This window comes from Paenibacillus agricola, assembly GCF_011440305.1.
GTDB lineage: Bacteria > Bacillota > Bacilli > Paenibacillales > NBRC-103111 > Paenibacillus_S > Paenibacillus_S agricola.
The window spans coordinates 57,499-115,169 of sequence record NZ_JAAOIW010000011.1 but is presented as its reverse complement, the minus strand read 5'-3'; the positions used below and the strand labels follow the sequence as shown (position 1 = coordinate 115,169).

Sequence of the window (57,671 nt, the reverse complement as noted above, 5' to 3'; positions counted from 1 at the left end):
ACATTATGGAGATGGATGTCCTGAATATGCAGTTTCTAGGCATGTTTTTCCCGATTATCGCTTGGATAGCGAGTATCTTCACTTTTGTTTACAGTATACTGCTGGTATTCAAAACCTTTACAGGAAAGAAACAATTCGACAAATTGGAGAAAAAACCGCATGAGGCTCCACTTGGCATGCTGTTTCCTCCAGTCGTTCTGGCATCGTTGGCTGTCGTTTTTGGTTTGTTCCCCAATTTGTTGGCATACACGCTAATCGAGCCCGCCATGGCAGCCATTCATCCAACCCTGCTGCTTACTGGGCAGCAATTCGAAGCGGATATTCGTATCTGGCATGGCTGGACAGCCGAAATATGGATGACACTAGGCGTAATCACAGTAGGGATAGTCTTATACCGCCTGCACCATCGCTTAAAGGTGCTCCATCAGCCGCTCTTTAGTGGAATAACGCTCAATAAAACCTATGACGGTGGGCTTAACCTGCTGGATAGAGGAGCAACTGGTCTAACGGATCGTTATATGACAGGCTCTGTCCGCCATTACTTGATGTATATCTTCGTATTTTTAATTGTCTCTATGGCGATCACTATGGGCATCTCTGCCCACAGCCCGTATGATTTCTCCGAATTTGCACCGATGTCGTCCTACGAAGCGATTATCATTGCTGTACTTATGGGTTCGGTAATTGCTGTTCCATTCGCACGTACAAGGATGATGGCGATCATATTGACGGGTACGGCAGGGTATATGGTCACTTTGTTTTTCGTCATCTTCCGCGCTCCTGACCTTGCGCTGACGCAGATGATCGTGGAAACGGTATCCGTTACGTTATTCCTGCTCTGCTTTTACCATTTGCCTAAGCTGAAGAAAGAGCTGGAGTCCTTACGTTTTAGGCTGCCGAATTTCATTATCGCGCTTGGAGTAGGCGTAATGATGACCTTGCTTGCTTTAAGTGCAAGCAGCAGCCGCTCTTTTGAATCGATATCGGAATTTTATATCAAAGAAAGCTACAATCTCGCAGGGGGTAAAAATATAGTTAACGTCATCCTTGTAGATTTCCGTGGTTTTGATACCTTGCTGGAGATTGTAGTGCTTAGCATTGCATCGTATGGCATTTATGCCCTAATTCAATTAAAGCTCGACCACGGCGAGGATCCCATTACACTTGGTTATTGGGAGAGTGGCAGCAAGCTTACGAGTGGTAGAATTCGTAGCAACGATGTGATTTTGAAAACCATATCCAAGGTAGTTATTTTTATCATTTTGACGTTTTCCTTGTACTTGTTTTTTTCCGGACACAACGAGCCAGGAGGCGGCTTTATCGGAGCATTAATGTCGGCGGCTGCATTCGTATTGCTCGCCATGGCATTCGGAACACGAACAGTCAGTGAGGTCATTCCGATCAATTTCCGTAAGCTAAGCGCTGTGGGCATTCTAGTCGCTTTGCTGACGGGTATGGGTTCTTTCTTATTTGATGTGCCTTTTCTCAGCCACGCCTTCGGCTATCAGGATCTGCCGCTGCTTGGCCATAGTGAATTGGCAACCGCCATGCTTTTCGATTTAGGCGTCTACCTGACCGTCGTTGGTATCACCATGACGATTATTTTGGCGATAGGGAGGGATAAATAAAATGGAGTTATATATGTCACTCGCGATCGGTGTGTTATTTACTGTTGGCGTGTACCTGGTACTATCGAAGAGCCTGCTGCGCATTATATTAGGCACCTCACTCCTCACGCATGGGGTCCATTTGCTGCTGCTTACAATGTCCCGTCTAAAAACGGGTGCTGCTCCACTGCTAGGGCAAGGGGCAGAGTCCTATGTGGACCCACTGCCGCAGGCACTTATTTTAACATCCATAGTCATCAGCTTCGGGGTCACGTCCTTCTTCTTCGTGCTTGCCTACAAGGCCTACCAAAAGCTGGGAACCGATGATATGGAGCAATTAAGGGGGAAGGAAGATGAATAATCTGCTTGTATTACCACTTCTGATCCCTTTATTGACAGCAGCTATTCTTATTTTTCTGAAAAATAATATAGCTGTCCAAAGGTGGCTTAGCTCTTTAAGCCTGCTGGCTACAGTAGCCGCGGCAGGGATGATCGTGTTTCAGGTAAAAACGCAAGGCATTCAAACGCTGCATATGGGAGGCTGGCTACCGCCGTACGGTATTGTATTTGTAGCTGACATGCTCGCTGCGTTGCTTGTTTTTGTTACAACGGTTGTAGGTGTCTTTTGCTTGCTCTACTCATTCGGTACGGTTGGGGAGCAGCGGGAGCGTTATTATTATTACCCATACTTTCAATTTCTGCTGGTAGGTGTCAATGGTTCTTTCTTAACGGGGGATTTATTCAATCTGTTCGTCTGCTTCGAGGTGATGCTGATCTCCTCTTATGCACTGATTGTACTTGGTGGGACGAAAAGGCAGCTGCGCGAAACGTTAAAATATATATTGATCAACATTATATCCTCCACGTTATTCGTTGCGGCTGTAGCGTATTTATATGGTGTATTAGGGACTCTGAATATGGCAGATTTGTCCCTGCGGGTAGCTGAGGCGGGGCAGGACGGGGTATTAAACGCCATTGCGATATTGTTCATGATTGTTTTCTCGCTAAAAGCAGGCTTGTTCCTTTTCTTTTGGCTGCCTGGATCCTACAGCGTTCCACCCGCAGCCGTTTCGGCCTTATTCGGTGCGCTGCTGACGAAGGTAGGTTTGTATGCGCTAATTCGTACATTTACGCTCATCTTCTACCATGATCCCAGCATTACCCATAGCTGGCTGGCATGGATGGCCGCCGCTACCATGATCCTTGGCGCATTCGGGGCAATTGCATATTCGGACATACAACGGATCATGAATTATAATGTGATCATAACCGTTGGGTTCATTGCCTTTGGATTGTCAGTGGCGTCCGATACTTCAATAGATGGTGCTATCTTTTATTTACTGCATGATATGGTTGCCAAAGCCTTGCTATTCATTATTGGAGGACTTATTGTGCATGTAACAGGGACAAGTAAGCTGAAGGAAATGGGGGGCCTGATAAAGCGCCATCCCGCAATCGGCTGGCTGCTCTTCGTTACCGCCCTGGCTATTGCGGGCATTCCGCCGCTCAGTGGCTTTGCGGGTAAGCTGTTGATTATTGAGGGCGGGATGCAAGGGCATGCGTTCTGGCTTACTGGAGTCGCGCTTGGATCCAGTTTTATTGTGCTCTATTCCTTAATCCGGTTATTCATGGACGCTTTCTGGGGAGAAGAGAACCCGAACCCTCAGGTCGCCCCCTCTAAAAGCATGCTGGGTTCAGCAGTTGCCCTTTTTGCCATTATGGTTATGATGGGGCTTGGCTCAGAATGGGTGTATCAGTTTGTAGCAGAGGCTGGAAATACGTTAATGAATCCAAGCACATACATTGATGCAGTACTGAAGGAGTAGAGGAAATGGCCTTACAAATACTATTGAACCTGATTATTGCATTCGTTTGGATGTTTTTATACAATGACTGGGCGGCTCCGCGGTTTGCCATGGGGTATCTGCTGGGGATCATTTGCATCGGATTGCTTAGTCGTTTCTGGCCACATGACTTTTATATGAAACGCTTGTGGGCGGTTGTTAAGCTGCTGGTCCTGTTCGTCAAAGAACTGTTTATCTCCAGTTACGTGGTGATGTTTCAAATTGTCCGCCCACGCCTTGCCATTCGGCCCGGTATATTCGCGCTAAAGACGGAGCTCAAATCGGATTGGGAAATTACCGTGCTATCTTGCCTTATTTGCCTGACCCCGGGTACATTAACACTCGATGTGTCACCGGACGGCCAAACCATGTATATTCATGCCATGGATATCAATGATGCCGATGAGCTGTCTAAGCAAATCAAAGGCACATTTGAAAAAGCAATTATGGAGGTGACGCGGTCTTGATGTCCAGCTTACTGTTATTATCTTTGGGTATTTTATCACTTGCCATCATTGGTTGTATGTACCGTTTACTGAAAGGACCCTCAATCCCGGACCGCATCGCCGCACTCGATACGATAGGTGTTTTGCTGCTGTCCATGATCGCAATCATTAGCATATTGCTAAAAACCTTTGCGTACTTTGACATCATATTAGTGATAGGCATATTGACCTTCATAGGAACTACCGCCTTTGCGAGATATATAGAAAGGGGGGTTGTCATTGAAAGTGGAGATGATGATTCAGATAGGTGAGATTCTAATAGGATTACTAGTATTAGCAGGTTCATTGATATGTGCACTAAGTGCATTCGGCCTGGTCAGGCTTCCGGATGTTTATTTACGCTCACATGCAGCGACTAAAAGCGCGACATTAGGCGTGCTTTTTATCTTATTTGGCACTTTTCTTTATTTCGGCTTTTTTTTGGAGCATGTAAGCGCCAAACTGCTGTTGGGTATTGTGTTTGTATTTATAACAGCACCGGTGGCTGGTCATTTGAATGGAAGGGCGGCGTACCGCTCGGGCGTACCGCTGTGGGAGCGAAGCGTCCAGGATGACTGGAAAGGGGATTTGAAAAAAAGAGAGATTGAGTAGGGACAAAAGAGCGTTGCTATGAAGCGTTGTGCTTTGCGGCTGACTGCTACGCGCTCCAATATTTTTATTCTAATAAAGAAAGCCGACCCTTTTAGCTTTTTAGGGTCGGTTTTCTTTTACTTCTTTATTTGACAATCATCACAGGACAGTTCGCTCTTTTTGCTACTTTATGACTGACACTGCCAAGTACAAATTCCTGTAAAGCATTAAGCCCACGACTTCCAATTAAGATGACATCAAATTTGTTGTCATTTGCATAAGCAACAATAGAGGGTCCAGGATCGCCATGGATGATCTTAATTTCATAGTTTATTCCCGATTCTCGTGCTACCTTTTCGATAGTCCCCATTTTTTCTAGGCGACGTTCATCAATGACTTTTGTATCTAAATTTCGAAGCACATCCGACTTAGAAGTTTCACTATCCACGACATATAATATAACAACTTTAGCCTCTGGATTGCCTTTGGCCAGATGAATCGCTTGTTCGGCTGCTCTGAATGAATGTGCTGATCCGTCTGCAGCCAAGAGAATGTTTTGATACATACGATGTCCCCCTTTTAATTTCCAACCATGTGTTAATTAGATCATAAGCTCATATCTCAAAAATGGTGTCCGCTTATTCGTCTTCGGATACGTAAAAGTACCACTTTATCTGAGAGTTAACTGAGTCCAACCTTCGTAATCATGAATAGCAATACCGTAATAAGAAGTCTGATCCTTTAATGAACTTTCGATTACTTCCAACTGCGCCTGTTTGTAAGGGATACTTCTCCCGTAAAATGTGGTGTACTTTTCCTTCATGGGATTGGTTTCAATTCCTATAATTACCTTTTTGTTTAATTCGTTGGCGATTTCAATTTCTTCCTGTACTAATTTCACTATACCTTCGTCACGATAGGCCATTAGCGTAACATGGTCTAGCCTTTCAATCATCCATCTGCTCATAGAAGGTGCATCCTGTTGCTGTGATATGGGAATTTCATCCAGCCAATAGGGTAAATCCGCACCCGTTTCTATTTGTTTTAAATCTTTTGTTAGTGTTTGGAAGTATTCCATACTGGCCATCCAGCCATCGATAATCGTTTGCCTTTGGTTGGTTTCCCAAGCGTCTTGGTTATAGGGCTCGATGTCCAAATGGATCCCCTTGAATCTTTCCCCTTTGGATACATTGCGATTATACTGCTCAATCCAGTTAACTAGTTCAGCTATGTGAGTTTGATTCACTTCTGTTGCCCACGAGGGGTCACCACCTAATGCATGCACATGAATACCAGACAAACTTGCTTCCTTAATAAACACTCGATAATCGTTGAAGTCCTGTTTCTGATCGATGTGCAAATAGATTAAATTAACTTCGTTCTCGCCGGCAAATGACAGTATCCGATCTCGTTCATCCTTTATTCTTGCAGAATCCCATAACCATGTTGCTTTAACTTTTGCCTCTAGTGGGTCCTTAGCGAGAAAAATGCTAGACAATAGAACAAGTACGGTCATCACCATTAATATAAAGTTCCTTTTTCTATTATCCATCATGAACCTCCCAGCATGGTTTGGCTGAGCTATTCCGATTGATGCCATCCATAAGTTTACCAGCAAATTACCGCATCTTTCGTTGGACTTCAGCCAAACATCATATAACTTTTCGTTAGTCTTAGTGAGAAGAAGAAGTAGCTAATCCAATTTGGTCAATAATTTTCTGGCTTTCCTGATTTAATCCAATGATCGTGACCTTTTTATTTAATTGCTTATATTTTTGCAGCACCTTAGCAATCGCCGTCACCGCAGAATGATCCCATACATGAGACTTGCTAAAGTCTATGTGGATATGCTCAGGGTCATTCATATACTCAAACAACTCAATAAAATGGCTCGTCGTTCCAAAAAACATCTGTCCGGATATCTGGTACACCTTCACTTTATTTTGAATCGTCGTCAGCGCATGGATACGAGACATTTTCCAACCAAAAATGATAGCACTTAATACGACACCAGCCAGTACCCCTTTGGCTAAATCATGCGTGTAGACAACGATACCAACGGTAGTCATCATAACCATACTGTCCGATACTGGAATTTTCCTGAGTTCTCTAACTGAATTCCAATCAAAGGTTCCAATCGATACCATGATCATCACTCCGACCAAAGCAGCCATAGGGATTTGCTTCACAATGTCCCCCAAGATAATAATGAGAAATAGAAGAAATACGCCAGCAACCATGGCCGATAAACGGCCTCTGCCTCCTGATTTCACATTGATTACAGATTGCCCGATCATCGCGCAGCCTGCCATGCCCCCAAAGAAACCTGTAATGGTATTAGCGATACCTTGACCTCTAATTTCTTTGTTTTTATCGCTTTTGGTTTCGGTCATTTCATCGACTATGGTTGCGGTTAGCATGGATTCCAATATCCCCACAACAGCCAGTGTTAGGGAAGTCGGCAGAATAATCCACAGCGTTGCCCAGGAGTATTCAATACCTGGCAGGTGGAAGAAGGGGAGGCTTTGTGTGATCTGTCCCATATCGCCAACCGTCTTTAATTGGATGCCAGAAAAAATGACAATCGCAGAAATGACAATAATGGCAATTAGAGCTGACGGCACGGCTTTCGTAATTCTTGGAAGCAAGTAAATGATGGCTAGTGTTGCTGCTACCATCACATACATCATCCAGGATTGCCCGACAAACTGGGGCAGCTGCGCCAGAAAGATTAATATAGCTAAGGCATTTACAAATCCAATCATCACGGAATGCGGTATAAAGGTTATATATTTGCCGAGCTTTAAAATACCCATAAAAATCTGTATGATGCCTGTTAGAACGGTTGCAGCCAATAAATACTGCAGTCCATGGTTCGCTACCAAGGTAACCATTAAGAGTGCCATGGCGCCTGTAGCTGCTGAAATCATACCGGGACGTCCACCCACAATGGAGATAATAACCGCGATACAAAAGGATGCATACAACCCAACCATGGGATCCACACCTGCAATAATCGAGAATGCAATTGCTTCCGGGATTAGAGCGAAGGCTACCGTCATACCCGCTAAGATATCCATCCGAACGTTTGAAAACCAAGCGTTTTTTAATTGGTGTATATTCAATTACTTGTTCTCCTTTTTTTAAGTTAACGTTCCCTTCCTGGGAAGTCTTATTCTTAATCGTGCAGCAAACAGAGATCTAATCATAGATAAAGAAGGAAACTAAAAAACAGAGAGGATCCTGATTATCAGACCAACCTGTTTGACTGTAATTTCCTAACTCCTTTCATCCTGCGTCAAACATCCGCCCTCATTCAATAAAACCCGCGGGTTATGGGTAAGCTATCCTCCATCTCATTTTTTATTTTTTGTTGACTTTCCACTCTCAGAAAAGTCACTGTCCGATTTCCAACAACTATGATTATACACGGTTTATTAGGGCTTGCTATTTGGTGCATTCGCTATGTAAGCGAATACATTTAAACCATATTAAAGAAAGCTTGTTTTTTCTCTATTTCTCGCTGTTTTTGATAATGACGATTTCCTTGTTTGATATAATCATTTATAATGGAGTATAATCACGTATAATTAAATATGTTAGCAGAGTGGATGCTTTTGTTAAATTGCCATTAAAAAAGGAGTGGATATTCGTTGAATGAACCCGACATTATGACCATAACGCAGGTAGCCAAGTATTTACAACTCAGTGAAGTTACCACCTATAAATTAGTTAACGAAGGAACGATTCCCGGCTTTAAAATTGGCCGCCACTGGAGAGTAAAGAAAGAAGACTTGTCTATTTTTATAGAAAGATTGAAGCGTGGAGAACGGATCTAAACTTTAGAATAAGCACGATCAACAAGGATGGAGCTGACCAATGATGTCCACAAAAAACGTATCCATTTTCGCATTAGGCGGAGTTGGTGAAATCGGGAAAAATATGTATGGGGTACAATATGACGAAGAAATCATTATTATTGATGCTGGGCTTAAGTTTCCAGATGGAGATATGCTTGGGATCGACTTAGTTATCCCTGATATCACCTATCTCAAGGAACATCAGCATCAAGTGAAAGGTATTTTTTTAACCCACGGGCATGAGGACCATATTGGTGGGCTTCCTTATATCCTCAAAGAGCTTAAAGTTCCCGTATATGGAGCCGCGCTCACGATGGGCTTGGTTCAATATAAACTGGAGGAGCATGGTTTGCTTCATGCCGTTGACTTGCATGTGGTCAATAGTGATTCGCAAATTGATTTTAACCATATGTCCGTTTCCTTCTTTAGAACGAACCACAGTATTCCTGATTCCATGGCTATAGTTATCCAGACACCGGTAGGCGTTGTTGTCCAGACAGGCGATTTCAAATTTGATTTCACTCCCGCTGATCAACCAGCCGATTTGAACAAAATGGCGGATATTGGCCGCCGCGGGGTACTGGCCTTACTTTCAGATAGCACAAACAGCGAAAAAGAAGGGTTTACCCCTTCCGAGAAAACAGTAGGTGATGCGATTAATGATGTTTTCTTTCGTTCCCAAGGTAGGATATTATTTGCAACTTTTGCTTCCAATGTACACCGTCTGCAGCAAGTTGTAGAAGCTGCCGAATTATGTGGCAGAAAAATAGTTGTCATCGGACGCAGTATGGAAAAGATATTCCAGATCGGGCAAGACCTTGGCTATATCCGTGTTCCTGAAGGCATGATGATCCCTGCCAGGGACTGCCATAAGTTTACTTCGGATAAGGTAGCCATTATTTGTACGGGAAGCCAAGGCGAACCTGGAGCAGCATTAACACGCATTGCTAACGGATCCCATCGAAGTGTCGTGATTGAACCTGGAGATACCGTTATTTTCTCTTCCTCTCCTATCCCTGGCAACACGATTAACATTAATAGAAGCATTGATTCCCTGTATCGAGCTGGTGCTGATGTCATACATGGATCCATTCTGGATATTCATACCTCCGGGCATGGCTGCCAAGAAGATTTAAAATTGATGCTAAATTTAATGAAGCCCCAATATTTCATTCCCATTCATGGGGAGTACCGGATGCTGGTCCAGCACGCAAAGTTGGCTTCGCAAGTCGGGATAAATCCTGACCATATTTTTGTGCTGGATATTGGACAAGTCCTGCACATATCCGGAACGGGGGCTACATTGGGTGCCAATCTTCCAGCAGGAAATAGGGTTGTGAGAGGGCAAGTGGCAAGCAAGATGGAAAGAGAACTCATGAGTGAACGAAGACAACTATCCGAAAGTGGATTCCTCCTGCTTGTCGCCACCGTGGATACATCTAGCCACCGGCTCTTATCCGGTCCCTATATCGTCAGCCGCGGCTTTGTTTATGTAAGGCATTCCGGTGATTTGATTAAAGAGGCAGAGGACCTAGCTCTGCGAGTCTTGAAAGAGCTATCTACAAACAAAGAGAGAACTTTTGAACAGTGGGAAAAGCGGTTACTGGCTGAGCTCACTTCATTCTTCTACGAACGCACAGAACGTTCAACAATGATTCTTCCCATGATCTTAACCCTATAAATTTAAAAAAGGTCACTTATCTATCCATGCCGAAAAATAGCTCATAGCACCTGAGTACTAAAGACTACTAAAAGAAAGGATTATACGAAATGGCATCCATTGAAAGGACAGCCTACCCCAGGTTCAAAAGAATTCCGAACAGTAAACAACTGAACGAAATTTATTCCCCTTCCTCCCAAGAAATAATGGTTGCCCATAATGTTGCCCGCGGGGACGCTTCAATTTTGTGTTTCTTGACGCTGATGAAGTGTTTTCAGCGTCTTGGATATTTCCCCCCTATGTCTAGCGTACCCAAAGTGATAGTAACCCATATTAGAGATTGCTTGTATTTGGCTCCGAATACCCATCCAACTGATTCACTTGCGACGTTGTACCGGCACCAAAAAACAATTCGGGAATTTTTACATGTCATTCCCTATGGTGCACATGCGAGACATTTAGCTATTGAATCCGTGTATAAAGCAGCGCAAGTTATGGACAATCCAGCCGATCTTATTAATGTATCTATCGCTGAACTTATTAAAGAAAGCTGTGAATTGCCGGCATTCAGTACTTTAGATCGATTGGTACGAAGGGTTCGCACCTTAGTTAATACCCATTTCTTTCAAAGTGTATGGAATCATCTAAGGCCTGAAGAGAAACAAAAACTAGACCAGTTATTAGAGCCAAGCCGTTTCCGAAGCCGTTCCGATTTTAATTATATAAAGGAGCTTCCAAAGAGCCCTAAATTTTCCCATTTTAAAGAGTTACAAGCTAAATATGCTTGGCTTCAATCTTTGGGTGGTGTAGAACGTTTATTGGAAGGTGTTCCGAATGCGAAAATCAAGCATTTTGCAGCGGAAGCCAGAGCTTTGGATCGTTCAGAAATAGGAAAGTTTCTACCTCCAAAAAGATATATGTTGCTTTTAAGTATGATACAGAGAGCAAGCGTCCATACCCGCGATCATCTGGTAGAAATGTTTATAAAACGTGTAGGCTTTATTCATAAGAAAGGCAGGGAAGAACTGGAGCTGCTCCGTGAGCAACACCGTAGTAAGATGGAAATGCTTATTTCTGTCCTTACGGACGTGCTTCAGAAAACAAACGAACATCTAGATGATGCTGTATTAGGGAAGCAAGTCAGAGAAGTATTAGCTACTCGCGGGGGAACTGAATTTTTGCTAAATGATTGTGAAGCCATCTCTTCTCACAATGGGAACAACTACTTGCCCTTGTTATGGAAGCATTACAAAAAGAATAAATCTGCATTATTTCGTTTAATACGTTCATTGAATATCGATACTACTACGCAAAACCAATCCCTTATGGATGCGCTAAGTTTCTTGCTAACAAATGAAACCAAACGTGTTGATTTATTGCCCGCATCGATTAGCTTGTCTTTTGCAAGTACACAATGGAGACGGACGGTGACCGTTAAAACGGAAGAAGGGCTCTTTTTATCACGCCGCCACTTCGAGGTATGTGTGTTTTCCCAGCTGGCGTCTGAATTGAAAACAGGTGACCTCTTTGTAACCGGTTCTGAAAACTATGCCGATTATCGGGAACAGTTGCTTTCTTGGGAGGAATGCAAGCCCATGGTAGCTGACTTTTGTGCAGAAATGAAATTCACGCCCACTTCCGAAGGTTTTGTTCAGCAGTTAAAAGATCTGTTGACTCAAACGGCTGAAGAAGTCGATAAAAACTATCCGAATAATGGCCAAGTTGTCATCAATGAAGACGGAGAACCTACACTCAAACGTTCGGTTCGTAAAGATTCAATACCGAATGTAACAGATCTAGAAACCACCATTTACCAGCATCTTCCTGACCGAAATATTATCGAAATTCTTTGTAACGTAGAGCATTGGTTGCAGTGGACTCGCTATTTTGGTCCTTTGTCGGGTTCGGATCCTAAATTAGAAAATCCCGTAGAACGCTATATCATATTATCGTTTGGGTATGGTTGCAACTTAGGACCGGCACAGACATCCAAACACATGCGTGGACTCGTCACGCAGCACATGCTATCTTTTGTGAACCGACGGCATGTCACAGCAAATAAATTAGACGAAGCTATCCGGGAAATGGTTAACTGTTACAATCTATGTGATTTACCAAAAGTTTGGGGGGATGGTACCACTGCGGCTGCAGATGGGACTAAGTTCGATTTATATGAAGAAAATTTAGTTTCCGAATATCATATTCGTTATGGTGGCTATGGGGGGATTGCGTACCATCATGTTTCAGATACTTACATTGCTTTATTTAGCCACTTTATACCCTGCGGAGTCTGGGAAGCCGTTTATATCATTGATGCGTTAATGAAAAACAAATCTGATATCCAGCCTGATACTTTACATGCAGACACACAAGGTCAATCGACACCTGTATTTGCGCTAGCTTATCTACTGGGTATTAAATTAATGCCAAGAATCCGAAATTGGAAAAACTTGACTTTCTTTCGACCCGACAAAAATACCGTATATAAATATATCGATTCTCTATTCAGTGATACCATTGATTGGGAGTTATTGGAGACGCATTGGAAGGATCTTTTTCAAGTGGTGTTATCCATCAAGGCAGGAAAAGTTTTGCCATCGACCTTACTTCTAAAATTAAGTAACTACAGCCAAAAAAACCGTTTATATCAGGCTTTTCAAGAGTTAGGAAGAGTGATACGCACTATATTCTTATTACAATACATTTCAGATATACAATTGCGTGAGCAGATCACGGCAAGCACAAACAAAGTAGAGGCCTATAATGGATTTTCAAAGTGGTTTTTCTTTGGGGGAGAAGGAATCATTGCAGAAAATGATCCAGAAGAACAAGAAAAACGAATCAAGTACCTTGATCTCGTTTCAAATGCAGTCATTTTACAAAATGTTGTGGATATGACAGGAATACTTAAAAAACTAGCCAGTGAAGGAACTGAATTTACGAGGTCTGACGTGGCTGCGTTGAGTCCATACATGACACGACACATTAAGCGTTTTGGTGATTATGTAATCGATCTTAAAAACGCTCCTGATCCTATTGATAGAAACATGTTGATAGCTGTAAAAGAAGAAAATAGCTCATAATGGAAATGATATCCAGCCTATGAGTTATTTTTACACGTATGTCGGCTGTACCCCAATAAGCTAAGGGGGGATTTTTGTGTATAAGCCCAATTTCCATAAGGGAAAAAATTTCTTTTGATAAATCCAATCCATCTGACATTCAATATAAGAACAAATGTTCTGACAGGGAGACAGCAGGGTGTCATGTGGATATAGATACAAGCAAACTACTGTGCATTGACTTCCGACAAGACAAAGACAAATTGGTGGAAAGATGTTAAAAGGGAATCACACTCTTGTCGATATTATTGAAATAGAAATGATTTATAAGAAGAATAACCCAGGACTGTAGTAATGCGAAATTACAAATGTAATTTTCGATAACAAACTTTATTTTCTACTTTACATGGATGTGGAATTCTTTTTTCTCTGAAATGAGTAGAGACTAACAAACTTATTTTCTTTGGGAAGTAATTAACTTAGAACCAGGCTTTAAATGATTTAAGCGACCCAGTAAAAAGAAGCGGATAGAATTCCGCTTCTTTTAATTTTAGGAGGCATTAATATCGAAACCACATATGAAAATCGAGCTAAGCAGCTGCTCCGATCTTTTTACAGGAAGTATAAGCAAGGGACAACCTTTCAAACAGGTAATGGAAATAAAAATAATGTTGTTTTTGTAAATAAAACAACTATCAATCTCCAGACTAATGCGGAGAGAGAAGTTTTTCAAATAAGCCGTGAAAAGATGGAGAAAGCATGTATTTATTTGTTTTACATACGGACTACAACCAGGAAACAATTAGAGAGATTTTCTAAATTTAGTTCTTCCTTACTGGGACTCTTGCTTAGAGTCTTCAGCGAACAAGGAATGGCTCGAGTTGGTTGTACAGCGAAAGGTCTATTAAGATTATCTCTTCGTGGTATTAGATGGTTTACAGCCGGCTGCAGCCGCGCTCCTAAAGATATGGAAATTGTAAAATTCTATAATGGACGGTGGTTGCTTTTATCTTATTTTCATTTACGTGAAGATAAAACCGATAATTGGCGGAAGCACGTGTGGAGGCTGGGCTTTAAAGGAAGAATATTACTTGATTCTGGAGGATTTTCACTCCATAAAGCAAAGCTTGACGGTAAGTATGTTGCAGATATCAAAGTAGATGAATATTGCGACTTTATAAAGAGACACGGGGGTACAAACATGTTTTGTGGATGGTTTAGCCTTGATAAAGTCGACGATCCCGAAATCACTGAGTCGAATACCGACTATATGTTTGAACATGGTTTAGGAGACGGGTTAATTCCAATTTGGAATATCAATACCAGCTATTCTAAATTGGAATTCCTAATACATAATCATGATCCTGCTATAGTAGGGGTGGGCGGTTTATTGTTTTGTGAGAGACAAGAACGGAAAAAAAGATTAGATCGTTTGTTTCAGCTTTTTCCTAATCAACTTTTCCATGGTCTGGGAGTCAGTAATGAAGATTTGTTCAATTATGATTGGCATAGTTGTGATGGTACAGGTGTGTTTTCTCCGAGAAAATATGGGAAAATCTACACATATGATGGACAAATTCCACTCCCAATGGGGTGGACGGTGGAACAAGGAATTGGATATGGACTGGAAATATTTGTGTCACAAGAAGAAAATTATCATCATGTCCAACACCGAAAATTTTTAATTGCCCCAGCTACCATGCCAGGACCTTTACGATTATTTTAGCGCTAATTTTTAGCGCTTTTTTTGTCGTTCAATGTCGAATCATGTATGATTTAATGCTTGACACATTTCAAAAAATTATGAAAATCATCATCAACAGAATTATAATTAATGTGAAATTGATAATATTTTAATAAATCTCTTCCTATTATATAGTGCATTTATAGAGCTTAGTTATGTAGTACTATAAATCCCTTATTTTGGAAAATTGGTGCTCCACCTAATTAACAGGAATTTAAGAAGATAGTCGTTATATGTCGAATAAGATAATGTAACGGTTTGCGATTACGGATTGTCCATCCCAAAAACATATGATATACTGTGGTTGTTACTTAGTTCTTTTTGCTCACTTGACCTATATTTCTATATAAGCAAGCAGTAGCCTGTCATTGAAGAGATAAGCCCTATCGGGTGGTATATTTCCTAAAATAGTTCTGACTATTTTTCCTAGTCAGAATATTTAAGAGGAAAAGCCATCCAATAGGGCTTTTTATGTTATAGATAATTTTTAGGAGGAGGCTATTACATGATTCTAGCTATATTGTTATGCATTATATTATCAGGAATTTTTATGGCTGCATGGCTGAAAGCAAAAGCTGATATTTCTTTTTTAGAAGGGAAGGCACTAGATTTTCTGGATAGGGAAAAAAGATGGATTCAGCAAATCGATAATCTCGAAAAGCAACTTGTTCAAAATTCCTTCAATCCCTTTAGGCAAGCTGACTCAAAAACAATGGGTTCTGCTTTACACGAATCGGATAGTTGGATTCCTCCAGAAGAACCAGTTTCAACTGATCTGTATCATGTAGACTCTGAACACGATCTGCAGCAGGTGGAACTTGGAAATGTAACCATGGCTTTTTTACAAAAAGTGGGCGTGAAATCAATCCAGACGACCCAAGCAGAAGTGGTTATGCTTCACGAGGAATGTGATGTAGAGCAGATACATTTTTTTGAAGAGAGTGATGTCAATCACAAATCTTCAGCACCGTCCTTAGATAAATGTGGACTTCACTATTGGGAAGGAAACATTTTACAAAAGTTTAGCGATGATCTTGCTTTGATCTCAAATGGTACACACATGTACCACCTGTCCCACAACAAATTAATACAGTTTCAAAATGGTGACAATGTTTGCATGCAAGTTTTGGTTGGAGAAGCAGGTATTAATAGAGAAGTGCTTATGGTTTGGCAGCCAGAAGAAATTGCTGTCTCTGCATAGTTATATGGGTTGTTCGGATCAGGTAATTCCGGGCAACCTCCTGTTTTGATCCTTATTACCCATGACCATTGACTGCGAAAAATATCAGAATTCCATGAATTCTGTAACATATATAGCCCATATTTCCCAAAAATGGCTTGACAAGGAATAGGGAATTCCCATAATATTGTAACATAGTCTTAAGATTCAAAAACGGAAAACAATAATAATATTACTTTCCGAAATAAATTAGCGAACGAAAGGGGCTCAAATCATGCTGCCGCACGAGTATATTGACCAAACTGTACATATGGTTCGGAAATTAATTGAAGTCGAATGCCCATTTATCACACAATCAGGGGGTGAAAATAAAGGAATTGTAATTCTACACTTTACACCTAGACATGATTTGCCACGCATTGAACGCGTTACCTCGGAACGCCCTAGATATGATAAAGGTCGAGTTTACTTAGACAGAACCAAACCAGAATGTGAGGAAGACAATCTTCTTTTTGCACTGGATGTAATTGAATCCAAGTTACATCAGAATCAAAAACGTATGGTTTCCGGAAGCATTTGGTTTCATTTTTCCGGTGGTATTATTTCAGATATTGAAACAAAGAGTTCCATGATGATAGGTGACATGAGTTGACATATAAAAACGAAAAGGGAGAGGTACCTATGTATGTGGTCGATCAAAAACTCCCTACAACAGGTGGTGAGGATTGGTTCGGGCAAGCACCCAGCCCGGCAGTCATTGAAAGCACTTTAATGGATTGGATTAGTATTCTTCAAAAGTACGGAGTACTTTGTACAATTACGTGTATTATCATGTTTTATTTTTTTTATAAAATCTCGAAAATTCGTAAAAACCAGGTGTTTGCAAAGTTTTGGATGGTGACATCCTGGGGAATGGTAATTCTAACCGTAATATTCATCATACTTCCATATATCGTACTGAGTTTTTATTAATCAAAGAAAGCATGAATGAGGTGGGACTCTTGGCAGCGAAAATATATTTATTTCCTTCAAAAGTAAAAAGAACTCTTAGCATACACGAACTCTTTTCCTCTGATGAAGTGGAGGATTACTATAATTACTTCAAGCAAAGTGATAATTGGCAACAAGAGGTTAAGCCGATGACACTATATGATGGATATCCATGTGTGATGGCATGTATGGCTTACCGCAGCGATATGGTCTGGTATGTTAACGAAAAAAATGGTTATGGTACGTGGTTGATTAATATGAGTAGAATGCCCGTTGAAGAGAATACAGAGCTCATCTGGGGCTGGAGCCCTTTTGTACGAAAATCGGTTGCGCCAGTATACGAACCCTTGAATTTAAATCAAAAGGCTATGCGTCATCATGTGACCTGGATCGTAGATGAGGAGGGATTCGGTCAGTATGGTTTAGTAACAAAAAAAGGAGAATTGTGGTTACCGCATCCAAGACCAGACAACTGGAGAGATCATAATAATATTGGCAATTTGTGAGTAGCTTTTTCAAAGCTGCACTCACAATTGCCATTTTTTAATGAGTTTCTATTTTACTTGGCTAGCATAAGGCTGGACAAAAACGGAGGTAATCGATATGCGTACCGCGCTTTTAACAGATGGCACATTGATTCATGCAGACGACTATAATGAATCTCAGCATTTTAATATTTTATGTCTGGACAAATCATGCAGAGCTCCACTAATCTTTGTTCCCAAGAGTGAGAAAGCAAGCTCTCATTTCAAGACAATTGGTAAAAATTCTGATTCAAAACATTCTGCCGCTTGTGGTTTTTATCAACCACTTGATATTGTGGAATCCATTGAAAAAGTAGCAGAATACCAAAATGATATTCTGAAAGCAACAACCATTAAGAAAACGATCATATCTTTAAATATGCGCCGACTAGATCCGGAGCATGTACCAACAGCAACGGAACGGGAACAACCTGAAAATGAGCAAGAATCGGACAATATCAAAACAAAGGAAAAGTCAGAGAATCCCGGCTCTATAAGTTCCCTTAAAAGTGTTGTAAAGTTGATGGTTCAATATGAACCGGATCTCCTTTCGACAATCTTTTTTAATATTGGCTCCGGTCGAAAAGTACCTCTTTCCAATATGATATTGAGCCAGGAGCGGGCTCACCAGCTGCTCTGGGCAGATGAAGTCATTCGTGAGGTTGGGTATTTCGTATATGGCCGTATTAGTGAAATTAAACGGCGTGAAAAAGTCATGTATATTAGTTTGGAGAAAGTTAATGATATTCCATTTACTATCGTTATTTTCGAGAAACATTTTCAGTTTTTTAAGGTTCCTGAAGATAAATTAAAAGACAAAGATGTACTCATATATGGGATCCTCAGAAAAAATGATTATCAAGATCGAAATACAACCGAGATAGTCATTAAAAGCGATAAGTATATTGAATTTTTAAAACGAAAGAAGAAAGAAGATTAATGTAAAAGATTAAAAAGGGTGAAATATGTTTGATTATTGCAGCTGGCTTTATGATTTGTCTTTTTGCTATTATAGGGTTAATAATAAGTAGTATATGGGTTGCAGAGCGGAGAGGCGGTATCAAAATGAGCATACAATTTGAATTAGCAAAGATGTTTCATGATCACTTATATGCATTAGAACAAGATTCTACTCTTAGTAATTCGAACCGAGTATTTTTCATTAATGATTTGAGAACTCGGATCGAAACGGTTTATAAAAGAGTAGGAACAGAGAATGAATTCATTAAGGAAATGGTTCAAATCAAAAATAGTCTTATCTACGACATTACTATCAGTGAAGAAATGCTTCAACAAATCAAATCGTTTTACGGTGCCCTTATTCTTTCATTTCGCCGCCGCGACGAGGTACATGATTTTTATTATACTCCTCAAGGCGAGGCTTATATCAAGAATATAGCTACCAGATCGCGCAAATACAACGTACCCTATGATTGCTTTGAGTTAAATAAAATTAGTCCGCCGACTCTCTTACAAACAGAAGGAGTGAATTTAAATGTTCACTGATCAGTATATCGAACAAATTTCAATCATAATAAAGAACCCATTTATGTTGGTAATATTTACATTTGCAATTATTGTTGTTCTAGTGAAGTTAATATTATCCTTTATGAGGATAAAAGTTGATCAAAGAACAAGTGAAATAACACTAGGCATTAGTTCTATTTTTATGATAGGAGCTATGGCTATTATTTTTATTAAGGTATATCCACCTGCAGGCGAACAAGGATATTTAAATCTCATAGGGTTTTCTATGATGTTCTCATGTATGGCAGGTATCTTGTTTTGTTTAATTGAGACGATAAAAGCTTATTTGGGACGCCCATCTTTTTTTCGAAGAAAGGAATAACAATGATTACGAGCCAAAAACATATGATTGATAAAAATAAATTCCTGCTAGAGATTAAATCTGAATTTGAAGAATTGAGATTAGTTCAAATTAGTCCAAAAAATCAAACGGGTATGGGCAAGTCATATTTGATTAATCGTGATTATTTAAATGCCTTAGTGAAGCAATACATAGATCCTATTGTCACAACAACATTACCTTTGATTATCAGTCAGAAGGCACTACCAACCGCTCGTGAAGGGGTACTTTACTCTAATGGATTGAAGAATTAGGGTTTGAAGGAGAGTCTGCAATGTTGATTTAAAAGATCCAGATAAATTAAGGGAATTTGACCTATGGGAAAAAGAAGATGGGACAAAACAAGGGTTGTTAAAAATTTAGTCATTTTCAGCAATTCCACCTAAGAAAATTGAATAGATGGTCCATAGGGAGAGCATATGTTTAATAAACTCCGAAATTATCTTACTTCCAAGAAATCGCTACACCAATATTTAGAAGACTTAAATAAGCCCATTTATTTTCCTGCTGGACCGACTGTAAAAGCTATAACAGATCAACAATTTGCCAAATTCAAGTTAGTGATTGCCCTTATGAAAAAAGAGGAATTGTTGAATCCACAGTGCATTTCCGACAGTAGAATAATAGATTTAGCGATTCAAAGTAATGTAGATGCCAGTCACATTAGGACGCTGTTTTTCTACTTTGAAATAGAATATAGAATGAATTTACCGAAGGATCCATTTGTACAAATTGAATTTTTTGAAAAGGAGCTTGCAAAACGTGGACTAAGGGGACTTAATGATCTTCAATAAATACTGATACTCGGTGAGCTAGACTATAGAATAAATCACCAGAATCATCTCGATTATAATCTAGCAATGGAAAAGGGGAATTTACTTGGCCGTAATTAGAGAAGGATCCAAACACAACAGGGATTATGAAGTTATTGATTCTAAAGTCGGAGAGGGTATTGATTTTTTGATTCATGCTGCCAATCGTGGGTTTGTAAATAATCCAACAGACCAGATGACTACTCTTCTGACAAGTCAACAGAAATTAGACTTAACTGATGGCCATGATGTCAATTGGGGGGGATACCTTGGTTACGGAAAAGTGGTAGATATCATGAGATTATGTACTTTGGAAGAAATTGAGGAACGAGTATGTCTGTTGAAGAGAGACAATATGTTTTATTGTATGAAATTCGAACATATTAGTTTAATAGCTAATAAATACGTGGAGAAGCTTAAATCTTCTGGAAGGCAGGGTAACCTTGTATTATAAATTTCCAACACATCGTTTGACCCAATCAATTAATGGAGATGACAGAACAATATGCTAGTGAGGATACATTTTATTCAAGAAATGAATCTTTAATTTTGAGCTTGTTATTATTTTATTTAGAGGATCTTTTACAATCATTTGGTGATGCGGAGCAGGCACTTGAATTGTTACATCAGAATCCAGATATTTTTCAGTATTCACTTGATCTTTTTAAAAAAGCCATGAACGATCAGTCTGTTGAATCCGAGTCGAAAATAATTTTTAATAAGAGTCCTTTTGCTGATTTCACACCAGGTTGGGAAGATCAAGAAAGAGTAATTTTTCTTTGACTTTACATGGACTAAGAAGGCGTTTACAAATTTAAAGCGACACCTCAAACTAAATACAATAAAGGCTTCCCGAATGGGCCGAGTATACGAATATCGGCAATTTCCTTTTCATCAATGTAGTGCATCTGTTCATGGCTCTCATTTTTTCTCTCAATGATAACTAAACATATTTTACCATCAAATCTATTCCAACGTTTAAAAAACTCTCCCTTTGTCACTGTCCCATCTAAACTCTCAATTTCAATCGGTTGTCCTACTTTGATCATACATTGATTTTTTTTGATTACGTCGTCCAAATGCACGATACATACTCCTCCAATTCTTTAATCTTACTAATAGAAACAAGACCAAACTTTGTAACTCTAGTTCAATACTATCATAAAATAGGTCTTTAATGAAGAAAAACATATCATTGATGCTGTTGGGGAAAGCGTTACGCGTGCTTCTGTAAGTGACAGGTCTGAGCTAGTCGTTACCGCTCATACGCATGGAACTTCCGATGATGTTCAGGGTAGTGATCGGCAAAGGCAAGCGCCGGCAGTGAGTCGACTGCTGCCTCTCTACTTCCGGATGGGACATAATTGACACCTGCCGGTATTGGTGGCTTACCCGAAGATGAGTAAATCATAATTGAAAATTGAGGGTCTTCGTATTTCGTGGTGAAATTACTGGAAATTAAGAATAAAATACACTGAAAAAATTGCGAAATAAGTGAGGAAATCAAATGGAGATTACATTGTTAAGGATAGTAACTATTTTAGGCTCTTCGGAAAATAAGGTTGAATTAGGTTTAAATTAATCACGTTTAGGTTGATTAACAAATCGGATTTGGAGGTTGAAATATGACAGATAGACAGGCGATCATTATTATTATCCGAACATGGATTCAGGTTTTTACTGCGTTAGTTCTGATAATTTCGGGCTTACAAGGGAACTGGAAGATCTTTATGCCTTCTCTTGTCCTGCTAGTGATTACGATAGCATGGATAGTTTTTGAAAATAAATCTACTATGAATAATGTGCGACATTAAGTATGTATTTTGTCAGTATAATTACCTGAAAAGTTGGAGGGCTATGATTAATGTACGATTTCCCTGGTAAGGTAGACTATTACAAGATCACATTGAAAGTAAAATGCTTTAATGATGGCTGCGACAATATTTTAGTACATGATTACCCTTCGTATTCCGAAAGTCCTCGGATTGATGGAGAGTGTCCTAAATGTAAGCAAGGGTATTCCAGAAAAGTCCATAACATTGATGAAAATCGAATTATTGAAAAATCTTTTGATCCAGTTTACATGTAGCAACGACGATGATTTAGGTGACTTGACGATTATGTGCCTGGGGATGCTGGATCCTTCGGAGTAGGAGTTACTGGAGACTTTGTTCTTTGCTGCTCGCCGCATCGGGGTATAGCTGTGGGCGGATTGTGCCGGGATGAGCTGCGACCGGCAGTATGGTAGGATCGAGCAGATCCTTTACTACTGAAAGGCCATGTCTTCATTACGGAACTATCGTCGTTAATGCACTTACTCAAGGGAACAAAGATACTTTGACGAAAGGCGCCGACCGTCTCGAGAACTGGAGGGTTTGGGTAAATATTTTTAATAGTAAGGCGTAAAGAAATCATTCGTTAAAATAAGCCCTTGGTTGTGGAAGCAATGTATAGCAGCTCCTGCAATCAAGGGCTTATTGTGTGAAAATTAAAAGGAACGGTTTACTCGTAGGTGGGATTAACTGCCTACTCGATTGAGAGATTTTGTAAGATTGGAATCAAAGCACGATTCGAGCTGTGCTTTGAGCAAACTCCACGGGGCTAAGCTCGCACAAGAGCCTTTGATTTCACAGATCTGCTCCCTTGCTGAAGAGAGTATGTATAAGGAGGGAAGACTGCCGTTGGCTTGCTCACGGCAGTCTTGATTCGTCACGCTTTCTTGATCACATCATAAGCCAGCTTGGCTAGAGGCCTCATGGACAGATTGTCCGGCAGCAATTTGTCCCCATACAGGAACAAATTGATTTGCTCTTCGCTTAGATTCATGGTGGTAAACAGCTTCTGCATCTCATCCTGGTACGTCCCGGCGTACGCATGCTTCTTGTAGAGCAGCTCCCTTACGTACTCCTTATGGCTCTGATAGACCTTCGCCAGTTTGAACAATTCCATGCTATTCTGAATTTTAACTGAATGAGAGCTTGACGGGTCGAACTCCAGATCGAGATCGAAATTTATGTTGTTCCCTGTTATGGTATCCACCGTACTCTTCTCATTCATCTGCACTTTAAACCATGCGCTATCATCAAACCCTCGGTCGTATGGGTAGACAATATCGTAACACTTGGCCAGCTTGAAGCGGGAATTACAGATTTGGCAAGAGGGAACGAAATTAAATAGGGACAACGAGAAGAGCTTGAATGCGGAATTTGGATGAAAGTGGTCCAGATCCGCTGTCGTCTTGGTTACCGCTACTTCATCGTATTGAGTAATGTATTGTCGGTTGCAGTAAGGACAGACTTCCTTCCCGATCCGGGATAAAATCTCATGGCGATAGTCTGCATCCATGAACTTATTATAGTCCACAATTATACTAATCGCTTGGTTCAGGGAAGTCATATCCCGTTTTACATCTAGAATGAAATTCCGGAACAACGTATTGTTCTGAAAAAAACGGGGATGCCTGTCCTTATGTTCAGCAATCCAAGGGTTGTCGTATAGGATCAGGAAGTCTCTGCGATGATTCTCCCTATTGGGCTTAGTTATCGGCATGCCAGCCTTTTTAAGTTCATCATCAATATGGAGCGAGCCAAAGAACACCAGCTTGCACGTCTTCATGTAGAAGTCGATCTGCGGGTAGAAGGAGCACACCGTATCCATCGGGCTGGAGAGTAGGCTATCAACAAGCTGATGGTCCAGCAATCCACTAACGGCGTCTTCCCACAACAACGTGAAGTCTGTATTAGTGAATGGGTTGATCTCTATGGGCATTCCCCCCTTGGCTATGTTATAGCGATCGATTATCCCGCTGCGCATCTTGTTGCAATAATCCGGTCCGATGGTGAGTAAAGGAGTACGGTCTAATGGAATCATGGCCGTTCCCTCGATTCGTTGCGCAGCTTCTCCAATTCCCTCTCAAGCTCTGCAATCCGTAGCTCTCGATGACGGGTTGGCGGCAGAAGCCGTATCGCGGCATCCCGCAATAGCTCCTGAAGCTTTCCGCGAATCACCTCATCCCCGATTGCAGCAATAATCGCAAACATGCGGTCGAACCGGTCCTTATTATACTCCTGAAGGCCGTTAATCTCCTGTATCAGGTCAGAAAAGATTGTCTTTGCATGCTCACCCAGTGGAGAATCGATGAAAAAGTCGCTTTTGATAATATCGTAGAAGTTACTCATAAGCCCGAAATTCGCCTGATGCACTGTTCTCTGTATGCCATCGTGCCCTTTCGTAACCCGGATGCAGGAGATATGCTCTTTGGGAACGTCCGATACGATGAAAGGAGAGTGAGTGGAGAGAATAATCTGAAATTTCACCTCTCGAGCTGCCTCTATCCCGTTTAAGAATAAGACCAGGTTACGTATGTATCGCCGAGACCATTCGGGATGGAACGAAGCATCTGGTTCATCCAGAAGCAGCAATATCGTATCGATTTGCCGATTGGAGACTGCGACTTCGATCGCGTAATATAGGTTGGAGAACCCGTTCACAAATTCCAATTCGCCCGTACTCAGGCGGCAGATGCTGATATCCAGCATCTGATATGTTCCACTTAAGCTCATGAAGTGCCTATCCACCTGTGTAAGCACATTGTGGAAGGCTGTGTCTTCCTCCTGATGGAGCCGTATGACCATCTTTGAAGTCTTAATGAAAATGAGATCATTCACTTCTTCCAGAAGTTGAACGAGAATTCGAACTGCCTTAACATCAAGGCGATGCCAATCAGGATGATTGAATTTAGCCATGATTGCATCAAAGACTTCCAGGATCGACAATAAATACTTCACACTCTCCTCGAAGGAGGTAATTCTACATTCTATTGTTTCAATATGAGCTGCGAAATCGTTCAATGCCTTTTCGTCGAGTATCTCATGACACTGGTTCACCCAGGTATCGATGATAAGCAGTTCCAGATACCTGATGATAAAGCTCTGCTTGTGGCTCCAGTCTGTCGTTTGTCGAGAGAAATAGGTTATTTGCGTTTTATCCTGATATAACTGCAGATCAAATTCCGCCAGAATCTCGGATTTTAATGCGGATGATTCAAAGATATGATCGGATAAGGAGATTTCGCAGATTGCTTCGGATGCCGTAAATTCTGGCTCCAGCACTTCATATCCTTTGCTTAGGAACTTATACAGGTGTGCATACAAGGGCTTGTTCAAATAATCCCTCTTGAACCCCACATAATAGTCACCCTCGTTTGTCACTACATCCCCGGAGAACCACTCCTTCCGCCTCTCATTCGTAAGATACAGAAAGTAGACACTCTCATCCAAGCTAAACGTCCGTGCATCTCTCATATAGTCTCTCTCTTGAATGAATTCATGATGAAATCCGGATCCCAATTCGAAATCATACTTGACACAAAAGCTGTATTCATAGCTGATGCCACTATGAATTCCGTCGATATTGGCAAACATATGGGGATTAAATCCTTCTATTACGAAGATATCTTCTTCCACATGATAAACGGCAAACCATTCCGAATAAGGATCTTCTCCAGGCTGTCGGATGTTATTGAACATCCGCTGACGCCTTGTCTTGGTGGAGCCGATCAGATCCAGCAGTGTCGTTTTGCCGGAGCCATTCTTACCGACAATCAAGTTGACGTTGCTGATCTTATCACCCCACAATCCTTTGTAGGGATTATTTCGCTTCGTGATAGCAAGTTTGTGCTCTGCAAGTACATACTGCACCGAAAAGTCGTTGGTGAGATGAAAAGCTTGCTGCTTGAGACACCTGTCAATATTGCCGATGTACACATACAGTAATTGTGGATGCACCCATTGTTCCTTCTTTCCTCGAATAGTCCATTTGTCATATTCTACAAGCGACAAATAAATTCCTTTTTCTACCTCAGCGAGTCGCATGGGTAGAGGTGGCTGAGTACATAACAGAAAATCTGTTGGAGCCTTGAACCACTTTTAGCCCCTGACCACATCGGTCGGGGGCTTTCTTTAGCTCACGCTCGTTTCTTACGGATATGGATCGCGTAGGGATCGGCGCACGCCGGGCACCTTGGTCAGCTCAAGTAGCAATTGCAGACAGAAGATCTGTATCAGAGCAGTCTAGGTATAAGAAGAAAATAGAGTTCTAGACTGGCTGGATGCTGTTCCGAATGCGCACCGGCACTGCTCGATTTGTAGGCTGCTGCCGCGGTAGAACTTGCCAGCTCCTGCAGCTCCGCGCATCTAGTTGCTTCCGGACGCGGCAGGGCGGTAGAAGGACAAATACGCGGTTCGAAAAGATTCAGCATTTTCAATATTAATTATGATACAATTATGGTATAATAGTGTATATAATTAAGGAGGAATAAATTATGCTAATAATTAGACCTATAACCGAATTGAGAAATAATTTCAATGAAATTTCTAGAATTGTACATGAGGATAAAGAACCGGTGATCCTAACGAAGAATGGGTATGGTGATATGGTTGTTATGAGTTTAGAGTATTACGAGAATATGCAAATTAATATGAAGCTTAAAGAATCCGAAATTGAAGCTGCAAACACTGATGAACGGGTTGCTCATGAGGAGGTAATTGACAAAGCAAGAGGACAAATACTTAATAGTAAAGTGTGAAGGAGCCATTTTGAAATAACCCTCGTTGGCAGATGCTTTCTCTATGCATCTGGCCAACAAGGGTTATTTTGTGTGCATATAATATTCCGCATTATTTTCTGGAGAATACTCTATTGAAAAGAATTTCGTCCGACCTTGATTGCAGCATGATTTTCTTGCCGCCGTCTTTTTAACAGATAACGCTGTGTTGTAATAATACTTGAGTGGCCAAGTGCATCTTTCACTGCGTCAATGTTGGCTCCTTCGCTTGTAAGAAAACTGGCATAGTAATGCCGGCAGGTATGAGGAGTAATAGAATCTGTTCTATGCTTAATTATGGTAAGATCGGTTTTGATAATTGCTTTTGTAAACATATTTGATAGATATTTTGAATTATATGCATCTCCAGTTCCTTTTGGAAAGAAGGGTGAGGGACAACCAGGATCGATCTTCAAAGTCAACCCCCGTCGTTTGCGAAATTCACCGATTGCCTCAAAAGTATCATCGAATATTAAAATCTCACGTGGTTTGCTCCCTTTACCGATCACGTCAAGGAAATGGAAGCCAAGACGGGGAACATAGTAAAGATTTTTCCACTTAGCTGTGGCCAACTCGTTAATACGAAGTCCTGTGCTGACCAGAAGGAGAAAGAATGTATACATGATAAAATTCTCTTTTTTAAAGTATTTAAGAAGTGTCTGGGCTTCATGTTCATAGAGATCCCGATTAACTAATTCATCTGCAGGCTGTGAAACCTTTTTAATCAAACGGGTTAGATCGGTGTTAATGGCTTGCTTTGAAAAAATGTATCGCAAAAATTGTTTAACCACTGTAATTTTTTTTTGATTTGAAGTGTTTGCGTAACGAGAAGCTAGCGAATCTTGGTAGACAAGTAGATCTTCAGGAGAAAGCTGGCGTATGCCACCAAATGATTCCGTGAATTTCAGGAAATCTAAAATATCTCTCAAATATTCTTCCTTTGTTCCTTGAGCCCTTTTTTTTCCGTATGTAGGTTCATCATGAAGGAAGACATACATCAGCAAAAGATCCGGAAGACTAGTCCAATCCGTGTTTTTAAAGTGCTCGCTTGAGATTTGATAAAAAATAGAGGGGTTTAACCAATTGTTAGATACTGAAAGGTCACTTTGTCTACTTAACACAGTGTTCCTCCTATCCTTCCTGGATTTCTATAAAAGTACAAAACAAAATTCATCGCAATTTGCACATAATGTGTACAAATTTCATTTAAGGGAATAATTAGATATAGTCAATTATTTACCGAATCGTTGTCACTTATGTTTAACAACCGACGGAATAAGAAATCTTTCTGAATTCACTCCAGTACATCTACCTCTTCTACAAGTACTAGAGGAAATGTGTAATCTGTCACCTGGGTTTATAAGAATGCTTGAACATCATCTACGCGGGTAGGATCTATTTCTAGATACCAGCGAATTACATTGGTCGTTTCACTATCGCTCCAAGGAAATAATTGATAAATGTCAGAAACAATTGCTGGTGGATTTAAGACTGTCATAAGTTCCTCACGAAGTTGTCCGTAAGTAACATTTATCAGATTATTCTTCAAGATGCACTCGTAGCCCCTCTTTTGAATAAACGACATCAATGCCTTTCTAATTTCCTTCGGCATTTCTTTGTTTTTCGTGAATTGAGTATATTCCAGTAATTCATATTTTTTCATAGTGGAATCCTTTCTGTAATTTAAATCAAAAAATAACTATCCGTGGTACTAGTATACCATATGTTTTAATTAATAGAATAATAGGTTATTTGGTTTGTTTATAAACTAAATCGGAATATAATAATCTTATATACTAGTTTCCTATATTGACTATGGAAATTTATGGTGTTATTATGTAATATATTAGCACTTTAACGCTTTTAAGTGGAAAAGTTGCATAAACCGGGGGATGATGGAAATGTATGCTATCGAATTTGTTTCAAAGAGAGTTGAGAAGGAAATGAATAGTTTTAGGAAAGAGGAAATAGTTTCCATACAAAATGCATTGGAGATATTAACTAAAGATCCACGTCCGCTTCAGCTTGATTATGGATCCGTTAATCGATGTTCAGATGTAAAGAGAATTAAGGCGAAGAGAATTCGGATGTTCTATACAATTGACGAAAAAAAAGGGATAATTTATATTGGGAAAATAGATAACCGAGATTCACACTGTTATGGGAAAAATATACGAACATGGTTTAATGCAGGCTAAATGTAAATCTGACTGGTGATCCTGAAGAATCTTTGAATGGAAATAGGGATTGCATATAAAATATTTATTCCAAGGAGATGAGAACGAAGGGTGTTAGTAGAAACAGGTGTAACATATTGGGGAGTCAACGGAAAAAGAGAAATAAGACGCAAAGTAAATCTGATTGAAACACGAACATCTGGTACTCAATATGTGAATTACACAAACAAAAAAATGAATGGCTTAGATGGGAGTACAAGTTGGACGAAACGGAAAAATTTTGAGGAATGGGCGAAAGGAATATATGCAAAAGACTAACCGATACGGCTGCTTGCTGTTCTGTTGTCCTGAAATAAAAGACTGTGATAATAGAGTTATAGACTAGATAAAGTTTTAGACTTCCATGCCACTACCGCGGCACCATCAGATGATGAATATTGTTATTTCAGGATAGACTGAGCGACTGACTTGAGCAGTTGCAGGTTCGTAATCCTGGTTCTCCGAATGCAAATCCCTGCAATGATCAGCACGTGCAACGGCATCCGCCCGGGTCAACAGCAGTTCACACTCGATTGACCGAATGTGGATACCCGCAACGTTCGGAGCGGCGGCAGCTGGCTCGCTGCAGTCTTTACTTTATTATTTCAACTTTAATACCGCTACCGTAAATGATCTCCCATCTAGTTAAATACTTTTTTGATTTTAAGAGTATACATGACACTCTTAATGCTAGAACGTTCGTTGGGTGAGAGTCTAAAACTTTGAATGAAGTAAAGGGTGATAGCATGCATGAGAGCAGCGAACAATGTAGATTTTGAAACTATTGGTAATTGCGACGGTGCAACAGCAATTATCAGGCCATTTAACAGTACATTGGATTGGGCTCTTGAGGATTCCCAAGGTAATCGAATTGCGTCCGGAACAGCTAATACTGTTCCAAATGCAAAAAATGATATTCGCCTTCAATTCAATAAGAAAACTGGCTTAAAAAAAAGGTGGACCTGGTCAATAAATCGTTTTATAAAAAATACTCAAACTGATTTGGATTGCAATATATACGATTTGCAAAAACTTCAGGCCAATAACGAACATCTTAAAAATATACTCTATGAGCAGCTCAACGAAATCACAGATCTTAGAAATGAAAATCGTTTATTAAGAGAACGTTTAGAAAATCTAAAACCTGAATATTATTTAAACACAAAGGGCTTGGAACTTTTGAAAATTGCGAATGATATTATATCTATATTAAATCCTAATAAATAAATATTTTTTCTCAAATAGTAGGAGTGTTAAATCAGGAATCCATAGTGAAGTAATTCAATGAACAGTCAAAATTAATTATAAGGAAATCAAATGAAATGAAGTTATTGGAGGGATTGAATTGATCGATGTGACTCAGGAGACATTGGATGTGGTTCAGAGAGAACTTAGAAATCTGGAGGCATACAAATGCGAGAACACATATGTACACCGCCTAATTAGCCAAAGAATCAGGGAACTATTAAAGGAAGAGAATTTTTTGAAAGAAATGATTCGTTCCCGAGAATGAACAAATATGAATGATATAATAAAATAGGGTATTCGGATTTTATTGTGGAATGACCAATATTATTTCCAGTTTGTTAAGGGAGGAACGATACTATGAAGCCATTTTTTAGAAAGCACAAAGAAGAACCAAAGAATGAAGTGAGGATTAGGGTTTTAGACCCTGATAAAGATATAATTTCAAGCACCACGGATCTTGACGTTAATATTTTCCAGATAGTTAATGAGTCTTTTGACACAATAGAAAAGCAACAACAGTTAATAAATAAGCTACAAAAAGTAGGGTGCTATTTAGAAATTTGGATTGAAACTAATAAGGCAACTAAAACTCAAAATGGGCTATCAGTACGCCCGCTGTTTGTCATTGTCAGCAAGGAAAATAGTGAGCTTGTGAAGCACGCTACAGAAAATTTCGGTTATATTTTGGAAATAATTGCACAGAAAACTGGAAGTGAATCCACCATAAAATCCGTATAGCCATAAAATATAAAGACGTGAAGCAATCTCACTTAGATTGTTTCGCGTCTTTTAAAATTCCAAACAATCCATAAAGTAAATCCTAGCCCGACATATAAAGTGCTTCGGCCGGGCGGATCGATCGAGTTCTTTAAAGCCCGCGAAGAATTTCCTTGGATGCTCGCCGCCCAGCAGTGGCTGGAACTGCTTTCCTTAGATTCCATTGTCTCCATAGTGCATCCAAGTCAATCCTATGAAAAAATAATAGTAGGAGGTGACCTTATGTTATTTACAGATGTTAAACCTATGCTATTATCCAATCATAGAAAACAACCAGTATCTTTAGATGATCCCAATTATATTTATGAACCAAAATTTGATGGTTGGAGAATTATTGTACACAAAGATGGTCATCGAGTCGAATTGTTTACAAGACATGGAAATTGTATCACAAAACGTTTCCCAGAATTGGTTAGAGCTGTAGCCAATATTTCAACTGGTTCGATTATTTTGGACGCTGAGGGAGTATGCTTCAGTAATTCCCATAAGCGCCCAGATTTCAATATATTTAATACTAGAGGGAAAATAACTAATCTAAATCGAATTGAAGCAGCTTCAAATAAAAATCCGGCTACATTGATTGCTTTTGATATACTTATGCTTAATGGTAAGTCTCTAAATCACCTTGGCCTTCTCCAACGTAAAGAGATACTTTCAAATGTTATTCTATCAGATCCGGAACTTATGGTAATTCCATTTTCAGTGGATCACGGAAGTAATCTCTTTGAATGGACATTAAGAAACCAATGGGAGGGAATTGTAGCAAAAAAGAAGAACTCAAAATATTTCTTTAATCATAGAGCGAAAACATGGATCAAATGGAAACACACAATTTTGGAGCCTGCTGTTATTATAGGTTATCAGGTAAATCCATTTGCAGTAGTGATTAAACTTATTGATGAAGGTAATATTAATAAAACACAGAATAATCCAGCGGTTGTAGTTAAGTTTGGTTTTAAAACAGAAGAAAAGCAAGCATTTTTGCTGATTGTTCAACAACTCCATACTAAAACATGGAGAGATACCCAGCTGATTGAGCCTTTATTGCGCTGCAATGTTGAATATCTTGAAAAAACCGAAAAGGGATCCTTACGAATATGTACTTTCAAGGGATTCATTATGGCTGATATGGCAATGGCTTAATATTACTACGCCTAAAAATGCAGGTGGGAAAGTGATAGGCTGCAGTAAGCGGGGGGAACGGATCCAGGGGAAATTGTCAATATTTCTATTGATATTAGCATCTTTAACGGATATTTGGTAGAATTTTCAACAATTTATGTGAATTGGTAAACTAAGATATTGCCAACATGATAAAGACTCAATTATAATTATTATAAATCTAATGCCTCGGGAGAATGACTCAAGGGCGCGCCAGAATGTTGGTGTGCCCTTTTTATGTCCAGATAGGTATTATTCTAATTCGAGGTGATAAAAATGAAATTATTAGAACTATTTAATGGTCACCAGGGAACGGTAATATCTTCATTAATATTGTTGCCTATCTTTTTGCTTATGTTGTTAATCTCCATAAATTTATTCAAACGACGACGGAAAAGATCGTATTTAACACTATCAATTGCCTTAGTTTTAACTTTAATAGATCATGGCATTTCTATTACTCATTCATTTATGACAACAGAGAGTTGGTACCTGATATGGATTGAAAGAAGTATAGCAGTATTAGGAGATTGTGCATTTTTTTTGATCATCCTTGGTTTATATCAGCTATATCATATTACTGCAGCACACATCCAATGGGTTTTTTACACGTTATGCGCCGCGGCATTTGGAATGGTCTTTCTGAATGAATGGATTCAAATTGGATACATAATGGCTTTTCTTGTGACTATCTGGTTTATGCTAGGTAGACAAGTAGGATCAGATAATAAATTTCGTTGGGCGATCCTTACGTTCTTTATAATAGAAGGAATAAAGGTTTGGGATAAGTTTGAAGGAGTTCATAGTTCAATATGGGAACCATTTATTGTAAAAGTATTACCAGTCATATCCTATTCTATACTTTTCTTTATTTTATTGGAGAGAGTAATCGAAGTTATGCAGAAGTCATATATGCAATCAATTACTGATGGACTAACAGGGCTTTTCAACCGTCGACACCTATACGAAAACGTTGAGAAATCGGTAAAATCGGGCCAATCAGTTCATATCATCTTTATTGATATTGATAACTTTAAAAAACTTAATGACACGCAAGGGCATAAAGCTGGTGATGAAGTGTTAAAACAAGTAGCCTCAATCTTTAGAGAGGAGGTGGAAGGGATTGGTCTGGTTGCAAGATATGGTGGTGAAGAAATGGTTGCTCTTATTCGAGATAAAAAAGTTGAAATGAAACATTTGACTGAACGAATTCGTTTTCGTATTGAAAAGGAGACGAATCCGGGTGTTACAGCGAGTATAGGTTACAGTAAAAGAGAAGAAGGTATTTCACATGATGAATTGATTACACAAGCGGATCAAGCTATGTACCAAGCCAAAACGACTGGAAAAAATAAAGTTGTTCGTTATATCGCAGTGCCGGTGGGGTCATAGAATACAAATTAAAGATTTGAAACTTATTATATTCTAAGAAAGTAGGTTTTGGCGTGAAACACAAAATTAGTTTACTCATTGCATTATGTCTATCCTTCTTCTTTGCCCAAATAATATTGGCTGAAGATGCAGTACAGATTCCAACTATAACTGTTAAATACCAAGGGATACCAATAATTTTTGAAGGTACACCAATCTTAGAAAACGGTAGTGTACTAGTTCCCTTTCGTGGGATATTTGAAACTCTGGGTCTTAAAGTAGGCTGGGAACCAACTACTAAGCGAGTAACAGGCACTAGTGAGTTTGTCAAAATAGATATGACAATTGGGAAAAAAACAGTTCTCGTCAATAATGAAAAATTTGAATTAGAATCAGAACCCAGAATGATCCATGGGGTTACGATGGTACCTCTAAGATTTGTATCGGAATCAACGGGAAAAAAAGTGTCTTGGGATCCTGCAACAGATACCGTTCTAATAAATAAGCAAATGGAAGTGATGCCCCCTATTATTAACTACGGTGAGGATAGTTATTATCCATCCAATCTTTCCAACAAATCAGGGATAATTAAACCTTACATTTTTGAGAAAGATGGTTTTCTTTATTTACTCTGGACCGAAAATTCTCAATCAGGATCTTATTTAAACGTCTATTACTCACTCGCAGATATGAGTACTGGAAAATGGGTTTACCAAAATCAACAGTTTAAAAATATAAAAAAAGATAATTCTTTTTTTCAGTATTTTTTTCATGAAAATGCAATCTATTGGCGTGCAGCAGATGGAGTTTTAAAGTCTACCTTCGAAAGAGGAACAGTGACGCAGGAAGTTTATGTAGCCAATAAATCGACTCCCAAAGGAAAAGAATTCATAGCCATGGCTCGATACGATGGGAAAAATGGATTAATTACTGGGGTGAAAGATTCTTATTATCTTTATTCTGAGGAAGTTCCTAATGGGCTCTTTAAAATTTCAGATCTCAATAATATACTATTGGATTATAGTTCTTCGGTGAATATTTCACTTGATCAGGTCAATAAAAATTTGAGAATAATATCAAACAATGCTTATAAAACGTTAAATTATGAATCGGGTGATATTTCTTATGAAAATGGAAAAGATAAAGTTGAACGGTTAAGAGGCTCATCTTATACACAACCTTGTTACTATAATGGAAAACTGTACTATCTGTTTCAAGAAGGTCAAGATGGTCGAATTAAACTGGGATCAATTTCAGCCAGTGGTCAAAATGAACTAATTGGGTTAATAGATATTAAATTACCAGCTGCTTTAAGTGAATATAAACTGACACTAACTGAGAGTGAGCTTCATCTATGGAGAAATACAGAGTTTAATCGACTGCCATCAATAGATTTAATTAGAATAATAAAATAAGCATTATAAGACAAATAAGAGATAAATCGGAATATTATATATTCATGTAACTTCTAAATATGTTATCCTTAAATTTATTAGTTCAATTTACCCATAAAATAGGCATTTCGTTGCGAGGTAAAGTAAAATGTCAAATTATTTATCACAAAAAGAGATGGCTCAAAAATTAAAAAAATCGACTAATACTATTAGACTATGGGTTGAAAATGGCATGCTCAACTCCGTAAATCCAGATACATATCGTAGTGATGGTGGTTATCGGTTTACGGTAGAAGAATACGAAAGATTGAATCATTTGTTCGGTCCTGATGCTTTATTTCAAAGTGAAGCTGCGGAACTTGTGGGGATCACTAAGCAATATTTAGGTCTGCTCGCTAAAACGAACCCTCCAGGTATACCGAGCCAGGTAATTACTTATGGAAAGCAACAACGACGCATATTCAGAAGAGCCGATTGCGTGGCCTTAAAATTAGCTCTTGAGAAACGTGAGCACCAGTTTTTAAGAGATGGAGGGAGGGAGCTTGACTTATATAAAAATAATTTGAGATTATTCGATTCTTTTACATTTGAAGAAAAAAAGGTGGTAGTAGTCTCGACTAATCCAGTCCAACTGCTTACTGAAAATTATCTTATTATCGAACCACATGGCTACCTTCCTATCTCAAAACCCTGTCTTGATTTACCTTATGAGAAAAAGACTGGAACGATTATATTTTCGTTTCCGAGACCAATTGATGTTTATGCTGAGATTATTGATGTTTTGAGTGAAATGGTTAGATGTCTTGGTAACAAAAACATTCGAATTTTTGAAAAAGAAGATTCTTATTTTATAAGGTGTAGGAAAGGGAAAATCAAAGGAAGTAAGTCAGATTTAAAATTGCTCAACAAATTTAAAGTGGAAGGTTACTTAACCCTTTCAGGAGATTACATTGAGTTAGACGGCGAAATAATAAGTAAGCACACGAATTATAATAAGAAGGTATATCAACAGATAGAGAATATTGCAAATGAAAAAAACTATTCATTTGATCAAACAGTTAATTTTCTTCTGTCTAGGATCATCAAGGAGAACAACGAGCGAACATCACTGTGAGGGAAATCCAAATACATAAATGTATAAACAGTAAATCAAAATGGACCAGGGTATAATTCTGGTCCATTTTGATTTGGATATCTGATTAAAGTACTGTTACAAACAGATATCAAAGATATCTTAGATATCTACATTTACATCTATATTAATAAGGTATATATTAGTATTAGAGTTATTTATAGTATATAAGCAATGATAGATCTCATTATAAGATTCAGACTAAACAGGCTCCGGAAAAATACAGATATTTTTAACGCATCATTAGGATTTGATGAAGAGGATTATCGTGAATACTGAACTAGAGCGCGATAATTGAAATATATTGAGCAGGAGGTTGTGGGATGTCTGAGAAGATAGAAAGGACTCAAAAGCTTTATAAGCCAACGATAGAGGGGCGTGAGAAGGCGGAGAAATTATTCCGTGAATCTGGGATTCTATTCGAAGGCGATTTTTTAGACCACGTAATGTCCACGTATGAGTTACAACAAATGAAAAATGGTCTTGGAGCTGGTTACCAAAAACAAATATCTTCAATTGAATACCATGTGAAAAGCCTCGTCGATCATTTCACGTCAATGCTGACTACTGAACAGGGAGATCGAATTCAACTCTCTGAAGGTTATGAAGAGAAGCTAAACGAGCTTGCTCTGCAGCTCTCCGTCCAGCAGGATGAGTTAACCGAGCATAAAAAGATTGAGCAGTTAATGAAGGAGGAACAAAAAGGGCTTGAGAAAGATTTGGTAGATCTTCAAAAGGAGTCCGGGAACCTCACGCAAATAAATAATAAAAATGAAGAAATTCTTGTTGAAAACAAAGAAAGAATTGAACGATTGTCGAAGATGGTTACAGATGGCCAGGAAGCGGTTCTGCAAAAACAAGAGCTTGAATCCAAAATATTTGAAATTACTAAGTTATCGGAAAAGCAAGCAGAAGAGTTGCAAGCATCACGTGAAGTTATAGAGTCGATAAGATTGGTACATGAAGATCAGATTAAGATGTTGACAGATAAACATGCCGACGAACTACAAAGAGCCGCTGAACGAGCGATACTCGCTCAGGAAACAGCATTGCTTACCATTGAGAGAAGACTCACGGAAGAGTTTACTAACGAAAGGTTGGAACTATCTCGAGAGATCCGTAATCTTGAAAAAAGACATTCGAACGAGATCCGGACGCTTTATTCAGATATGGACAAACTGCGGCAACAGCTAGCAGATGCCCAGGTTCTACAAAGTTCCAAACAACCGGCAAGAACGAAGGAGAAACAGGATGAAGGCAAAGATAAGCCTTAATGAGAATCTGGAAGAAATGCGTGATTTGGCACGCCTGCAACGAATGATCCGGACGGCTAATAAACATGCTGAACGGAAAGAATATCTTCATCATGATATTGAGTTGGGAACGATTAAGAGAATTATGGAAGCGAAGAGCTTCGCCTCAGTAGCTCCAGGCATGGAGCAGATCATTGGGCATTACTATGAGAAAATGACTGGTCGTAAACCTTATTTTAATTGAACGGACGAAAGTGGGGTCTGTGTAGTAATGGAACAGAAAACTGGAATAAGAGACGATGACGCATGATAGTTTCTGATTGATACAAACCAATGTAACTTGGTTTGACCAGGTGATCCCGCGAAGATAGCGCGTAAGGTTCGAATTGCTGCGTACAACGCAGGAAACTCAAAAAGTGGAAGACCTTATTTATCAAGGTCTTCCACTTTTTCAATGTAAAAAGCTTTTCCCTAGTCCTAGAATTGTAAGTATCGGAACTTATAATCTCATATTAGCCTACTTACCACAAGGAAATCTAGCTTTTGAATATGAAATTATATGGATGTTCCGTTTCCATTTTGTTAATCGGAACTTGTATATTTTTATCGAAAATATGAAATAATAATCAAATATGTGTTTGATTATTACGCGGCTTTGGTATATGATAATAATCAAACATACATTTGATTGAGGTGAAGGCAATGGCTCATGATGAACAATGCGAGATCTATTGTTTCGATGAGGACAAGGTAAAACGACAACAGGACTTACTTGAGCATCTGGATGTTAATCCGGCCATCCATATATTTAAAGCATTGGCCGATGAGACGAGGATGAAGATTGCCTATTCTTTATGCAATGAGGATGAGTTGTGCGTCTGTGACGTGGCCAACATCATTGGCTGCTCGCTGGCATCAGCCTCCCACCATCTTCGTCTGCTTCGCAGCATGGAGATGGTTACATTCCGCAAAGAAGGTAAGCTGGTTTTTTACTCGATGGACAATGACCGTATGAGGAAGCTTATCATGTTGGCGTTTGCTCATTCAGAAAATGAGGAGGGAGCCGTATATGCAAGGTAGATCAGATCAGGAAGAGGTTCAGAGCAAGGCTGTGTACCGGGTTCAAGGGTTTACGTGCACCAATTGTGCTGCACAGTTCGAACAAAACGTTAAATCTTTGCCAGAAGTTCAAAATGCCCAAGTTAATTTTGGAGCATCAAAGGTTACGGTATATGGGAAAGCGAGCATTCCCGAATTAGAGAAGGCCGGAGCATTTGAAGGATTGAAAGTATATCCTGAAAAAGAGACCCGGCCGATTGAAAAAAAGTCTTTTTGGAAAAAAAGATCTACCATCACAAGCCTGGTTTCCGCCGCATTCCTTTCTATTGGATGGCTTTTAGGTGAAGATAGTCCGATTTCGACCGTCCTGTTTGCCGTATCCATCCTCATTGGTGGATATGAACTTTTTATCAAGGGACTGAAAAGCCTGACTCGCTTCAATTTCAATATGAATACGTTGATGACCATTGCCATCATCGGAGCAGCAGCCATTGGTGAATGGTTAGAAGGCGCAACCGTTGTCCTTCTATTTGCAATTAGCGAGGCACTTGAAAGTTACTCCATGGAGAAAGCTAGGCAGTCCATTCGTTCACTGATGAATGTGGCTCCCAAAGAGGCAACCATTCGCCGCGGCGACAAGGAGCTGCAGGTTTCTGTAGACGATATCCAAATCGGGGATATCATGGTCGTAAAACCCGGGCAAAAGATTGCGATGGATGGAACGGTCTTGAAGGGAAGGTCAGCTGTGAACCAGGCGGCCATCACGGGGGAGTCTGTCCCAGTAGAAAAAGAACCGGGCGGGGATGTGTTTGCTGGAACGCTCAATGAAGAAGGCTTGCTGGAAGTAGAGGTGACCAAACGTGTGGAAGATACTACGATTGCCAAGATCATTCATCTCGTCGAGGAAGCCCAGGCCGAAAAGGCTCCTTCGCAAGCTTTCGTCGATCGTTTCGCTCAATACTATACACCAGCGATCATGCTTCTTGCTTTAGGTATTGCGTTAATTCCTCCGCTGTTTATGGGGGGAGCTTGGGGAGAATGGATTTATAGGGGGCTAGCGCTCCTTGTCGTCGGCTGCCCTTGCGCCCTCGTTATTTCCACGCCGGTATCGATTGTGACGGCTATCGGAAATGCTGCAAAAAATGGTGTGCTGATTAAGGGAGGCATTCATTTAGAAGAAGCCGGTGCACTCACTGTGATCGCCTTTGACAAGACAGGTACGTTAACGAAAGGTGTACCGGTCGTAACAAACATCGTGCGGTTACAAGGGCCTGAAGAGGATGAACTATTATCCATTGCTGCAGCGATTGAAAAGGGATCTCAACATCCACTTGCATCTGCGATCGTCCGGAAGGCAGCCGAAATTAACACGGCTACTAAAGAAGCCACTGACTTTACTTCGATCACCGGCAAAGGAGCAAAAGCCTTTGTAGATGGCGTCCTTTACTATATTGGAAGCCCTCGGCTTTTTGACGATATTAAACCGCTGGAGAGCATCGTTTCGGAGCAAATCCAACAGCTACAGAAACAAGGCAAGACGGTTATGGTTCTGGGTACGGAACTTGAGGTTTACGGGCTTATTGCTGTCGCAGATGAGATCAGGCCCAGCAGCCGGGAGGTCATTCGTAAACTCCATGCTTTGGGGATCACTAAAACGGTTATGCTTACCGGGGATAACCAAGCGACAGCTGAGGCTATTGGCAGGCAGGTCGGGATTGGCGAAGTAAAAGCTGAGCTATTGCCCCAGCATAAACTGGAATCGATTAAAAGCCTAAAAGAGCTCGGAAAGGTTGGCATGATTGGGGATGGGGTCAATGATGCGCCAGCGTTGGCGAGCGCAGATGTCGGTATTGCCATGGGAGGTGCTGGTACAGATACTGCCTTGGAAACAGCAGATATTGCGCTCATGGCGGATGACTTAACAAAGCTACCGTATACCATAAAATTAAGCCGTAGCACGCTAGGTATCATCAAGCAGAATATCACGTTCTCGTTGATCATAAAAGCAGTTGCCTTGCTGCTCATTGTCCCTGGATGGCTTACTTTATGGATGGCCATCTTTGCAGATATGGGTGCAACGCTTATCGTAACCCTGAACAGCTTACGGCTGCTAAAGATTAAAGAGTAAGCGGCCGAGTTAAACCACAAAAGTAGTTACGGCTCATCGCAACTGGCTTTTAACACTTTTGCCCTTACATTTGCCACTGGTGACAGCTATGCCGGTCTGATCCCTCATTATGCTGGGCTAGTCCTTGAGGGATGATTGGAACTGACGGAGCCGAATTCTAGGGAAAACTGGGATTCGGCTTTATTTAAAACTTTAGGGGAGTGCTGAAATCTTGACGAGATATTATGTGATAGCCGCCGCAGTATTTCTCCTTGACCAATTCATAAAAGGGTCCGTTGTAAGATACATGGAGCTGGGACAAAGCATTCCACTGATCAAGGGGATCTTTCATTTGACTTCGCACCGCAACCGTGGAGCTGCTTTTGGAATCCTACAGAATCAGAGGCTCTTTTTTATTGTGGTCACGATCGCCATTCTTATCGGCATTATTCTCTACCTTCGAAAGGTATATAAAAGCCAACCTTTTCTTTCCGTTGCCCTTGCAATGGTTATGGGTGGAGCCTTGGGCAATTTTGTGGATCGTGCCATAAAAGGAGAGGTCGTCGACATGTTTGAGTTTAAATTCATCAACTACCCCATTTTCAATATGGCAGATGCACTAATTGTGACGGGCTTTACCATGATAATTCTAGACAATATTCGCAAATGGAGGCAAGAAAAAAACACCTCTATTTTGTAAAGGCAGTTCCCATCGATAAAATTAACGATGGGATCTTTGTCGGCTTCTCGGGAGGGACAACTCATGATTATAAATTCTAAAAAACTGGGGACATTTATGGTCGCTCTCACGACGGTGTCCGTTTCCGTGTTGGGCAGCAGCTTTCTGACTTTAATGATATTTGGTAAGCTAGCAACGGAACCTTCCTCTGAAAACCAGCCTGAAAATGTACCGCCTATCCACGTACCTGGGTATCCGTCTAATTCATTGCAAAGTCCCAATCAACTAGCGAATCCGCAATATTCTGTGGATAATAAGCCTAAATCCTTTATCATTGACGCCCCAATTATTCAGCAAAAGCCTGAACTTCCTTCCGGCTGTGAGTTAACCAGCTTGACGATGCTTCTCCAGTTCTATGGAGTGAAGAAAACCAAGATGGAACTGCTGCCGGAGATGCTGGTGGATCCCACCCCCATTCAATGGGATGATAAAGGGAACATCGTCTACTGGGGTAATCCCAATCTTGGTTTTGTTGGTGATATCACAGCCAAATCCCAAGGATTCAGCATCTATCACACCGCCTTATTTCAACTCATGGCAACGTACATCCCTACCAGTGTAGATTTAACACGCAGTTCTTTTGACCTCCTTGAACGCCAGGTTGCCGCGGGAATTCCCGTAGTTGTATGGACGACGATTGGGTTCAAGGAGACGCCCAGGTGGTATGTATGGGACTCACCGTTAGGACCTATTAAAGGAACATTTTCGGTCCATGCCGTACTCCTGGTTGGATATGATGAGTCATATGTTTATGTCAATGATCCTCTTACAGGTGTTAAACAGGAAAAAGTCCTGAAGGAGCAGTTCATCAAAACATGGGACTTGCAGGGAAGGCAAGCCCTGTCTTACATAAAATAAGTAATATATATCCGCTTTTCTAGCTAGAGAATTAGCTCTTTAAAAAGACAATACCTATCAAAGATGGAGGAACGGACATATGTATCCCACTGATCTTACGCTATGGTTGGCATTCGGCGCCGGTTTGTTATCTTTTGTTTCCCCTTGCTGTCTGCCCTTGTACCCCTCCTTTGTGTCTTATATCACAGGGGTTTCAATCACAGGTTCCAAAGATTCAAAACACATATCGAAAAAACACGCTCTTCTTCATACCTTGTTTTTTATTCTTGGTTTTTCCATTATCTTTCTGGCTTTGGGGCTTTCAGCTAGCCTGATCGGCCAATTCTTCTCGGATTATCGTGATTTGCTTCGGCAGTTAGGTGCCATCATTGTCGCAGTAATGGGTCTCTTTATGTTAGGCCTTTTTAAACCCCAGTTTCTCTTGAAGGAGAAGAGGATCCAGTTTGGACGAAGGCCGGAAGGCTATTTAGGGTCCACTCTAATCGGCATCGCATATGCTGCAGGCTGGACTCCTTGCATTGGGCCCATTCTCTCTGCTGTATTTGCCTTAGGCCTTACAGAACCCAACCAAGCCATTTTCTATGTTGTTGCGTATACGATGGGATTCGGCATTCCTTTCTTTGCCATGACCTTTTTTATTGGAAAAACAAAATGGTTAGTCAAGCACTCTGGCAAACTTATGAAAATAGGCGGAGTCATGATGCTGCTGACAGGTGTATTATTATACACGGACAAAATGACTCAAATAACCATCTTCTTAATCCGCTTATATGGCGGCTTTACTGGATTTTAAAATGAGCAAGGAGGGTCATATTCCAAGTTATGAATAGAAATAGATTGCTGCAAATTCTGATACTAGTGGCCGCCCTAATTGTAGGTATTTATGCCATCACGACTACGTTTTCCAAAGAAGAACAACCTGTAAAAGTAGGTTCCATGGCACAGGAATTCAAGCTTTTAGGCCTGGATGGCCAAATCCATAATCTTTCTGATTATCATGGAAAGGTTTTGGTCATTAACTTTTGGGGAACCTTTTGTCCCCCATGTGTCCGGGAAATGCCAGCACTACAAAAACAGTATGACCTATGGAAAGATAGAAGTGTAGAGATTGTCGGTATTAATCTAAATGAAAGCAAAATATCAGTTGAGTCCTTTGTAAAACAGCTAAATATCGGTTTTCCAATTCTACTTGATAATGATACGGTTAGAAAAAAATATAAAGTAATGTCTTATCCCACCACGTTTTTTATTGATCCACAAGGGATTATTCAGGATATTTTTGTTGGGGAGATGACTGAGAATAATATAAAAACTCGAATCGAAAAGATAGTAAGAACGTCACAAAAATAGGGAGGCTACATTAAAACATGAGTCATAATCTATTGAAACTAATCATGATAGTTATGGTTGTATTCATTGTGTCAGCATGCGGAAAGAATGCTGAACCAGAAATAAGCCATGGCCAGCACTCCACAAAAAATGGTGACCTGCAAGAGACTACAGCTGCTCCTGATAAATTGCCTTCATTTTTAAATAAGTATCCAGAAACGACCAAGATCGTTTACCAGCTTGCAGCGCAAAACAAGGATCTGATGAAGTGGATTCCCTGTTATTGCGGATGCGGTGAGGAAGCCGGACATCAAAGCAATTTGAATTGTTTTATTAAAGTAACAAAAAGTGACGGTACAACCACTTGGGATGATCACGGAACAAGATGCGCTACATGTATGGATATTGCGATTAAAGTAGCTCAGATGAACAAGGATGGAAGATCAGCAAATGAAATTAGATCTGCAATAGATGGGGCTTATAGTAAGGGATTTGCTTCTCCGACCCAAACGCCTTTTCCTCAATAGCAGATATATTAAGGTAGCATGTTACAGCAGTGGCCACAGGGCATCCTTATATCCTTAATTTTATCCAAACTATTATAATTTTTAGGAGTGTATAGTAATTGAATGACATTGTAAATGCAGTAATTATGGGGATCGTGGAGGGGTTAACAGAATTCTTGCCCGTATCCTCGACGGGACATATGATTTTAACGGCACATCTACTTTCTTTTGAAGGAGAGCGTGCCAAAACATTTGAAATCATCGTACAGCTTGGTGCAGTCCTAGCAGTGTTTGTCTTATATTTAAAACGATTTCTTCGATTTTTCAAACTGAAACCTGGATTCATGAAGCAGCCGGGGATCAATATCATCCATGTTGGTTTGGCTATGGGTCCGGCTGTAGTGGTGGGTCTGGCACTACATGATCTAATCAAAAAATACTTATTTGGCCCTTTGCCTGTACTTATAAGTCTAGTAGCTGGTGGAATCCTGATGATAGTGGCAGAAAAGGCACGTGTACGTGTAACAGCAGAAACTATGGAGGATATTACTTACAAACAAGCAGTCCTCATAGGAGTATTTCAGTGTCTAGCATTCTGGCCCGGATTCTCCCGGAATCGAATGCCCTGCATCTGCTTACCGATGTTTTCACATCTTTGGGTGTTGCGGTCAGTTTATTATTGGTCACCCTTACCGGATGGACGATATTGGACCCTATTATCGGAATTGTTTTGGCCCGGAAGAGGAGAGCGAAATACTGCGTGTCATTGAATTATTCAAAGGGAGATATATTGAAATTCATGATTTTCGTACCCGACGATCCGGCCCGGAAGAATACGTGGACATGGATCCACGCTAGATTGAAACTTTATGGTTGCTCGTTCGTCGGAACTCCAGCTTTTACTTCAATATTGTTAGGCCCATAACCATTTGATTTCACATCTGATTCCTGCGCATACAGGCTTAGTTGCTTAACGGGAAAGTGATTTTCTCGCCCTGAGTTGTAGTCGCATTAACTTCCATTTGAATGACTCCAGCTGCGTGCAAAAAATTCCCGGTCAAACGATATTCACCGTTACCCAGCGAAAACGCATTATCTTCAGCAACCCAGTCAGGGGGCATTGTAAATTTAACACGTACTTGTTTAAAATCTGGATGATTATCAAACCAGATAGAGATGTCATTTGTCCCCATTTTCAAGGGTGTAATTCCAACAGTAGCTCTCAACACTTACTAGACCCGCTGACCAAGTCGTTGCTTTCGCAGAACTTTTCAGACACTATACAACGATACGAAAGTTTCTACCAAAACTTATGTCAGCAATTAAATTTCATGCAACCCCAGCAGGACAACAAGCACTTTTAACGTGGCAGTTTCTTGCGGATTGTGAATCTAAAAGTGGTAAAAAGAAATATGCTGGAGCTCCTATCACTGGTATTTCGGTTGGTTGGCGAAAAGTAGTAATCAAGAATTCCCCTGATAGTATTAATCCCTGTGCCTATACGTTTTGGTCCATTGAACGCATACTTGAAAATCTTAAACGCCATGATATTTATATATCCGGCAGCGAACGTTACGGTGATCCTAGAGCACAGCTACTTCAAGGTACGGCATGGGAAGCTGTCCGACCCCAGATACTACGCACACTTGATTGGCCAGCATTGGCTGATGAAGCATTATTACCACTTGTAGATGAACTTAATACAGCATATAAAAAAACAGCCGAGCGATGGGCAAACAATTCGGCTGTTCGGTTTGAAACATTTGCAGGCCAGGAACGGCTTGTTCTTACGCCTCTAGATCGATTAGAAGAACCAAAATCATTAAAGCAATTACGCGAACGTGTCCACTCTCTTCTCCCCCATCCTGATTTACCGGATCTAATACTTGAAATTAATAGATGGACGGGGTTTGCTGAAGCATTCACACACATCAGCCAAGGTGGTTCAAGAGTTAAAGACCTAGCTGTTAGCATATGTGCTGTACTTATTTCGCAAGCGTGTAACATAGGACTTGAACCCGTTGTACAATCGGGCGTTCCAGCATTGGAATATGACCGTCTTACGTGGGTTGAACAAAACTATTTCCGTACTGAAACGCTATCCCTAGCGAATGACGCACTAGTCGCGTATCATACACAATTGAAATTAGCACAGATATGGGGTGGTGGTGAAGTTGCTTCTGCTGATGGATTACGTTTTGTAACACCCGTCAAGACAATAAACTCGGGTCCGAACCTAAATATTTTGGAACCGGACGCGGAGTTACTTACTATAACTTCACCAGCGACCAATTTACTGGATTTCATGGAATCGTAATACCTGGAACGATAAGGGACTCTCTGTATTTGTTGGAGGGGATTTTAGAACAACAGACCGTTTTACAACCACGTAAAATAATGACCGATACAGCTGGTTATAGTGATATCATATTTGGGCTTTTCGGGCTTCTTGGTTATCAGTTCAGTCCACGTCTTGCCGACATAGGAGCATCGAGGTTTTGGAGGTTTGACCCAGAAGCTGATTATGGTGTTTTGAATAAGCTCGCCCGGCACAAAATTCGCAAAGATATTATCGCACGTCATTGGGATGATATGCTGCGTGTTGCAGGTTCACTTAAACTTGGGACAGTGAATGCTACAAGTTTTATCCAAATGCTTCAAAGGGGCGGAAAGCCAACTATGTTGGGACATGCCATTGGTGAATTTGGTCGTATTTACAAAACACAATACCTTCTGGCTTATCTAGATGACCCTGACTATCGTAGGAGAATATTGACGCAGCTAAACCGTGGAGAATCACGACATAGCCTGGCACGTGCAATTTTCTATGGGAAAAAGGGCGAACTTCATAAAGCCTATCGCGAAGGGCAGGAGGATCAATTAGGGGCCTTAGGACTTGTAGTTAATGCGATTGTACTTTGGAATACACGATACACAGAAGTAGCACTGGACGCCATAAGAAAAACTAATCAAAAAATTGACGATGTTGACGTAAAAAGATTATCTCCGCTGGGGTATGATCATATTCATATTATGGGCAAATACTCCTTTAATCTGCCGGAAGACATTGAACAAGGTAGATTACGTTCATTAATGACTATTGAAAAAATTGAAAATAGTTGAAGATTCATGATTTGAATTAACATTGATCCTTATTCCAGTTTTCTGTTCCATTACTACACAGACCCCAATATGTAGTGTGGGTTACTCAAACTCCATTACGCAGACCTACAGATACCTAGTAAGTAGCATATAGGCAGATGCCGACATACAGTAAAATAATAAAGGAAAAAGGAGATTGTCTATGCCATCGCTAGTGGGTAACGTTAAAATTGTAAATGTAGGACCTAGCTCAATCGTTCAATTCGGGGATGCCGTGCAGCTTTCTCCTCAAAGCAGCGCTAAAACAAATGCTGGTGCAGGATCTTTTAATACCGGTGATTTCGCACATACCTTCAATGCAATCAGTAGCACAAATACTAATGATCCAGATGTAGAGGATTCTGTTCAAAAAAACGTGGGGAATTCAGGGGTTATTTAGAATAAAATGAGTAAGCAGCATTGAGTAGCCTCCCATGGCTATTGAAAAATCGCCTCCATCCATTACTAAACGGTACATTGGCATCACGCAAGACGAGATCGACCACACGATGGACGGGTTTAAGATGTAAGGGAGTAGGAGCTGCCGCGGCAACTCCTATTTTGATTCTTCACAAAATTGGGGTTTTTATACATATGTACGTGCATAAAAGGTAAGCGTCTAACAACCAGGTGTATTGAAAAAGAAAAGCCCAGGGTTCATGAAGATCCACAGGCTCTGCGTTATGTGCAATGTTGTTGAACTGCCGGACTCCATGGAAGGTACGCATCAAGTAGCTCCGGCTGCTGGCGAAATGCAACCGATGGTAACTGTTGCAACAAATAGACTAGATATTTGTACGGGCTCAATCCATTTGCCTTTGCTGTCTCTACGATGCTGTAGATGGCTGCACTCGCGGTTGCACCCCGTGGACTGCCGCTGAATAACCAGTTTTTACGTCCTACTGTAAAGGGTCGAATGCTGTTCTCAGTTAGATTGTTCGAGATCACACAGTTCCCATCTTTTAAGTAATTCATCAACTCTTGCTTATGGTTACGTGCATACTTTAGCGCTTCGCCTAGCTTGGATTTGGGAAGTACCTTGCCTTTGGCCGTTTCTACCCATGACCAAAAAGCATCGAGTACAGGCTTTTCCTGCACCAGACGTTGTTCCTTTCGCTCTTTAGTGGGATGTGAGGCAAGCAGTGCCTCCAGCTCAAAAAGCTTGTTGCAATAGGCTACCCCAACACTTGCAAGGGTCTCTTCCGGATGCTTCGCCTCCGGTGGCAATGCCTCGACAAACTTACGCCGAAGATGTGCCCAGCATAGGCAAGAAATCGTCCCTGCCAGATTCGCATAGCCGGAGTAGGCATCGCTATGTAAATATCCCTTGAACCCTTTCAGGAACGCTTGGGGATACTTCGCCCCCCGTCCGGGTTGGTACTCAAAGATCCGTAGGGGATGCACACTATGCTGCCCACTGCTGTAGATCCACATGTAGGAGGAAGTCGTGTTCTTCCGTCCCTTCTCATTCATCACCTGTAAGGGCGTCTCATCCGCATGCAGATATCGCTCTTGTACAAGCAGCCCATGCAGCCGATTCACCAGCGGCTTCAGCCAGTCTCTCGTGGCCGCGATCATCCAGTTCGCCATCGTGGCCCGGCTCAGGTCAAGGCCAATGCTCTTCCATTCCTTCTCCTGGCGGTACAGTTGCATGCTGTTCACAAACTTCTGGTACATGACCCATGCCACAGAGGAAGCGGGGGCCATCGAATGCTGGATGACAGGCGTGGGCGTCGTTGCCTTTTTCATCTGGGGCTTGTCCTCTTTCCGACAGGCCCGGCACTCTAGGGTTTCTCTGTAGATATCAATCGCTTGAACGCGGGCAGGGATAAACTCCACTTCCGTACGCACAAACTCTTCCCCCCCCCAGGACCAGCTCGCTGTGGCATACATTACAACAACGGTCCTGGACCTGGCAAAGTTGCTTCTCATGCGGAAGATCCTGGAGTAGTTCCGCTCGTTCACCTACCTGCTTTTTCCGCTGGTAGCTTTGGATCTGCTCGATGGTTGGCTCCGGTGCAGTGCGTGAAGCTTCCGTTTCCGCCTCATCAAATAAAGACAGCTGCTCCACACCTACGGGGAGGGAAGCTGTTTTCTCGGAGCTTTTGCCGTACAGCTTCTGCGTTAGAAATTGCACGGTTTCCTGTAGCCGTTTATTCTCTTTTTCCAGGTCGCCGATGCGATGTTCCATCTTTTGTAGCTGTTCCAAGGACTCATGGGATACCGTTCCTTTACTGTCTTCTATGCCTGTCATTATACCATAGAAGCGTGCATAAACCCAGATTCTACAAGGATTTTCGGCTCTGTTTTGACCTACAGGGAAGGGGTGAAGCCCAGCTTTTTGACCGCTTTCGGCTGATGGATCGACAGTCCCTCCAGCAACCACCGAAACTCCTGTGGCGTGATCGAGCGTACGGCCTCCGCATCGATGGGCCACTGGTATTGGCCGGATTCCAGCCGTTTGTACAACAGGACAAATCCATCGCCTTCCCAGTACAAGGCTTTCATCCGGTCGCGCTTGCGGCCGCAGAACAGAAACAAATGATTCTGGAACGGGTTCAACTGTAGCTGATGTTGCACCAAGTGAATGAGTCCATCAATGGACTTTCGCATATCCGTATAACCGCAGGCGATACACAGTTGATCGGCCTTCGAGATGTCACCGAACATATTGCATGATGCGAAGCGTCTGTTCAAGAAGTGCGGTAGACGCATGCGGATGAATTTCAATCGTAACGGCATCCGTACGAAGAATGATGGCCGCTTGTTCATGGCTCACTTCGGAACGTGGGGCGTTCGTCCGCAAGGAAGGAGGAACCGGTACGAGAGTGGGTTCATTCGGGGAGGAGAAGGCGGGAAGGGATTCACACGCAGCTTCACGGATTTTCCGAAGCCAGTAGTAATAGCTTTTCACATTGACTTCGTGATCGGCACACCAGCCAACCGCGGTCTGGCCACTGGACCGGCAGTCACGAATGGTCTCGGTCCATTGCTGGAGTCGATAGTGATTCCTCATTTCTAAAGTTTGCAATTGGACACACTCCCATTAGAGTTTTTCGAGTAGAGTCGAAAAACTCCAACGACTTACTCTAACGGAATTGTCTCAAAATCTAGATTGCATTGGAATACACCTTCTTATTAGACGCTTACCATAAAAGATGTATAAACCGTTGGGGGGTGGACAATTTCGGGTCCATGGCCCGGTTCACTCTTTAGCATCATTTTACATTGTTTATCAATGGTTTTGAAAACTGAAACGGTGAAGGTCGTTTAGATCAAAAATTCAGGGGAATTTGGATACTATATTCTGCGAGTAAAGAAATTACCATAGCCAAGAGAAAAGAGCTGCAAATAAATTCCATTAGGAATACATTTGCAGCTCTTTCTTTCGAACAATGAGTAGCTATTCTGCAGTAGATGGATATGAAATCATATGTGCATAAGCATCTTCTGTAGTAGCCCTACGAGCTGTGACATAACGCTTTGCATAATAGGAATCGCTCAGATTACTAATACTTACTCCTTTATTGCTTGCAGAGTGAGCGAATTTGCCATCGCCGACATAAAAACCAGCGTGTGAAATACCTTTACCATCAATATTGAAGAATACAAGATCACCAGGTCGAAGGTCTGCCTTGGCTACTTTTTCTCCAATACTGGCTTGGTACTTTGAAGTGCGCGGTAATTCAATACCAAATTGATTAAATACGTTCAAAATGAATCCTGAACAATCAAATCCAGTATCTTTGGAAGTTCCTCCCCATTGGTAAGGAGTTCCAAGAAGGTTGCTTACGCTACCTTCTAATGTTCCATTAGCGGAGGCGGTTCCTGCTCCGATGGAAAATAGTAAAACGGCGCTAGATAAAAAAAGGGAAATTTTCTTCAATTCTAAGCTGCTCCTTCCGGTGCCTACGAGGTTAGCTGGAGGGTTCGGTTGAAGGTTCCCTATGACCTCTATGATTGAGATCAATTCACCCAGGTTGGTTCCCCCGTTTTCCATGTTGGAAATTCGGCAAACAATTTATTTTTAGCAAAGTCTAAATTCGACTTAATAATCCATTTTCCTTCAATGTCACAAATTGTCCAAATATTTGGTGAACGATAGGATAACTCATGACGGGATTATCATGGGGATGGTAAAGTTTCGCATCATATTTAAATAATCCGGCGTAGTAAGAATTGATAATGTTGAAGGAGCGCAATGAGAGCGAATATTTTGTTCGGCGGTTCTGTTCTCAACTGAGGAAGCACAAAGAAACGGCGGCGCCTGTTTAATAAAACGGTGTTTTTTAATTTGTTTTAAATCCTATTCTACTGTGAATACTTGGGAGTAACAGGAATGTGGGTTAAAAATGATAATAGGGAGTGAGGGCAACCGATGATCACAAGAGAAACTTTCCTAAAAGATGTCATCATTACTTTTTTTATCGCCTTTACTTTAATCGTATATGAAGTCTTTTTATCACGCTTTTTTGCAACAATCATGGATTACAATTACGTTTTTTTAGTTGTATCATTGGCAACATTGGGTATAGGTATTGGGGGATATTTTGCCTACTCTCAAATCACAAAGCACCCTTTGCTCCGAAATCATCATATCCTTGGATGGTATGCAGTTTCCATTGCTGCAGTGATTTTTACTATGTATATATTAACGTTTGTGGGAATTTTCTTTTATGCAGGGATGGCTCTTATCCCCTTTTTCTTGGGTGGGCTGGTCCTCGCTGATTTAATGCAGAGACATCGCGATCATATTGGCCTTATGTATTTTTCTGATTTAGCAGGGGGAGGCTTAGGAGCCGTTTCTTCCATTTTTCTTATGGATAGCTTAAATCCGCTTCAAACTATAGGGTTAATATCTTTAATTGGTTTTTCAGTGTTTGTCGCATGTTATTTTGGAGAGTGGAACTTACAACAAAAACTGTTCTGGAGCACAACGTTGGCTATTCTCTTTATTAATTTCATAAATCCGTTTTATAGTTTTTTTTCATTTAAAGCTTATCAGACAAGTCCCCACAATGTTTTCCTGGATGAGAAAGAGGCAAGAGTTATCTTTACAAAATGGAATGCTTTCTCACGTACAGATGTATTTGATGCAGGTGATGATGATTTACTATATATAACGATCGATGGTGGGGCGGTTTCCCCCATTTCAAAATTTAATGGGGAACTTACTCATGTAGATTATTTGCGTAATACTACTAGTTATCTCGCTTTTCAAGGCCGGATGAAAAATCGGGCATTAATTATTGGAGGAGGAGGAGGCCAAGAGGTATTACTAGCGAAAATGACAGGTTATAAAATAATTGAGGCAGTCGATATTAATGAAGGAAGCTTCTTAGCGGTTAGGGACGTTTCCCAACTTTCAAATAATGTCTTTAAACTTCCTGGAGTGGAGCCAATCGTATCTGATGGACGAAATTATATCCGGGAGACAAACAATAAGTATGATCTTATTTATTTATCCCTCGTTAAAAAGAATACAGAGAACGGATTTGGATTGTCATTAATGGAGAATTATATTTTCACACAAGAAGCGATAGCCGAATACATGAACAAGCTGGAAGAAGGGGGGAGCCTAGGCTTTTTGGTACACGATGAAGTCGAGTTATTTAAAATGGTCTACGCTGCTAAAAAGTACTTTAAGAAACGAGGCGTACAGGAACAGGATATCAGTAAATATTTAGCGGTAATAGGGACTTACCAACACTTAGGGCATGTGGTCACTGGATTAAACGGAAGCAAAATTACCCGACCGTTGTTGATAATTGGCAAACGACCGTTTGAGTATCCAGAGGCTGTCAGTCTTTTGGCTGCGGCAAAACAGATTCAACAAATTCCAATTCATATTCCGTACGTAAACGACCAATTTATGCAGATGAATATCATGATGAAGACAGTAAAAGTTAATCTGGAAGCGAATATTGATGATATGCCCTTTTTTTATAATAAAATGGTTGGTATATCGCCAAAAATGATTATGCTGCTGGTGGCAGTTTTGTTGGTAGCCTTATTTATGGGGCGAGCATCCAAGTTATCTATAGGCACATTCACCTATTTCTCTGCAATTGCCATTGGTTTTATGATGATCGAAGTGACACTGATGCAGAAACTTGTGCTTCCCCTGGGGCATCCCACGTTGTCCTTTGTGCTGGTCTTAGGTGTTTTATTAGTTTCAGGCGGAATGGGTAGTTATTTCTCCAAGTATTGGTTTCGTTCCGAATCTAATCGATATATTCCCATACTAGTTATTGGTTTATTAGTTTTAGGAATCAATGCTGCCATGGATGGGTACAATGCGCAATCTCTTCAAATGGATGTAAATCAAAGAGTTATTGTAACCGCATTGGTTCTAGTGCCTTTGGGCTTCTTCATGGGAATGCCTTTCCCTTATGGAATGAGTCGAGTAAAAGAAAAGCATGTTGCTGCAAGTTGGGGGGTGAATGGCATTCTCACAGTCGTCGGTTCGCTTCTTGCTACCATTTTATCGTTTACATGGGGATTTTCCACAGCAATGAATGCAGGGGCTGCCATATATATCTTACTTTATGTCATCCAGCCAAAATTGAAGTTTTGAATCTAAATTACCGCAATTTCTTCACAGTTTCTACAAATACATGATTTATAATTGAACTATCTTGTCCGATAGGAGAATAGTATAAACAATAACGGATAAAGGAGATTTTAAAATAAAGGGAGAAATTGATGAAATCTTATGGAATCCTGAACGTGAAGGTAGTAATTGACTTATATTAATTAAATATACTACAATATGTAGTATATAATATAATGACTATTAGTTTGACTAATTTGAGCAACGACTGAAGCACCAGAAAAGACGATGGATGTTTGGAATGTAATCGACAGAAAAGAAAGCCGTGAGCACCTACTACAGGACTTATCGGAAGAATGGGCTCGATGGTTTGCAGATGAAATTCTCCCCCTATCCGCTAGAACAATTAAGCCAGGAACAACAAAAGAAACTTATGACCAACTTGGACTTTCTTCCAACGTACATCAACCGTAATTTGGATAGATCTATCCTATTCGCGGTGATGCATCGTATGGAACTCAAATACACCAAACCAACCTATACGTAAACACGTGGCGTAGAATTTCTTGCAAAGCCTGATAAGGAAAAATTGTTTGGTAGGAAGAGGGACCATATAAGGCCGAAGCCTTCTTGTCCCTCTTGCAACGAATCCTCACTGCGCTCCAACCGACTTAATCGTTATGTTTTGGATAATGCTCGTTTTCATAATGCAAAATTGTGGGAGAGCTTCTTGGTGGTAAGTAAAGCTGGACTTGAACTTTTTTCCCTCCTTATAGCCCAAAACTCCACATTGTTAAAGGGCTAAAGTTGGATGTCATCAATAATGTGGTTTATCACACGACCGCTGAGATTCATAAGAATGTTAAACATCATGGCAACACTATAAAGGACGTTGAATATCATTGATCGTCATGCCTCCGTATGTAGTATCATGGCTCAACTTATGTTGCATTCCCAATAGGTTCTTATTTCATTATAAAGGAGTTCAAACAATGAAAAAAAAGTCTAGATGGTTTAAATGGCAGGTTGGTGGCTTCTTGACGCTGATCCTATCGCTGATTTTAAATACAATTCGAACGGATCCTGCATTTGCTATAGCACAACAAAAAGCTAGCTAATTGATCAAATATCAGAGAGTAACAATACAGAGAAGTGAAAGGGAATTACCGATTCCTGCAGTTTAGTACTGGAGGATATCAAGGCGGAATTAGTCTGAATGACCCTGGACGTTTTATTTTTACTTATGTACGGAATATGCCTGATCTGGTAGAAGCCTTTCATACCTTTTCTCAGAATGTATACATGATTAGCTACTGAGGCCGGGGAACAAGCTGCCGTCGATCCGGGAAGCGGCAGAAGCGTTTGGCTGCAGCCGAAATACGGTGATTCGGGCATACGGGGAGCTCGAGAAGAGGCACCGGATCTATGCTGTGCCCCAGAGCGGCTATTATATCGCGCACCGCAGCCCAGGCGGGGAGGATCCGAGAGGCGCGGCGGAGGTGCATGACATCATCGATTTCGAGTGGGCAGGACCGGACCGGAGCGCCATGCCATACCGGGACTTCCAGCACTGCATGAACGAGGCCATCGAGCGGTACCGCGAGGACATGTTCACGAACTCGGAGGGGCAGGGCCTCGCTTCGCTCGGGCTCCAACTGGCCTGGCATTTGCAGGAGTTCACGGCTCCGGAGCGAATCTATGTGGTGACTGGCTCTCAGCAGGCGCTGCATTTGCTGGTGGGGCTGCCTTTTCCGAACGGCAAGGGGAACATTGTCGTGGAACAGCCGGTGCATGCTGGCATGGTCGAATCGCTTCGGGGATATGGAGGCAAAGTGCACGGCATCACGTACGAGGAAGGAGGCATGGATCTGGAGCGGCTGGAGGCGCTGTTCCGGGACGGGGACGTCAAGTTCTTCTACACTGTCTCGCGGTTCCACAACCCAACCGGGTACAGCCACACGAACAAAGCCCGCAAGCGCATGGTGGAGCTGGCGCAGCGGTATTACGTGTACATCGTCGAGGATGATTACATGGGCGACCTGGATGGAGATCCGAGGAACGACCCCATGTTCGCTTACGATCCGTCCGGGTGGGTCATCTATGTAAAAAGCTTCTCCAAAGTCATGCTTCCCGGTCTGCGCCTCGGGCTGCGGGAAGGGTTCCTGCGGGCGAAGGCTACCGCAGACGTACATTCGCCGCTGCTGCCGCAGGGGCGCTCGAGGTGTACCTAGAGAGCGGCATGTTCGCCGCCCACATCGGCCGGATGCGGGAGATCTACCGCCGCAAAGCGGTGCTGCTGCAGGAAGCATATCGCAAGCATCTGCCGCAGGGAACGACTTACACCCGATCGTCCTCCGGCTTCTATACCACGATCGGGTTGCCGGCTCCGCTCCGGGCGCAGGCGGCGGCCGACCACCTGCTGCAGCGCGGCGTGCGGGTCGATCCGGCCCAGCGCATGTACCTGCCGGAGTTCCGGCAGGAGGATGTCCTCCGGCGGCGTCTCACAGGTGGAGGAAGGACTCATCGAACCCGGCATCCTGGCCATCGGTGACGGAATCCGGGAACTGCTCCGGCAGCGCACGGGAGTGAGGTTTGTGGAGCGGGGGTAGGTTATTTCCTTTATAGGGGTCCCGCCAGGGTCCCGCCAACATTTTAACGAAAATATACGCTATGCCTTCGGATGTGACCGGCTTAGCGTTTCTTCTTACTCTAAGCAAAAGCAAATCTGACGATTTCAGATGGACCCAATAGTTGGTGGTTAGTACAAACTCCTAAAAATACCGCCCGTACAATTTCTCTTCGCCGTTCACCACGAAGCTGAGCATAAATCTGTGTGGTGGATGCTTTTTCGTGCCCAAGCATCCCTGGATAACTCCAGCGGTCACTCCGGGAGATGGGACGCATTGAAAAAACGATCTTCATCATGGGTTATCTTTCAAGTGAAGCAATGCGGCGAAGAATAAACCGGGGGGAAGCCATGAACGCATTGGCTAGAGCGATCTTTTTTGGCAAACATGGAGAGCTGCGGGAACGTGCGCTACAAGATCAACTCCAGCGAGCCAGTGCGCTGAACATTATCATTAATGCGATTAGCGGTTGGAATACAGTCTATCTCCAGCAAGCAACAGAACACCGCAAAAAGCAAGGTAAGCTTCAGGAAGAACTGCTAAACCATATTTCTCCCCTTGGATGGGAGCATATCAATTTCTTGGGCGAATACAAATTCAATTTTAAGCAGAATACATCTCTAAATTCATTGCGACCGCTTAAACAAAAGGAAGTTGAATAACAGATTGTCCGGGCGGTGTAACCCAGACAATCTGGCTTAGAGTAAGAAAAACACCAAGCTGGTCACGTTCGAAGGCTTAGCGTATATTTTCGTTAAAATGTTGGCGCGACCCCGTAAAATAAGTATAATCATCAGCGAACCGAAGGATGTTGACCGTCTCATAACTTCCTTCCGCCGTTTTGCGTCCCGATGAGGGCTTATATAGGCTGCAATTAACATTCAAGTCAGTAGAGGGTAGGCTCATTTTTCGCTGCTGTTATAATATCTTACCAGCATAAGCAGATTCATGTAAGTTTCCCTTGGCATGAAGGCCAATAGTACGAATGTCCTTTAGCGGCGGTAGGCCGAAGAACCGTTTATATTCGCGGTTGAACTGTGTTAGACTTTCATATCCGACCTCGAAAGCGGCTGAAGTGACATCAATATCGTCGGTAAGCAAAATTCTGCGCACTTCCTGAAGCCGGAGTTGCTTCTGATACTGGATCGGGCTCAGCGAATGTAGCTGTAATATCTGACGGTCGTGAATTTCAAATGCTTGATCCGTTAAATCTTGTGTTAGATCGAGTAAATAAGCAACTAAAGTAGCATATTTCTTGGGGTCATCGAAACGACGGAAGGACTGCGGTTCATACCTTGCCCCGATTTTGGAGAGCTGACGTAATCGGTTTGGATGGATTCCTTTTGTATCGATTTGAAGCTGGACTTTTC

59 protein-coding genes, 3 pseudogenes and 1 riboswitch (2 of these 63 only partly in view) are annotated in these 57,671 nt (G+C 41.2%); of the genes and pseudogenes, 48 read left to right on the top strand and 14 right to left on the bottom strand.

Going from position 1 to position 57,671, the window contains the following annotated elements:
• The 6 genes in view from G9U52_RS25805 to mnhG are tightly spaced (at most 5 nt apart) and all read left to right on the top strand, a layout consistent with a single transcriptional unit that may run on beyond the window.
• Positions 1-1,628: the 3' portion of a Na+/H+ antiporter subunit A gene (locus tag G9U52_RS25805; RefSeq protein WP_166153542.1), read on the top strand. It extends 1,249 nt beyond the left edge of the window; 1,628 of the gene's 2,877 nt are visible here — the last part of the coding sequence; the start codon falls outside the window, past its left edge; its stop codon occupies positions 1,626-1,628.
• Position 1,629: 1 nt separating this feature from the next.
• Positions 1,630-1,968, top strand: coding sequence for a Na(+)/H(+) antiporter subunit C (locus tag G9U52_RS25800; RefSeq protein WP_166153541.1), 339 nt, complete (start codon positions 1,630-1,632; stop codon positions 1,966-1,968).
• A complete protein-coding gene (locus G9U52_RS25795; protein WP_166153540.1) occupies positions 1,961-3,433 on the top strand; it encodes a Na+/H+ antiporter subunit D in 1,473 nt (490 codons plus the stop codon). The genes G9U52_RS25800 and G9U52_RS25795 overlap by 8 nt, the downstream gene beginning before the upstream one ends.
• A 5-nt stretch (positions 3,434-3,438) precedes the next feature.
• Positions 3,439-3,918 carry a Na+/H+ antiporter subunit E gene (locus G9U52_RS25790; RefSeq protein WP_166153539.1) on the top strand — a complete coding sequence of 160 codons (480 nt, stop codon included), beginning with the start codon at positions 3,439-3,441 and terminating at the stop codon, positions 3,916-3,918.
• Positions 3,915-4,208 (top strand): Na(+)/H(+) antiporter subunit F1, encoded by a 294-nt coding sequence (locus tag G9U52_RS25785; protein ID WP_166153538.1) that lies wholly within the window; start codon positions 3,915-3,917, stop codon positions 4,206-4,208. The genes G9U52_RS25790 and G9U52_RS25785 overlap by 4 nt, the downstream gene beginning before the upstream one ends.
• A complete protein-coding gene (gene mnhG / locus G9U52_RS25780) occupies positions 4,192-4,548 on the top strand; it encodes a monovalent cation/H(+) antiporter subunit G (protein WP_166153668.1) in 357 nt (118 codons plus the stop codon). The genes G9U52_RS25785 and mnhG overlap by 17 nt, the downstream gene beginning before the upstream one ends.
• Before the next feature lie 124 nt (positions 4,549-4,672).
• Here the strand turns inward: mnhG and G9U52_RS25775 are convergent, their stop codons facing one another.
• The 3 genes from G9U52_RS25775 to G9U52_RS25765 form a co-directional block, all read right to left on the bottom strand.
• Positions 4,673-5,092, bottom strand: coding sequence for a universal stress protein (locus G9U52_RS25775; protein ID WP_166153537.1), 420 nt, complete (start codon positions 5,090-5,092; stop codon positions 4,673-4,675).
• Positions 5,093-5,197: 105 nt separating this feature from the next.
• On the bottom strand, positions 5,198-6,082 hold the full coding sequence (locus G9U52_RS25770) for a hypothetical protein (protein WP_207953196.1): 885 nt from the start codon (positions 6,080-6,082) through the stop codon (positions 5,198-5,200).
• Between the two features lie 118 nt (positions 6,083-6,200).
• Entirely contained in the window at positions 6,201-7,607 is a 1,407-nt protein-coding gene (locus tag G9U52_RS25765; RefSeq protein WP_207953211.1) for a SulP family inorganic anion transporter, read from the bottom strand.
• A gap of 591 nt (positions 7,608-8,198) precedes the next feature.
• On the opposite strand from G9U52_RS25765, the gene G9U52_RS25760 reads away from it, so the two are divergent.
• The 14 genes from G9U52_RS25760 (at position 8,199) to G9U52_RS25695 (ending at position 21,009) form a co-directional block, all read left to right on the top strand.
• Entirely contained in the window at positions 8,199-8,366 is a 168-nt protein-coding gene (locus tag G9U52_RS25760; protein WP_166153667.1) for a helix-turn-helix domain-containing protein, read from the top strand.
• Positions 8,367-8,406: 40 nt separating this feature from the next.
• Complete coding sequence (locus tag G9U52_RS25755; protein ID WP_166153534.1) at positions 8,407-10,068, top strand: ribonuclease J; 1,662 nt, start codon at positions 8,407-8,409, stop codon at positions 10,066-10,068.
• 89 nt (positions 10,069-10,157) lie between these two features.
• On the top strand, positions 10,158-13,130 hold the full coding sequence (locus G9U52_RS25750) for a Tn3 family transposase (RefSeq protein ID WP_166153533.1): 2,973 nt from the start codon (positions 10,158-10,160) through the stop codon (positions 13,128-13,130).
• Positions 13,131-13,980: 850 nt separating this feature from the next.
• On the top strand, positions 13,981-14,835 hold the full coding sequence (locus G9U52_RS25745) for a hypothetical protein (protein ID WP_166153532.1): 855 nt from the start codon (positions 13,981-13,983) through the stop codon (positions 14,833-14,835).
• Between the two features lie 523 nt (positions 14,836-15,358).
• The gene (locus G9U52_RS25740) at positions 15,359-16,054 is read left to right on the top strand and encodes a hypothetical protein (protein ID WP_166153531.1); all 696 of its coding nucleotides are present in this window, start codon (positions 15,359-15,361) and stop codon (positions 16,052-16,054) included.
• Positions 16,055-16,307: 253 nt separating this feature from the next.
• Entirely contained in the window at positions 16,308-16,685 is a 378-nt protein-coding gene (locus G9U52_RS25735; RefSeq protein WP_166153530.1) for a hypothetical protein, read from the top strand.
• A gap of 238 nt (positions 16,686-16,923) precedes the next feature.
• On the top strand, positions 16,924-17,529 hold the full coding sequence (locus tag G9U52_RS25730) for a hypothetical protein (RefSeq protein WP_166153529.1): 606 nt from the start codon (positions 16,924-16,926) through the stop codon (positions 17,527-17,529).
• Between the two features lie 97 nt (positions 17,530-17,626).
• Positions 17,627-18,487 (top strand): hypothetical protein, encoded by an 861-nt coding sequence (locus G9U52_RS25725; protein ID WP_166153528.1) that lies wholly within the window; start codon positions 17,627-17,629, stop codon positions 18,485-18,487.
• 29 nt (positions 18,488-18,516) lie between these two features.
• Positions 18,517-19,053 (top strand): hypothetical protein, encoded by a 537-nt coding sequence (locus G9U52_RS25720; protein ID WP_166153527.1) that lies wholly within the window; start codon positions 18,517-18,519, stop codon positions 19,051-19,053.
• Positions 19,043-19,396, top strand: a complete 354-nt coding sequence (locus G9U52_RS25715) for a hypothetical protein (protein WP_166153526.1) — start codon at positions 19,043-19,045, stop codon at positions 19,394-19,396. The genes G9U52_RS25720 and G9U52_RS25715 overlap by 11 nt, the downstream gene beginning before the upstream one ends.
• A gap of 23 nt (positions 19,397-19,419) precedes the next feature.
• Positions 19,420-19,668, top strand: coding sequence for a hypothetical protein (locus G9U52_RS25710; RefSeq protein ID WP_166153525.1), 249 nt, complete (start codon positions 19,420-19,422; stop codon positions 19,666-19,668).
• A gap of 165 nt (positions 19,669-19,833) precedes the next feature.
• Complete coding sequence (locus G9U52_RS25705; RefSeq protein WP_166153524.1) at positions 19,834-20,208, top strand: hypothetical protein; 375 nt, start codon at positions 19,834-19,836, stop codon at positions 20,206-20,208.
• Between the two features lie 85 nt (positions 20,209-20,293).
• Entirely contained in the window at positions 20,294-20,680 is a 387-nt protein-coding gene (locus tag G9U52_RS25700) for a hypothetical protein (protein WP_166153523.1), read from the top strand.
• Between the two features lie 32 nt (positions 20,681-20,712).
• Complete coding sequence (locus tag G9U52_RS25695; protein WP_166153522.1) at positions 20,713-21,009, top strand: hypothetical protein; 297 nt, start codon at positions 20,713-20,715, stop codon at positions 21,007-21,009.
• Positions 21,010-21,053: 44 nt separating this feature from the next.
• On the opposite strand, the gene G9U52_RS25690 is transcribed toward G9U52_RS25695, so the two are convergent.
• The 3 genes from G9U52_RS25690 to G9U52_RS25680 all read right to left on the bottom strand — a co-directional run bounded on the left by G9U52_RS25690 (position 21,054) and on the right by G9U52_RS25680 (position 26,012).
• Positions 21,054-21,275 carry a hypothetical protein gene (locus tag G9U52_RS25690; protein WP_207953195.1) on the bottom strand — a complete coding sequence of 74 codons (222 nt, stop codon included), beginning with the start codon at positions 21,273-21,275 and terminating at the stop codon, positions 21,054-21,056.
• A gap of 1,660 nt (positions 21,276-22,935) precedes the next feature.
• Entirely contained in the window at positions 22,936-24,096 is a 1,161-nt protein-coding gene (locus G9U52_RS25685) for an HNH endonuclease (RefSeq protein WP_166153520.1), read from the bottom strand.
• Positions 24,093-26,012, bottom strand: coding sequence for an AAA family ATPase (locus G9U52_RS25680; RefSeq protein WP_166153519.1), 1,920 nt, complete (start codon positions 26,010-26,012; stop codon positions 24,093-24,095). The genes G9U52_RS25685 and G9U52_RS25680 overlap by 4 nt, the downstream gene beginning before the upstream one ends.
• 536 nt (positions 26,013-26,548) lie before the next feature.
• Between G9U52_RS25680 and G9U52_RS25675 the strand changes: the two genes are divergently transcribed.
• Positions 26,549-26,812 carry a type II toxin-antitoxin system Phd/YefM family antitoxin gene (locus G9U52_RS25675; RefSeq protein WP_166153518.1) on the top strand — a complete coding sequence of 88 codons (264 nt, stop codon included), beginning with the start codon at positions 26,549-26,551 and terminating at the stop codon, positions 26,810-26,812.
• A gap of 110 nt (positions 26,813-26,922) precedes the next feature.
• On the opposite strand, the gene G9U52_RS41020 is transcribed toward G9U52_RS25675, so the two are convergent.
• Positions 26,923-27,951: a tyrosine-type recombinase/integrase gene (locus tag G9U52_RS41020; protein WP_166153517.1), complete on the bottom strand. Its 1,029-nt coding sequence runs from the start codon at positions 27,949-27,951 to the stop codon at positions 26,923-26,925.
• Positions 27,952-28,187: 236 nt separating this feature from the next.
• Entirely contained in the window at positions 28,188-28,493 is a 306-nt protein-coding gene (locus G9U52_RS25665; RefSeq protein WP_166153516.1) for a hypothetical protein, read from the bottom strand.
• 238 nt (positions 28,494-28,731) lie between these two features.
• On the opposite strand from G9U52_RS25665, the gene G9U52_RS25660 reads away from it, so the two are divergent.
• The 19 genes from G9U52_RS25660 (at position 28,732) to G9U52_RS41015 (ending at position 44,905) form a co-directional block, all read left to right on the top strand.
• Positions 28,732-29,028: a type II toxin-antitoxin system RelE family toxin gene (locus G9U52_RS25660; protein WP_166153515.1), complete on the top strand. Its 297-nt coding sequence runs from the start codon at positions 28,732-28,734 to the stop codon at positions 29,026-29,028.
• A gap of 90 nt (positions 29,029-29,118) precedes the next feature.
• Positions 29,119-29,325 (top strand): hypothetical protein, encoded by a 207-nt coding sequence (locus tag G9U52_RS25655; RefSeq protein WP_166153514.1) that lies wholly within the window; start codon positions 29,119-29,121, stop codon positions 29,323-29,325.
• A gap of 471 nt (positions 29,326-29,796) precedes the next feature.
• Positions 29,797-30,273, top strand: coding sequence for a hypothetical protein (locus G9U52_RS25650; protein ID WP_166153513.1), 477 nt, complete (start codon positions 29,797-29,799; stop codon positions 30,271-30,273).
• 378 nt (positions 30,274-30,651) lie between these two features.
• A complete protein-coding gene (locus G9U52_RS25645) occupies positions 30,652-31,032 on the top strand; it encodes a hypothetical protein (RefSeq protein ID WP_166153512.1) in 381 nt (126 codons plus the stop codon).
• Positions 31,033-31,293: 261 nt separating this feature from the next.
• Positions 31,294-32,214 (top strand): ATP-dependent DNA ligase, encoded by a 921-nt coding sequence (locus G9U52_RS25640; RefSeq protein WP_166153511.1) that lies wholly within the window; start codon positions 31,294-31,296, stop codon positions 32,212-32,214.
• Positions 32,215-32,508: 294 nt separating this feature from the next.
• On the top strand, positions 32,509-33,624 hold the full coding sequence (locus G9U52_RS25635) for a GGDEF domain-containing protein (protein ID WP_166153510.1): 1,116 nt from the start codon (positions 32,509-32,511) through the stop codon (positions 33,622-33,624).
• Between the two features lie 53 nt (positions 33,625-33,677).
• The gene (locus G9U52_RS25630) at positions 33,678-35,018 is read left to right on the top strand and encodes a copper amine oxidase N-terminal domain-containing protein (RefSeq protein ID WP_166153509.1); all 1,341 of its coding nucleotides are present in this window, start codon (positions 33,678-33,680) and stop codon (positions 35,016-35,018) included.
• Between the two features lie 127 nt (positions 35,019-35,145).
• Complete coding sequence (locus G9U52_RS25625) at positions 35,146-36,111, top strand: MerR family transcriptional regulator (protein ID WP_166153508.1); 966 nt, start codon at positions 35,146-35,148, stop codon at positions 36,109-36,111.
• A gap of 341 nt (positions 36,112-36,452) precedes the next feature.
• On the top strand, positions 36,453-37,403 hold the full coding sequence (locus G9U52_RS25620; protein WP_166153507.1) for a coiled-coil domain-containing protein: 951 nt from the start codon (positions 36,453-36,455) through the stop codon (positions 37,401-37,403).
• Positions 37,381-37,626: a hypothetical protein gene (locus G9U52_RS25615; protein ID WP_166153506.1), complete on the top strand. Its 246-nt coding sequence runs from the start codon at positions 37,381-37,383 to the stop codon at positions 37,624-37,626. The genes G9U52_RS25620 and G9U52_RS25615 overlap by 23 nt, the downstream gene beginning before the upstream one ends.
• A gap of 458 nt (positions 37,627-38,084) precedes the next feature.
• Positions 38,085-38,462 carry an ArsR/SmtB family transcription factor gene (locus G9U52_RS25610; protein WP_166153505.1) on the top strand — a complete coding sequence of 126 codons (378 nt, stop codon included), beginning with the start codon at positions 38,085-38,087 and terminating at the stop codon, positions 38,460-38,462.
• Positions 38,452-40,569: a heavy metal translocating P-type ATPase gene (locus G9U52_RS25605; protein ID WP_166153504.1), complete on the top strand. Its 2,118-nt coding sequence runs from the start codon at positions 38,452-38,454 to the stop codon at positions 40,567-40,569. Before G9U52_RS25610 ends, G9U52_RS25605 begins: the two co-directional genes overlap by 11 nt.
• Before the next feature lie 211 nt (positions 40,570-40,780).
• Positions 40,781-41,248 (top strand): signal peptidase II, encoded by a 468-nt coding sequence (lspA, locus tag G9U52_RS25600; RefSeq protein ID WP_166153503.1) that lies wholly within the window; start codon positions 40,781-40,783, stop codon positions 41,246-41,248.
• A gap of 63 nt (positions 41,249-41,311) precedes the next feature.
• On the top strand, positions 41,312-42,145 hold the full coding sequence (locus G9U52_RS25595) for a C39 family peptidase (RefSeq protein WP_166153502.1): 834 nt from the start codon (positions 41,312-41,314) through the stop codon (positions 42,143-42,145).
• Between the two features lie 79 nt (positions 42,146-42,224).
• Positions 42,225-42,938 (top strand): cytochrome c biogenesis CcdA family protein, encoded by a 714-nt coding sequence (locus G9U52_RS25590; RefSeq protein ID WP_166153501.1) that lies wholly within the window; start codon positions 42,225-42,227, stop codon positions 42,936-42,938.
• A 29-nt stretch (positions 42,939-42,967) separates the two neighbouring features.
• Positions 42,968-43,495, top strand: a complete 528-nt coding sequence (gene resA / locus G9U52_RS25585; RefSeq protein WP_166153500.1) for a thiol-disulfide oxidoreductase ResA — start codon at positions 42,968-42,970, stop codon at positions 43,493-43,495.
• Between the two features lie 17 nt (positions 43,496-43,512).
• Complete coding sequence (locus G9U52_RS25580; protein ID WP_166153499.1) at positions 43,513-44,001, top strand: PCYCGC motif-containing (lipo)protein; 489 nt, start codon at positions 43,513-43,515, stop codon at positions 43,999-44,001.
• A 125-nt stretch (positions 44,002-44,126) separates the two neighbouring features.
• On the top strand, positions 44,127-44,750 hold the full coding sequence (locus tag G9U52_RS25575) for an undecaprenyl-diphosphate phosphatase (RefSeq protein WP_512699212.1): 624 nt from the start codon (positions 44,127-44,129) through the stop codon (positions 44,748-44,750).
• Positions 44,636-44,905, top strand: coding sequence for a hypothetical protein (locus G9U52_RS41015; RefSeq protein WP_279538746.1), 270 nt, complete (start codon positions 44,636-44,638; stop codon positions 44,903-44,905). Before G9U52_RS25575 ends, G9U52_RS41015 begins: the two co-directional genes overlap by 115 nt.
• A 37-nt stretch (positions 44,906-44,942) precedes the next feature.
• Here G9U52_RS41015 and G9U52_RS25570 read toward each other — a convergent pair whose 3' ends face one another.
• Positions 44,943-45,206 (bottom strand): hypothetical protein, encoded by a 264-nt coding sequence (locus G9U52_RS25570; protein WP_166153497.1) that lies wholly within the window; start codon positions 45,204-45,206, stop codon positions 44,943-44,945.
• On the opposite strand from G9U52_RS25570, the pseudogene G9U52_RS41810 reads away from it, so the two are divergent.
• Positions 45,200-47,103: pseudogene (locus G9U52_RS41810) on the top strand (Tn3 family transposase); the annotation flags it as partial. The gene G9U52_RS25570 and the pseudogene G9U52_RS41810 overlap by 7 nt on opposite strands.
• 181 nt (positions 47,104-47,284) lie before the next feature.
• The gene (locus G9U52_RS25555) at positions 47,285-47,521 is read left to right on the top strand and encodes a spore germination protein (protein WP_166153494.1); all 237 of its coding nucleotides are present in this window, start codon (positions 47,285-47,287) and stop codon (positions 47,519-47,521) included.
• A gap of 281 nt (positions 47,522-47,802) precedes the next feature.
• Here G9U52_RS25555 and tnpC read toward each other — a convergent pair.
• From tnpC to G9U52_RS25535, 4 genes and pseudogenes are all read right to left on the bottom strand, one after another.
• Positions 47,803-49,375 (bottom strand): annotated as a pseudogene (tnpC, locus tag G9U52_RS25550) (IS66 family transposase).
• Between the two features lie 59 nt (positions 49,376-49,434).
• On the bottom strand, positions 49,435-49,791 hold the full coding sequence (gene tnpB, locus G9U52_RS25545; RefSeq protein ID WP_166153493.1) for an IS66 family insertion sequence element accessory protein TnpB: 357 nt from the start codon (positions 49,789-49,791) through the stop codon (positions 49,435-49,437).
• Positions 49,781-50,152: an IS66 family insertion sequence element accessory protein TnpA gene (gene tnpA / locus G9U52_RS25540; protein ID WP_207953194.1), complete on the bottom strand. Its 372-nt coding sequence runs from the start codon at positions 50,150-50,152 to the stop codon at positions 49,781-49,783. Before tnpA ends, tnpB begins: the two co-directional genes overlap by 11 nt.
• A gap of 372 nt (positions 50,153-50,524) precedes the next feature.
• Positions 50,525-51,007, bottom strand: a complete 483-nt coding sequence (locus G9U52_RS25535) for a C40 family peptidase (protein WP_166153492.1) — start codon at positions 51,005-51,007, stop codon at positions 50,525-50,527.
• 5 nt (positions 51,008-51,012) lie between these two features.
• Positions 51,013-51,146: riboswitch (cyclic di-AMP (ydaO/yuaA leader) on the bottom strand.
• Positions 51,147-51,499: 353 nt separating this feature from the next.
• Here G9U52_RS25535 and G9U52_RS25530 point away from each other — a divergent pair.
• From G9U52_RS25530 to G9U52_RS25520, 6 genes and pseudogenes are all read left to right on the top strand, one after another.
• Complete coding sequence (locus tag G9U52_RS25530; protein ID WP_166153491.1) at positions 51,500-53,698, top strand: spermidine synthase family protein; 2,199 nt, start codon at positions 51,500-51,502, stop codon at positions 53,696-53,698.
• A gap of 264 nt (positions 53,699-53,962) precedes the next feature.
• Positions 53,963-54,148 (top strand): hypothetical protein, encoded by a 186-nt coding sequence (locus G9U52_RS39385; protein ID WP_207953193.1) that lies wholly within the window; start codon positions 53,963-53,965, stop codon positions 54,146-54,148.
• Between the two features lie 518 nt (positions 54,149-54,666).
• Positions 54,667-54,792 carry a hypothetical protein gene (locus G9U52_RS41010; RefSeq protein WP_279538745.1) on the top strand — a complete coding sequence of 42 codons (126 nt, stop codon included), beginning with the start codon at positions 54,667-54,669 and terminating at the stop codon, positions 54,790-54,792.
• Positions 54,793-54,987: 195 nt separating this feature from the next.
• Positions 54,988-55,905, top strand: a complete 918-nt coding sequence (locus G9U52_RS25525) for an aminotransferase-like domain-containing protein (RefSeq protein WP_279538753.1) — start codon at positions 54,988-54,990, stop codon at positions 55,903-55,905.
• Positions 55,896-56,225: a hypothetical protein gene (locus G9U52_RS40260; protein WP_243767555.1), complete on the top strand. Its 330-nt coding sequence runs from the start codon at positions 55,896-55,898 to the stop codon at positions 56,223-56,225. The genes G9U52_RS25525 and G9U52_RS40260 overlap by 10 nt, the downstream gene beginning before the upstream one ends.
• A gap of 321 nt (positions 56,226-56,546) precedes the next feature.
• A pseudogene (locus G9U52_RS25520) lies at positions 56,547-56,963 on the top strand (Tn3 family transposase); the annotation flags it as partial.
• A 256-nt stretch (positions 56,964-57,219) separates the two neighbouring features.
• Here the strand turns inward: G9U52_RS25520 and G9U52_RS25515 are convergent.
• Positions 57,220-57,671 carry the end of a helix-turn-helix domain-containing protein gene (locus G9U52_RS25515; protein ID WP_311764926.1) on the bottom strand. 655 nt of this gene lie beyond the right edge of the window, so the window shows 452 of its 1,107 coding nt (coding positions 656-1,107); the start codon falls outside the window, past its right edge; its stop codon occupies positions 57,220-57,222.

Bases quoted from the DNA above. Each gene is read 5' to 3' on its own strand.
- resA (WP_166153500.1), top strand. From the start codon at position 42,968: ATGAATAGAAATAGATTGCTGCAAATTCTGATACTAGTGGCCGCCCTA.
- G9U52_RS25765 (WP_207953211.1), bottom strand. From the start codon at position 7,607: ATGGATATCTTAGCGGGTATGACGGTAGCCTTCGCTCTAATCCCGGAA.
- G9U52_RS25725 (WP_166153528.1), top strand. From the start codon at position 17,627: ATGCGTACCGCGCTTTTAACAGATGGCACATTGATTCATGCAGACGAC.
- G9U52_RS25790 (WP_166153539.1), top strand. From the start codon at position 3,439: ATGGCCTTACAAATACTATTGAACCTGATTATTGCATTCGTTTGGATG.
- G9U52_RS25575 (WP_512699212.1), top strand. From the start codon at position 44,127: ATGGGGATCGTGGAGGGGTTAACAGAATTCTTGCCCGTATCCTCGACG.
- G9U52_RS25750 (WP_166153533.1), top strand. From the start codon at position 10,158: ATGGCATCCATTGAAAGGACAGCCTACCCCAGGTTCAAAAGAATTCCG.
- G9U52_RS25755 (WP_166153534.1), top strand. From the start codon at position 8,407: ATGATGTCCACAAAAAACGTATCCATTTTCGCATTAGGCGGAGTTGGT.
- G9U52_RS25645 (WP_166153512.1), top strand. From the start codon at position 30,652: ATGAAGCCATTTTTTAGAAAGCACAAAGAAGAACCAAAGAATGAAGTG.
- G9U52_RS25770 (WP_207953196.1), bottom strand. From the start codon at position 6,082: ATGATGGATAATAGAAAAAGGAACTTTATATTAATGGTGATGACCGTA.
- G9U52_RS25635 (WP_166153510.1), top strand. From the start codon at position 32,509: ATGAAATTATTAGAACTATTTAATGGTCACCAGGGAACGGTAATATCT.
- G9U52_RS39385 (WP_207953193.1), top strand. From the start codon at position 53,963: ATGGATGTTTGGAATGTAATCGACAGAAAAGAAAGCCGTGAGCACCTA.
- G9U52_RS25745 (WP_166153532.1), top strand. From the start codon at position 13,981: ATGGCTCGAGTTGGTTGTACAGCGAAAGGTCTATTAAGATTATCTCTT.
- G9U52_RS25710 (WP_166153525.1), top strand. From the start codon at position 19,420: ATGATTGATAAAAATAAATTCCTGCTAGAGATTAAATCTGAATTTGAA.
- G9U52_RS25610 (WP_166153505.1), top strand. From the start codon at position 38,085: ATGGCTCATGATGAACAATGCGAGATCTATTGTTTCGATGAGGACAAG.
- G9U52_RS25735 (WP_166153530.1), top strand. From the start codon at position 16,308: ATGCTGCCGCACGAGTATATTGACCAAACTGTACATATGGTTCGGAAA.
- G9U52_RS25625 (WP_166153508.1), top strand. From the start codon at position 35,146: ATGTCAAATTATTTATCACAAAAAGAGATGGCTCAAAAATTAAAAAAA.
- tnpB (WP_166153493.1), bottom strand. From the start codon at position 49,791: ATGTTCGGTGACATCTCGAAGGCCGATCAACTGTGTATCGCCTGCGGT.
- G9U52_RS25590 (WP_166153501.1), top strand. From the start codon at position 42,225: ATGTATCCCACTGATCTTACGCTATGGTTGGCATTCGGCGCCGGTTTG.
- G9U52_RS25620 (WP_166153507.1), top strand. From the start codon at position 36,453: ATGTCTGAGAAGATAGAAAGGACTCAAAAGCTTTATAAGCCAACGATA.
- G9U52_RS25715 (WP_166153526.1), top strand. From the start codon at position 19,043: ATGTTCACTGATCAGTATATCGAACAAATTTCAATCATAATAAAGAAC.
- G9U52_RS25740 (WP_166153531.1), top strand. From the start codon at position 15,359: ATGATTCTAGCTATATTGTTATGCATTATATTATCAGGAATTTTTATG.
- G9U52_RS25695 (WP_166153522.1), top strand. From the start codon at position 20,713: ATGGAGATGACAGAACAATATGCTAGTGAGGATACATTTTATTCAAGA.
- G9U52_RS25530 (WP_166153491.1), top strand. From the start codon at position 51,500: ATGATCACAAGAGAAACTTTCCTAAAAGATGTCATCATTACTTTTTTT.
- G9U52_RS25650 (WP_166153513.1), top strand. From the start codon at position 29,797: ATGAGAGCAGCGAACAATGTAGATTTTGAAACTATTGGTAATTGCGAC.
- G9U52_RS25800 (WP_166153541.1), top strand. From the start codon at position 1,630: ATGGAGTTATATATGTCACTCGCGATCGGTGTGTTATTTACTGTTGGC.
- G9U52_RS25605 (WP_166153504.1), top strand. From the start codon at position 38,452: ATGCAAGGTAGATCAGATCAGGAAGAGGTTCAGAGCAAGGCTGTGTAC.
- G9U52_RS25690 (WP_207953195.1), bottom strand. From the start codon at position 21,275: ATGATCAAAGTAGGACAACCGATTGAAATTGAGAGTTTAGATGGGACA.
- G9U52_RS41010 (WP_279538745.1), top strand. From the start codon at position 54,667: ATGAAAAAAAAGTCTAGATGGTTTAAATGGCAGGTTGGTGGCTTCTTG.
- mnhG (WP_166153668.1), top strand. From the start codon at position 4,192: ATGATTCAGATAGGTGAGATTCTAATAGGATTACTAGTATTAGCAGGT.
- G9U52_RS25595 (WP_166153502.1), top strand. From the start codon at position 41,312: ATGATTATAAATTCTAAAAAACTGGGGACATTTATGGTCGCTCTCACG.
- G9U52_RS25580 (WP_166153499.1), top strand. From the start codon at position 43,513: ATGAGTCATAATCTATTGAAACTAATCATGATAGTTATGGTTGTATTC.
- G9U52_RS25795 (WP_166153540.1), top strand. From the start codon at position 1,961: ATGAATAATCTGCTTGTATTACCACTTCTGATCCCTTTATTGACAGCA.
- G9U52_RS25705 (WP_166153524.1), top strand. From the start codon at position 19,834: ATGTTTAATAAACTCCGAAATTATCTTACTTCCAAGAAATCGCTACAC.
- G9U52_RS25685 (WP_166153520.1), bottom strand. From the start codon at position 24,096: ATGATTCCATTAGACCGTACTCCTTTACTCACCATCGGACCGGATTAT.
- G9U52_RS25675 (WP_166153518.1), top strand. From the start codon at position 26,549: ATGCTAATAATTAGACCTATAACCGAATTGAGAAATAATTTCAATGAA.
- G9U52_RS25640 (WP_166153511.1), top strand. From the start codon at position 31,294: ATGTTATTTACAGATGTTAAACCTATGCTATTATCCAATCATAGAAAA.
- G9U52_RS25665 (WP_166153516.1), bottom strand. From the start codon at position 28,493: ATGAAAAAATATGAATTACTGGAATATACTCAATTCACGAAAAACAAA.
- G9U52_RS25615 (WP_166153506.1), top strand. From the start codon at position 37,381: ATGAAGGCAAAGATAAGCCTTAATGAGAATCTGGAAGAAATGCGTGAT.
- G9U52_RS25775 (WP_166153537.1), bottom strand. From the start codon at position 5,092: ATGTATCAAAACATTCTCTTGGCTGCAGACGGATCAGCACATTCATTC.
- G9U52_RS25760 (WP_166153667.1), top strand. From the start codon at position 8,199: ATGACCATAACGCAGGTAGCCAAGTATTTACAACTCAGTGAAGTTACC.
- G9U52_RS25555 (WP_166153494.1), top strand. From the start codon at position 47,285: ATGCCATCGCTAGTGGGTAACGTTAAAATTGTAAATGTAGGACCTAGC.
- G9U52_RS25660 (WP_166153515.1), top strand. From the start codon at position 28,732: ATGTATGCTATCGAATTTGTTTCAAAGAGAGTTGAGAAGGAAATGAAT.